Here is a 57,671-nt window from a genome sequence, read left to right as displayed (position 1 = left end):
CCGTTTCATGGCGAAGAAGGAAGTCTTCGACAACGCCGTCACCGGCCCGATCATGCGTGCTCTCAAGCACATTCCGGTGGACCGGTCCGCGGGCGCGGATTCCTATCACGAGGCTGTCGCCCGGCTGAAGGCCGGCGAGTTGGTCGGCGTCTACCCCGAGGCCACCATCAGCCGCAGCTTCGAGCTGAAGGACTTCAAGTCCGGCGCGGCCCGCATGGCCCTGGAGGCCGGCGTCCCGATCATCCCGATCGTCATCTGGGGCGCGCAGCGCGTCTGGACGAAGGGCCACCCGAAGCGTCTGGGCCGCACCAACACCCCCATCTCCATCGCGGTGGGCAAGCCGATCCAGCCTTTCGAGCCCGCCTCGGCCCTCACCGACCAGCTCAAGGCCACCATGTCGGACATGCTGCTGGACCTGCAGAAGGACTACACCCACGAGGCGGGCGCCTACTGGGTCCCGTCCCGCCTGGGCGGCGGCGCCCCCACCCTCGAGGAAGCCAACGAGATGGACCGCGACGAGGCCGAGCAGAAGGCCGCTCGCCGCTCGCAGCCGACCGCCGACTAGAGCGAACCGCCTAGCTCGGGTCCGACCCGCGCACGGCCGACAGCCAGGTGGCCGTGGCCGCCGCCACGATGGTGGCGGCCACGAACGCCCCCACCCCACCCCCCGCCACATAAACCCAGAGCAACCCCGCGAACGGCCCCACCACCGCGCCCTGCGCATCCAACAGCACCCTCCGCCCCACCCCGGTCCGCCCGATCGCCTCCGGATCCGCCCGCTCCGGATTATCGATCAGCCGCCCAACCGGCTCCGAATCCCGAACTCGCCCAGCCGGATACATCCGTCGCCCATCAACAGACACTGTGCGCCCGCCAGTTTCGGCCGTTGTCGGCGTAAGCGTCACCAGCGCCGGATCGAAATACACCGGCAGCCACCAATTCTTCCCCTCGGCGGCGAACTCCAGCCACGACCGACTCTCCAACCGATGCTGCTGCCGCACCCGCCGCACCGCGACTTGCCGCTCATCGCTCCCACCCCGCAGCCCTGCCGGCAGAACCCCGAGCGCAACCGCGAACCGAAACCCGGTGTACCCGAGGATGATCGCAGCCACCGTCCCCAACATGGCCACCTGCTCCGGATCAGCGAACGGGACCCAGGCGATGGTGATCGCCAGGGTCCCGATCGTCACGAGCGCCGGATAGGCCAGGGGATGGCCCATCCGGGAATTCACTTCAGGAAGCCGATTTTGGTGTAGTCGAGGCTGGCCAGACCGGCCGCACCGTAGTTGGCGACATTGGCGCGAACAGCAACGTTGCCGGGCGACTGCATGAGCGGCAGGGAATGGCCCTCCGCGAAGACTGCCTTGTCGACCTGGTTGGCCAGTTCGATGGCCTTTTCCGGGTCGAGCTCGGAGACGGTCTTCTCGATCAGGTCGTTGAGTTCGGGCGAGCCGATGCGGCCGTAATTGCCCTGCACATCCTTGGCGTCCGGGTGGTAACCCCAGATCTGGTCGATGCTGCCGAGCGGGAACAGGTCGCCGATCCAACTCCAGTGCGCCATATCGAAATCACCGGGCTGGATGACCTTGGTGAAGTAATCCTGACCAGGCTTGGTTTCGATGTTCATCTTCACGCCGATCGAGGCAAGGTTCTGCTGCATGATCTGTGCCATCTGCACCCAGGTGTCGGCGTTGTACATCACATCGCGGATCTCGAGCTTCTTGCCGTCCTTCTCGCGGGTGCCGCCGCCGGCCGGCACCTTCCATCCCAGGTCGTCGAGTTCCTTGGCGGCCTCGGTCGGATCGAAGGCCGGAGCGTTGTCCTGGTAGCCCTTCTGTCCCGCCATGTAGATGTGGTTGTTGAGCGGCTTGGGGTCGATCACCAGACCGGTCTGGATGGCGGTGGCGATGCCCTGCCGGTCGATGGCCTTGCCGATCGCCACGCGCAGCTTGGGGTCGGCGAAGATCGAACCGGGCGCACCGTTGAAGGTGATGTGCGACCACGAGTTACCGGGTGCGCGGCGAATGACAACGCCCGGAGTGTTCTCCGCGGTCTTGCGATCGTCGCGGGAGCCGATACCGACCACGTCGATCTCGTTGTTCTGCAGGGCCGGCATGGTTGCCTGATCGTTCAGCACGCTGAACGTGATGGTGTCCAGCTTGGGAGTGTCACCCCACCATTTCGGGTTGTGGCCCAACACGATGCGGCCCTGACCGCGATCGGTGGACTGGACGATGAACGGTCCCGCGGTCGCGCCGATGGCGTCCACGAAGCCCTTGTTGAAGGACTCCGGCGTGCCGGTCACGGACTTGGGGTAGAGGAAGGAGTTGCCCGCGAACTGCCCTCTCCACTCGGCAAAGTGCTTGTTGAAGGTAAGGATGGCCTGCCGGTCGTCGGTCCCGCGCTCCACCTTCTCGACCCGGTCCCAGCCCGAGTTGTTGGCGATCAGGAATTCCTTGTTGCGACCGCTGAGCGCATTGGCCTGAGCGGCGATGTCCTCCCAGGTGATCGCTGATCCGTCGGACCAGATCGCCTTCGGGTTGATCGTGTAGGTGACCTGCTGCGGGTTGGTGTTCGTCAGCTGGACATCGGTGAAGTAATTCGTGTCGATCGAAAGGTTGCCCGACGCATCGGATTTGAAGGCGCGCGGCATCATGGACCGCTCGACGCCCATGATCTCGGCGTCATTGCCGTCGATGTTCAGCGTGTTCCAGTTCGCGGGATACGCCGACATGGACAGCCGCAGGTTGCCGCCGTCCTTGAGATCCGCGACATCGTGCGGATTGATATCGCTGGTGGTGCCGAGCTCGGCCTTCCCCTGCGCGGTGTTGTCGTCGCTGCCACCGCATCCGGTCACCACCAGGGCCACCGCGACCAGTGGGACCGCGAGCTTCGTTCCGATCGAGCGAATCCTCACCGGTTGCTCCTTCCGTTGGAGTTCTGCTGGAACAATCTCCGCCCCTATCCCGTAACGGTCGGGACGGGAACGGCGTCGATGAGGGCGCGGGTGTACTCGTGCCGCGGATCGCTGAAGACCTGTTCGGCCGCACCATATTCGACGAGCTGACCGCGGTACATGACGGCAATGTCGTGGGCAAGATTGCGTACCACCGACAGATCGTGGGAGACGAACAAGTACGACAGCCCGCGTTCGGCTTGCAAGTCGCGCAACAGATTCAGCACCCCGGCCTGAATCGACACGTCCAGCGACGACACCGGCTCGTCGAGGACCAGGATCTCCGGGTCCAAGGCGAGGGCCCGCGCGATATTGATGCGTTGCTTCTGCCCGCCGGAGAAGTCGGCGGGATACCGGTCCGCGTGTTCGGGGCGCAGGCCCACGAGGTTCAGCAGTTCCTTGACGCGGCGCTGGATTTCGTCCTGTGGGCGTCCGTTGATCCGCAACGGCTCGGCGAGCGCGTCGGAGATCGGGAGCCGGGGATCCAGGGAGGCCGACGGATCCTGGAAGACGATCTGCAGCTTGCGCCGGATTTCCTTGCGCCGAGCCTTGGTGAGGGTGGCGACATCGCTGCCGAGGACCTCGATGCGGCCGCTCTCCGGTGCGATGAGGTCCATGATCTGGGTCAGCGTCGTCGACTTCCCGGAGCCGGACTCGCCGACCAAGGCCAGCGTGCGCCCCGACTTGATCTCGAAGCTGACGCCGTCCACCGCCTTCACCTCGCCGGTGCGGCGTTTGAAGACCACGCCGGAGGTGAGCGGGAACGTCTTCTTCAGGTCCGAAACCCGCAGCACCACGTGCTCATCGGTGGAGACCGAGGCTTCGGCGGGCGGGACCTCGCGGCGGTACGCCGCGAACAGATCCGCGGTGCCGACCTCGGCGACCCGGATGCAGGCTGCGCGATGTCCGGGCTCGGTGTCCTGCAGGGGAGGCTCGGCCGCCTGGCAGTCCTCCACCGCGACCGGGCAGCGCGGCGCGAAGGGGCAGCCGGGCGGCAGTGCGTGCATGGCCGGCGGTGCGCCGACGATGGGTACCAGCGGCATCCGTGCCGGACCGTCCAGCCGGGGGATGGACCCCAGCAGGCCCACCGTGTACGGCATCCGCGGCGCGTTGAAAAGATCTGCGGTGCGCGCGGTTTCGATGATCCGGCCCGCGTACATGACCGCCACGCGATCGGCGAGGGTGGCCGCGATACCCATGTCGTGGGTGATGAAAACGACGCCCGCACCGGTGATGTCGCGCGCCTTGCGCAGCAGATTCAGGATCTGCTTCTGCACCGTGACGTCGAGCGCGGTGGTCGGCTCGTCGCAGATGATGAGCTCGGGATCATTGGCGATCGCGATGGCGATCACCACGCGTTGGCGCATGCCGCCAGAGAATTCGTGCGGGAAAGCCTTGGCGCGCAGTGCTGCATCGGGGATGCCGACCAGGTCCAGCAGTTCCACCGCCTTCTCAGCGGCCTCATGCTTGCTCATCTTGCTGTGCGCCAGTAGTGCTTCGGCGATCTGGTCGCCGACCCGGTACACCGGCGTCAAGGCCGAGAGCGGGTCCTGGAAGACCATGGAGATCTTGCTGCCGCGCAGCGTGGACAGCTGCCGGTCACCCATGCCGAGCAGTTCCTGTCCGCGCAGCCGGATGGACCCCTGTACCCGGGCCTGATCCGGGAGCAGCCCCATGACCGCCAGCGAGGAAACCGATTTGCCGGAACCGGATTCACCGACGATCGCCAGGACCTCGCCGTCCTGCACGGTGTAGTTCACTCCGCGCACCGCGTCGACGCGGCCTTCTTCACTCGGGAAGCTGACCCGCAGATCGGAGACCTCGAGCAGCGGTGCGGTGGTGGTCCGGTTCGTCATGTCGGTCATGCCGCGGCCTTTCCGGCGGATTTCTTACCGGCGGCCCGGTCCTGGCGGCGCGATCGTGCACGCACTGCGTTCGGGTCGAAAGCGTCACGCAGCCCGTCACCGACCAGGTTCGTGCACAACACGGTCAGCACCAGGAACCCACCCGCGAACAGGAACAGCCATGGATAGGTGAGCGCCGATTTGGTGCCCGAGGCGATCAGCGTGCCCAACGAGACATCCGGTGGCTGCACACCGAATCCCAGGTAGCTCAGACCGGTTTCGCCCATGATCGCCGCACCCACCGCGAGGGCGGTGTCGATGATCAGAAAGGACGCGACGTTCGGGATGATGTGGGAGGTGATGACCGTCCAGGTGGACGCGCCCATATAACGTGCGGCTCTGACGAATTCACGCTCACGCAGGCTCAACGTGAGTCCCCGCACGATGCGTGCGCTGATCATCCAGCCGAATCCGCCGAGCAGCAGGATGAGCAGCACGACGCTGTTACTGCCCTTCGCGCGTGGTGCGAAGAGCGCGACGATGATGAAACTGGGGATGACCAGCAGCAGGTCCACCACCCACATGATCGCCATATCGGTCCAGCCGCCCAGCAATCCGGCCACCGATCCGGCGAAGGCCGCCATCAGGGCGGCCATGAAGGCCACCGCGAAACCGATGATCAGTGACTTCTGCAGGCCGCGCAGGGTCTGGGCGAGAACGTCCTGGCCGATCTGGTTGGTGCCGAAAGGATGTCGGGAGCTGGGCGGCTTGAGCAGCGCTGTGTAATCGAGTTGCTGATAGTCGTATTTCAGGAACGGTGGCAGTGCGAAGACGAGGATCAGCATCAGAAGCAGGATCGTCAATGCGATGACGGCCGGTTTGTTGCGCAGAAAGCGCCTCGCCACCAGCTTGCGGCGGCCGGCGGCCATCGGCTCGGGCGCGCCCTGGCTGATGAGTTCGGTTTCGGTCATGACGCACGCACCCTGGGGTCGAGAATGGCGGTGACGATGTCGGACAGCAGCCCGGACAGCAGGATCACCAGCGCGACGAACCCGGTAATGGTGACCACGGGGTACAGGTCCTGGGCGGTGATCGAGTCCACCAGCCACTCGCCGACGCCGTGCCACCCGAAGATCTTCTCTACGAAGGCCGCGCCGGTGATGAGCCCGCCGAAGCTGTACGCGAACAGCGTCGCCATGGGGATGAGTGCCGTTCGCAGGCCGTGCTTGTACAACGCCCGGGAGCGGGTGAGGCCCTTCGCTCGCGCGGTCCGGATGAAGTCGTTCTGAAGTACGTCGAGCATGGCCGCGCGCTGATAGCGGCTGTACGAGGCGGCCGCGGTGAGGATCAGGGCGCCCGTGGGAACGATCATGTGCTGGAAACGGTCGACGAACTGATTCCAGCTGCCGTGCACCGCGTTCGCCGAGGTCTCGCCGGTGTAGTAGAAGATCTGCTGACCGGTGACCGTATTGATCTCGTACGCACCGTATTTCAACAATGTCGCGAGCAGGAACACCGGTGTGCTGATGATCAACAGCGAAAGTACCGTGGTCAGATAGTCGCTCACCTTGTACTGCCGGATCGCCCCGGCTGCACCGATCAGCACGCCCAGGATCGTGCCGATGATCGAGCCGACGAGGACGAGTCGCAGACTGACCCCGATGCGCCGCGGCAGTTCCTGGTTCACCGGTTGTCCGGCCAGCGTATTACCGAAGTCGCCGTGCGTGACGATGCCGCCGACCCACTCCACGTAGCGCTGCGGGATCGGCACATCCAGCTTCAGTTCTTCGCGTTTCGCGTCGATCACCGACTGCGGCGGCCGTGGGTTGCGATGCTCGAGGCTGTCGAGCGGGCGAAAGGTCAGTGACGCGAGCCCGAACGCCAGGAACGACGCCAGCACCAGCAGCACGACATAGTTCAGCGCACGTCGCAGCAGAAAACCGGCCATCATTCCCTTTCGGGGTCGAGTTCTGCCCCAGATCATAAGGAGTGGAGTGCGGAAACGCGGGGTACGGACCGCGGACGCCCCGGCAATCCGTGTGTTAACCGGTCCGGCCAGGGGTGATGGCGGAAAGGTCTCGTTTGTACGGCATCGTCCGTAATCCACGGGCGCACGGGTCGCGGCTCGAGGCAGGATGGAGTAGGTGACGCTCTTTCACCTGCCCAAACCCAAGATGGTCGCCTCCGACGTGGATGGCACGCTCATCGACCACCGTGAGCAGGTGAGCGCCCGCACCAAGGCCGCTATCAATGCGCTCATCGCGGACGGGGTGCCGTTCGTGCTCGCCACCGGCCGGCCGCCGCGCTGGATCGATCCGGTGGTGGACGGGCTCGGTTACGCGCCGCTGTGCGTGTGCGGCAACGGTGCGGTGATCTACGACAGCGCCAACGATCGCGTCCTGGACAGCCGCACCCTCGACATCGAAACCCTCACCTGGGCCGCCGATCTGGCCGAGCACCTGCTGCCCGGCTGCGGTCTGGCCGCCGAACGCGTCGGCGCCACCGCCCACGACGCCGCGACCCCCCAGTTCGTGAGCTCCCCCGAATACGAGCACGCCTGGCTCAACCCCGACGACACCCAGGTGTCCCGCGCCGAGGTCATCTCCGCCCCCGCGATCAAGATGCTGATCCGCCTCCCCGGCACCTCCAGCAACGACATGCGCACCGTCCTGGAACCCCACCTCGCCGGCCGCGCCGACCTCACCTATTCCACCGACAACGGCCTGATCGAACTCTCGGCCCCCGGCGTCACCAAGGCCACCGGCCTCGCCGTCATAGCCCAGCGTCTCGGCGTCCAGCACTCCTCCCTCATCGCCTTCGGTGACATGCCGAACGACGTCCCGATGCTCCTGATGGCGGGCCACGGCGTAGCCATGGCAAACGCCCACCCGGAAGCCATCGCCGCCGCCGACGAGGTCGCACCCTCGAACACCGACGACGGCGTGGCCCGCACCTTGGAGCGCTGGTGGTCCTGACCTAGTTGGGGGTCACCGCGGGAATGGGTTTGATGGGGTCCTGTACCGCGCCATAGTTCTTCAGCACGGTTGTCACGATTCCGGTTAGCTTGTCGAAAATCAGTGCGCCGTTTTGGAAGTCGGTACGGATGCCGTTCGAGACCGGGTATTCGTTGCTGGTTGGCAGTCCGAGAATGCCTGCGCCCGAACCCAATTGCAGGAACCGTTCCAGAATCTTCCCGACCACCGAAACGATTCGACCGGTGGAATTGGCGTACACGAAGCCATTGGTGAATTCGCCGTACTGGCCGCCGTCGGCGAGTGCGATCGGTACCGCTTTCGGTTGTCCCAGTGGGCCTGTCGCGCCGCCCTGTTCGTTCCAGTAGCGGGCGACCGGGCTGCGGTCGAGCATGCCGAGGATCCGCTGGGTGAGGTCGGCGAGTGCGGCCAGGTCCGCCTCGCTGGAGTTGGGTGCGGGTGGCGCCGGGGCCGCCTGGACCTGCGGGTTCGCTCCGGCGTTCTGGCCGGGGTGGGTGCGGTTCGGGGTGGTCGGGGCGACCGTGTCGGTGCCGCCGGCCGTGTCGGCGGCGATCTGGCGGATCTTGTCCATAAGGGCGTAGGCGGCGTCACCGGGGCAGGTGGTGTTGCCGACGTCGCGGTGCGCGAAGATGTTCGGCAGTTTGACCGCCTGTCCGAGAGCGTATTTCGTGTAATCGCTGCCCTCGGAGTACATGGTGGTCGAGCCCTGCGGGTCGAAGCCCGCCAGCTTGGCGCGCCACCCGATGAACTTGCCGATCGCCTGGATGGACACGTCGGTCGGGTCGTCTTCCTCGTAGTCGCCCATCAGCGCGACCCCGGCGGTATCGATATTGAACCCGCCCGCGTGCGCGCCCTCGACCGGACGGTCCAGGCCGCCGTAGCGTCCTTCGAAGATCTGCCCGTACTTGTCGACCAGCGCGTTGTAGCCGATGTCGCACCAGCCCAGCGTCTTCGCGTGATACGAGTAGATGGCGCGCACGATGCCCGCGGACTCGGCCTTGGTGTAGTCGTTGCGGCCCGCGGTGTGGTGCACGGTGATCGCGGAGACACCGTCGTCATAGGTGGGTTCCTCGCAGCGCAGCGATTCGTCGGCGCCCCACTGGGCCCGAGAGATCACCTTCGGCCCGCCGCCGGGCAGCGGCGCGGCCACCGAGGTGAGGTTCTCGTCGATGCTGCCGCGGCCCGGATCGATCAGCACCGCGGCCAGTTTCTCCAGGTTGATCTGCGCGGGATCGGCCGAACTGTCGTCCAGCGGAGTGGGTTCGGCGGGCGCGGACACGGCCTTCGCCTTGGGCGTCACCAGCATCTGCACGGTCTTGGTATTGCCGACGTAGATGGGTTCGGTGCCGTTGCGTTTACCCGGCTTGGACTTGTCCTTGCCCGATTCGGCCTCGGCGTCGTACCAGGGTCCCCAGGTGCCGTCGGGGCGCTGGGCGCGAATCTTGGTGGTGGCTTTGAGAGCATCCGTCGCGGTGACCGCGACCATGCTGAACGGGGTGTCGCGGGTGAGCTCCTTGACCTGCGCGCCGACCTTGTCGACCAGGTCGGTGGGCACCGCGCCGGGGGAGAGGGCGGGGGTGCGTAGGTCGCCGGTGAGGCCGGGCACCGGGTGTGGACCGGGCGCGGCCGGGTTGTCGGCGGTGGGGATCGGTGCCGGGGCGGGCGCGGCGGCGGGTGTTTCACCGCCGGGCGCGGGAACCAGTGGGGCAGCGCGGGTTTCGGCGTTCGGTGCGGCCGGGATCTCGGGCCCCGGTTCGGCGATGAAGCCGGGTGTCCCGGCCGGCTTGACGGCGCCCGGGACGGGGTTGGCGTTGGGGAGTGAGCCCGGCACGGTCGGGCGGGCGGAGCGCGGCGCGGTGGCCGGTCCGGGCCCGACGGGCTGCTGCGGGGAGTTGTTCAGCTTGGGGAGGGGGATCTCGGTGGGTAGCGGCACGCCCGGGATGAGATTCTGCGGAATCTGAATCGAGCTGGGCAGCGGCAACATCCGGAGATCGGACAGGCGTAGGTCGGGCAGGTTGAGCCCGGTCAGCTCGTGGAGCGGCAGCACGATGTCGGGCGCCGAGGCCAGGGCGACTTCGGCTATTTGCGCAGGTATAGCTGCCAATTCGCTTTGATCCGCGTTCCGGACATCCCGGGTATCACTCAGCGCGAGGACGCCGACGGGCACGGTCAGCGCGAGGGCGGTCACTACCGGGAGCGTGTAGGCATGTTTCGGTCTGCGATACGGCACAAGCATCTCCCATTCAGGTAAATCGGTCTAACCGCGCCCCGAGCACAAGCTTGCTACTTGGCGCATCAACGAGCACACTAGTCCCTATTGTCACATTCCCTGAACGTATGGTTGAGGCTTAGCTTTGGGTAACTCGAATGTAGCTTCACCCCTCGAAAGAACGGGTATGACATGCCGAACGGGTACCTAGCCGAGCGCCAGAGACGGCGCGGTCTGCTCACCATGTCCCTCGCAGTCGCCGTCACCACCGGCGGCGCCGCCCTGCTGGTCTTGGCCTGGCCCGAGAACGCCCTGCACCTCACCGTCGGCGCCGGTCACGGCCGCGGTCTGAGTCAGAACGGCGCGTTCGAGAAGGCCGCCCAAGGCTGGACCGCCGAGCGCATCCTCGCGAACTACTACGCCGGAGCGAACCTCGCCGACGTCGGTGCGACCTCCGTCCGAGTCCGCCTCATGGACCAGGACGACAAAACCCTCGACGTCGTCTCCGACTCCGTCTTCTACGTCGCCGGCCGCCGTGTCATCCCCGGCCAGGCCGCGCACCTCACCCCCACCGCGAGTGGCGCCGACGTCACCATCACCCAGGGCTGCGACGGAAACAACCTCTGGGAAGGCACAACCGACGACCCCTGGGCCTACCCCGTCACCGACGGCACCGCCCGCCCCGCCGAAGAACAACTGGAAATATGCGGCGGCAACGCCTTCCGCGGCGTCCTCGGCGTGGCCTTGGACGGCGACGCCTTCCGCACGGTCAACGAGGTAGACCTCGACGACTACCTCAAAGGCGTGGTCCCCGCCGAAATGGTCCCCGGCTGGGCCGACCAGGGCGGCGCCGAAGCCCTCCGCGCCCAGGCCATCGCCGCCCGCTCCTACGCCCTAGCCGAAAACCGCTACACCTACGCCCAAACCTGCGACACCACCGACTGCCAGATGTACCTCGGCACCGACAAAGAGGACCCCCGCACCACGGCCGCCGTAGAGGACACCTCCGGCCGAGTCCTGGTCCGCGACAACCGAATCCTCCGAGCCGAATACTCCGCAGCCCCCGACGGCGGCCCCCTAACCCCCGCCTCCGCCATGGAAGTAGGCCCCGCCCTCACCGACTTCCCCGGAGCCAACACCCCGGGCCTCCCCAACCTCCTGGCTCCCCAAAACCAGCAAACACTCACCACCCCAACGGAATCCGAACCGGAAACCGCCACGACCCCGGGCTCTGCCACCCCAGGCGCTACCACGCCTGGTGCCACCGTCCCGGGCGCAACCACTCCGAACGCGGCAATCCCCGACGCGGCAAACCCCGCCTATACGGACCCGTCCTATGTCACCCCAGTCGTCCCCGGCGCGGAAACCCCAACTGCCCCAGGCAATGTCACCCCGGGCACCCCGGCTCGCCCCGGCCAGAACCCCGGCAACCGCACCCGCTCCGTCATCCCCGCTCTCCCCAGCCCGGGCAGCGCCGACCCGAACTCGATGCAATCCGACACCCGATTGGGCCCCGACTCGGCGACTCCCCAAGTCCCCGCCCGTCCGGTGGCCCCGTCCGCAATCCCGACTCCCCGCGCCGCGTCAACCCCGCCGATCGTCCCGACCCCGGCATCCGTCCCGGCGTCGCCGATCACCCCTGCCCTCGACTACTGACGGGCCGGTTTCGCCACTACTCCTCGCCCGCGCTGCGTTTGACGAACTGCACGGCGCGATCCATGACCTCGAGGGGTGAAACGTGCGTTGCACAGCGCGAAGAGCCGATGCATGTCGGGGGAGCGCTCCTCGTTCTCGAAGCGCTGGATCGTGCTTACGGCGACACCGGATGCCCACGAGTTACGCAACCTCGACGGTGAATCCCCTTGGCATTGCGCCGAGTCAGCGCTCCGCCCGCCGCGGTGGGGTGAGCATTGCTTCGAGGTCCGCGACGGTCATATTCGCCCGGTGTTCGGGGCCGGTGCTCAGGTACTGGATCGTGGCGAACAGTGCGTTCGGTTCGACGGTGAACCACGGGGGCCGCAGCTGCCAACGACCGTCGATGGTCGTCGCGACGTCGCGGCCTTCGGTCGCCGAGGCATGGATCATGACCGAGTCGTCCGGACAGGCGAAGGTGATGATCGGTGTGGGTGTCTTCGTCTGCGTGGTGTTGTCGCGTTCGAGGGCGAGGTCGGTGACTGCGTCCCAACGGAATTCACGGTCGAATCCGATTCTCGGAAGCCGGTTCTCCAGTCGGAATGTATCTCGGTCGAAGGTTAGGTAGGCCCCACGAGCGTTCTTGATCACGAACGGGGACACATACAGCGGAATGGCGACCAATGCTGCTCCCGAGAACATGAACCAGCCTGGGACTGCACCGCTGGCTCCGCACCAGATCATCGAAATGCCGGCGGCGCCGAGGAACAAGGCTCCGTGGAGTTGTGGGATCAGGACCGGCCTGAAACGCAGTACGCAGCGACCGGCGGCATCGACAGAGATCCCCGGTCGACGTCGGGGACGGCTCCAGGCGATGAACATGAGTCCCATCAAGGCAATGGTGACTTCGACGACGATCGAGAACAGGTGGACGGCGACACCGAGGACGGCCGCCGCGATCATCGCGATTCCGGTGAGCAGCATTCCGAGTTTCCGAGGGGTGGGCCAGACCGCGACCCATTTGTAGCCCTGTGGCGTGCGGTAACGCTTGCCGACCATGTGGTCACCGTAGCCAACGCCTTCCGTCGTGCCAACCAGGGCGGATTGCGCTCGATCGAGCGATCGGCCTCGGTTTCGAAATCCCCGATCTCGAGAAGAAAGGCCGACAGCCAATGCCGCCCGCTGCCACCCCCGGTTCGGCTGCCCAGTCGCCCCAGTCGCCCCAGACGCCGTCGCCGAGACCTTGCCGGGGCAGGCGCTGACGGTACTGTCGACGACACAGTCCTTCCAAGGATCGTTCGAGGGCACCGGATGGGGAACCTTGTAAGGAGCTAAATCAGTGGATCAACGTTTCCCGGGACTGCAGCAGAGCATGAATGAGGCCATCGCGCACCTCGAACGGGCAATAGCTGTTGAGGATGAAACGGGTCGGTGGAGCAGGGATTTCTCGTCGTTTCGCGCCGGCATGGCCGATCTGATCGCAGTTCAAGCGGGTGTTTTCTCGGGCGAGACGGTTGATACGCAGAAGCTGATCGACTTTCGGGCTGGAGTCGTTAAACTCTTACGCCGCAACGAGGATAATCTATGGTCGTACTTGTGTGATGCGCTTGATTCAGCCCTGGCTTCTGCTGAAGACGGTTGGTATGAACCCTCGATGTGTCGATCGGTGATTCAGATTCTCATGGATGAATATCCGGGTGCCGCAGCGATTTTCGAGGATGAAGATCGAGAATACGTGGACGAGATGGATGAGTTCATGCGTGCACGTGGACCCCTCACTGAGGCGATCCTGGAGGAGCAGATTCCTCGCTGGGTACCTGAGAGTCACTGGTGGTGGCGCCATGCCAGTTGGGTTCCGGGCGAGTGATGGGGGCCTGTGGTCCGTCCGCGCCGCCAGCCACTGCGCGAGTCATCCACGGGCTGTCGGCGGTGATCGAGGACGACGTGTTGGTGTCGCGCTACTGGCCGTCCATCGCCCGGTTGGTGTTGGATCGCGGCATCACGTATCCGGCGGCGGTCGAGCTTGCCCGGATGGAAGGCGAAGCGGACGCGGCTATCGATTCCAAGGTCGCGGAGCTCTCGCAGCAGTTGGGCCGTTTGCTGGGCGACTCCCCGCGTCTTGATCCTTGGGATGCCGTCGCCGGCGTCTATGGGCGGGCATGGCGGATGGGGCTGATCGATCCGACGTCCGCTGTGTGGCGAATGAATTCCCTGTGGTCGCAGATCCGGGATCTGGATGAATCCGAAAGCGATGGACTGCAGATCATCTGGGATGGAATGCAGATCAAGGAACAGGATGACGGGTCCTTGTCGTCCGAGTGGATAGATCGTTGCGGGGATGAGCTTCTCGCTCGAGCAGACGAGCTCATTCCGCCCGGCGCGATCGACCGTCCGCTCTGCGAATCGATCCGAGAAGCTATGTTGGCCAACGGATATTGATGAGGTACCCGTGGGTCAGGTTGCTCTGCCGACCGGTATCGGCCGGCAGAGCCACCGGCGTGCCTGCAGACGCCAGTCGACGATCATTTCTCGGGCAAGTGGGTTGAGCAGCAGCCATTCCGGGAAAGTGGTGCCCGCGGTCAACCCCGGGAAGAGCGCCCGGTGCGCCGCGTTGGCTGCGACGATCGTGAAGGTCGGGAGCGTGTAGAAGCTGGCGGGAGTGGCGAGACTGGCCAGTACGGCGAGGTCGTCGGCCTCGGGCTGGCGTGGAGTGCTGGGCATAGGTGGGCCGAGCAGGCCCGGGAGGCTCAGTTCGAGGATGTGGCGGCGGTACATCGGGGCCACGTCCAGGTGGTCGAAGAGGATCTGCAGGGTGTGAAGCGTCGGTTGGCGGGTGCCCAGCTCGATTTTTTCGATGAGGGAGACAGACAGGCTCGCCTTCTTGGCGAGTTCGGTGCGGGTGAGCCAGGCGTCCTGGCGGCGCTGGCGGATGTAGTCACCGAACATGTTGCCGGGCAACTCTTTTCACCTCTCTCGCGAACATTTGTATTGTGCTATGTGCGGTGGGGGTGTCCCACGGATTGTGCGGGCGGGGTTCGTTGAACTCCGGTCCTGTCATCGGGGATAATAGAACATATGTTCGAATGATAGCTCAAATGCTGACGACGGCTGGCGCTCGGGCATGGTGTCCAGGATTTGCTGCTTGCCAATGACTGCTTGCCGGGGGATGGCTGCGTCGTTTGGCGGCGCTCTCGTAATGAGGGCGCCGCCTTTTCGTGTTTCAGTCCAGGGAAAGGTCGCCGAGGGATTCGGAGAACTTGCGGAGGAGGGGGATTAGGGTTTCGCGGTCCTCGGGGGTGAGGGCGGCCAGGAGGCGCTGCTCGTTGTCCATGTGCAGGGGGAGGAGTCGGTCGACTAGTTCGCGGCCGGTGTCGGTGAGGTGGACTCGGATGGCGCGGCGATCGGTGGCGTCGGGGACGCGTTCGACCCAGTCCTTGGCGGCCAGGCGGTCGAGGCGGTTGGTGATGGCGCCGGAGGTGATCATGGCGGCCTTGTTGAGAGCGCCTGCGCTGAGGCCGGTTTCGTTGCCGGAGCGGCGGAGGGTGGCGAGGACGTCGAACTCCCAGCGTTCCAGGCCGTGCAGGCGGAAGAAGTCGGTGAGTTCGCGTTCCAGGATCCGGGCCAGGCGGGAGATGCGGCCGAAGATCTGCATGGGGGAGGTGTCGACGTCGGGGCGTTGCACACGCCAGGCGGCACCGATCTGATCGACTGCGTCGGGCACTGACCTGCTCCTTTCGGTCTCGGAAATAATCTCAACGTTGAGATACTTGACGCTGAGGTATCCGGGATGGTGTTATCTCAACGTTGAGATTATCAATGAGGAGCTATCGATGACCACCACACGCGCCGGCGCCGCAGGACTCGCGGGAACCCTCGCCGTAACCGCGCTCGCACCGCTGGTCTTTGGATCGACCTACGCGATCACGACGACGTTCCTGCCGCCGGACCGGCCCATGTTCACCGCGCTCATGCGGGCGCTGCCCGCCGGACTGCTGCTGCTCGCCATCACCCGCAAGCTGCCGCACGGACAGTGGATCGGGCGGGCGGCCGTGCTCGGCGCACTCAACATCGGCATCTTCATGCCACTCCTGTTCCTGGCCGCCTACCGCCTGCCGGGCGGCGTCGCCGCTGTACTCGGCGCGGCCGCACCGCTGTTCGCGCTCGGCATCGCGACCGTCGCGCTCAACGAACGGCTCACCACCCGCAAGGTGCTGGCCGGTGTGATCGGACTGTTCGGCGTCGCACTCGTAGTCCTCAGGGCCACAGCGGTTCTCGACACCGTCGGCATCATCGCCGGACTCCTGGGCGCGGCCTCCATGGCGGGCGGCACCGTGATGACCAAGCGCTGGGGACGCCCCGACGGCGTCAGCCCGCTGGCCATGACCGGCTGGCAGCTGACCGCCGGCGGACTGATGCTGCTGCCGCTGGCCGCCATCGTCGAAGGCGCGCCGCCCGCGCTGGACGCCCGCAATATCGGCGGCTACCTGTACCTGGGCCTGATCGGCACGGCCGCCGCCTACGCCATCTGGTTCCGCGGCATCGCCAAGGCCCCGGCCACGTCGGTGTCGTTCCTCGGCCTGCTCAGCCCGCTGTCGGCGGCCGTCATCGGCTGGGCCGCGCTCGGCCAGTCGCTGGCCCCGCTGCAGATCCTCGGCATGGCGATCGCGCTCGGCGGCACCATCCTCGGCCAGACCGGAACCGCGCCCAAGACCACCGCACCCGACACCGACGCGGCAACAGCCGCACCCGCCCGCACCGCGGCCTGACCCGACATTCTTGCGAAGGAGCGAAACATCATGCAGATCACAGTGTTCGGGGCCAGTGGGGACACCGGGAGCCGGGTCGTGGCCGAGGCGCTGAGCCGGGGGCACCGGGTGCGCGCCGTCGCCCGCCACGAGGACCGGCTGCGGCACCTGCCCGAACAGGTCGAGGTGTGGACCGGGAACGCGGCCGACCCGGAGGAGGTCGAGAAGGCCAGCGCCGGTAGCGATGTCGTGGTCAGCGCCACCCGCCCGGTTCCGGGCCGCGAGCACGAGCTCGCCGAGGTCGCCACGGCCCTCCTGGAAGGACTGTCGGACAGCGGAATCCGGCTGCTGGTGGTCGGCGGCGCGGGCACCCTGACCGTCGCAGGCACCGGCAAGACGCTCAGCGAACAGCCTGATTTCCCTGCCGAACTGGGGCCGATCGCGGAGGGCGGTCGTCGCCAGCTCGAGGTGTTCCGGACCACCGCGCACCCGGTGAGCTGGACCTACGTCAGCCCGCCCGCGCTATTCGAGCCGGGCGAGCGGACCGGGTTCTTCCGGCGCGGCCTCGACGAACTGATCGTCGACGACGCGGGCAATTCCTCGATCTCCATGGAGGACATGGCCATCGCGCTGCTCGACGAGATCGAGAACCCCCGCCACCACCGCACCCGCATCACCGTCGGCTACTGAGAATCCGTCCGGCACAACGAAAACACCGCGGGGCGTGACCGATGATCCGGTCACGCCCCGCGGTGTCGGCCGGTTCACCCTGGCCCGAATGTCTTACGCGACGCGGAAGCCCGCGCCCGCCCCGCCGTGGCGGTCGATGTCGGCCAGCACGGTGGTGATGTTGGTGGCCAGTTCCGGCTCGTGGATCAGGTTGCCGCCGCCGGTGCACAGCGGCAGTTCGATGCTTATCGGACCGGCCTTGAAGTCGGTGCCCGCCACGACCATGCCGACCAGCTGGTCGCCGCGCAGCACCGGCGCGCCCGAGTCACCGTGGTTGGCGCACACCTGGCTACGGAAGAAGGTGGACCTGGTCTCCCAGACCGGACCACAGGTGAAGCCGGTGGTGCGGCCGTTCTTGCAGACGTTCTCACCGATCTGCGGCGGCGCGCCGACCGAGTTGATGACCGACTGCGCGACCCGGCGGGTCGGGTTCACCTTCTCCGGATTGAAGACGATGATGGCCCAGTCCATCTCCTCGTCCTTCTCGGTGATGACGCCGATGCCGCCGGAGCGGGTGTACTCGGCGGCGATGCGTGCGCCGACCTCACCGCAGTGGCCGGCGGTCAGGCCGACCAGCTGGTTCTTGTTGTCGTAGCCCATCGCGGTGATGGTGCACTCGCTGACCGAGTTCGGGTCCGTGAGGTCCTCGACATAGACGCCGGAGCCACCGCCGAGCACCACCGGCGCGGCCGCGTTCGCGGGTCCGGAGAACAACAGAGTGGAGCTCACGGCAGCGGCGGCCACGGCCGCCAAGCGCAGAACTCGGGCGCGGCCCGCAGACAGCATCAGGTTTTCCCCATCCCACGAAATATTCGAATCCAGCGCGCCGAAATCAGGAGTCCGGGAGCGCGCGCGTGGAGCATGTCACGCCCGCAAGTGATTGGCAAGCCCCTACTTCGCGAGCTATTCGGAAAAGCTATGTCCAGCACCGCGTTCCGGCGGAAACTGACTTGGTCCTGTCGGTGGCCCGTGATAGAAATCGGGCAGTGGTGATCGCACCACCGAAGGCAGTAGCGGCCCATGCGCAGCGGCCGCTGCGAAATGGGGAGAATTCGAATGGCTTTCTCGGGCAAGCTCGCCCTGACCATGTTCGTTTCCGCGGCGGCCGTACTGGTGACGTCGCTGGGGGCCGGAACCGCCAACGCCGAGCGGGGGCCGGACGGTTCGCTGTACGGCACACTCGCATTGAGCACCGACGGCGGCACCTTCTACGGCGCCGCCTGGAACTACCCGAGCTGGGGCGCCTCCGACACGGCCGCGCTGAACAAGTGCGCCCACCGCGGCTGCAAGGTGATGGTGCAGTTCGCCAACGGCTGCGGCGCCATCGCGGAGAGCGCGGACCACACCTATTACTACGGCGGTTCGGGCCGCAACCGGGCCGAAGCCGAGCGTGACGCCATGGACCGGCTCACCAACTGGCTGCCCTCGCCGCCCGCCATGTTCGGCAGCTCGGCCCCGCCCAAGCAGTCCGTCCACGTGCGCTACAGCGAGTGCACCGCCGGCGCGTAAGCCCTCGAACCAGCCCCGACCGGCGCATACTGGTCAGGGCTTGACCTTGACGCTACGTCAACTTGCATCCTGAATTCGTCGAGGAGAACGAGAGGATACGAAAGGCCGGAACGTGGCAGCCGAATGGTCCATCCAGCAATTGGCGACCGTCGCCCGAACCACCAGCCGCACCCTGCGGCATTACGGTGACCTCGGGTTACTGCCGCCCAGCCGGATCGGGTCGAACGGCTACCGCTATTACGACCAGGAATCCCTCGTACGGCTGCAACGCATCCTTTTGCTCCGCGAGCTCGGTCTCGGCCTGCCGGCCATCGCCGAAGTACTCGCGGGCCAAAAGGACACCGCCGCAGCCCTGCGCACCCATCTGGAATTGCTGAAAAACGAGCAGGACCGGATCGCGCGCCAAATCACCTCGGTGCAAACAACATTGCGCAAAACGGAAGCAGGTGAGCAACTGATGGCAGACGAGGTATTCGACGGATTCGACCACGCCCGATACAAGGACGAGGTCATCGAACGCTGGGGCAAGAACGCCTGGGACAGCGGCAACACATGGTGGAACGCCAAGAGCGAGGCCGAGAAACAAGCCCACCTCCGGACCCACCTGGACATCGCCGCCGACTACGGACGCGCCCACGCGACCGGGCTCCCCGTCGACAGCGACGAGGTGCAGGCCATCGTGCAGCGCCACTACGACTGGCTCGCCTCGACGCCTACCAACGGGCCCGTGACCGCCCAGTACTTCAACGGCCTCGGCGACATGTACGTAGCCGACCCGCGGTTCGCGAAGAACTACGACAAGCACGGCGAGGGCACCGCGGAGTACGTCCGCGACGCGATGCGGGCGTACGCCTCGGCGCGACTGTGACCCGAACCCGGCCGTAACTCGAAAAGCGAACAGCCGTAGCCTCTTCCAGCTCAGCGCCGGGAGAGGCTACGGCCGTTCCGGCGGTGGCCTCGAAAAACAGCTGGATCGTCCGGGTACCTGCCGGAGTAAAGTTCGCCGATAGTGGTGAGGGGAGGAACCAGTGAGCTACCCGTATGGTCCGCCGGGTGATCCGAGCGGTGGCTTCGGTCAGGACGCTGGGGGATATCAGCAGGCCACTCCGGGCAATCCGCCTCAGTACCCGGGATTCTCTCAGCCGTATCCGGGCCAAGCCGGTGTTCCCGCCACGGATTTCGGGCAGCAGCCCAGCGTCTATCCGATGCCCGCATATCCGGGTCCGCCCGCATATTCGCCGTATGCCCCGCAGCCGGCAGCGAGCGGCGGGACCGCAATCACCGCAGGCGTGCTGGCCTGCATCGCGTCGGTGCTGTCGCTGCTGGGCGGGGTGATCATGCTGGTCGCGGCGAGCATCGTCAGCGGTGGCGAGGACTCCTACAGCGGTCGCTACCGCCGCGACGACGAGCTCTACGGCATCCTCCTCGGTCTCGGCGCGCTGGTGCTGTTGGTCGGCGTGCTGTGGGCGGTGGGCGGCATCCTGCTGTTCATGCGCAAGCAGGCGGGCCGGGTGATGCTGATCGTCCTGTCTTCGATCGCCGTGGTGCTCGGGGTGATCGGGCTGGCGAACGGCCCGGGCACGGCCTTCGTCAGCCTGGTCTTCTCCATCGCGATCCTGGTGCTGGCGGCGGTCCCGCCCACCGGCCGCTGGATCGAGGCCGGGAAGCAGACGCCCGCGGTCGTGCAGCCGTACTACCCGTACTACTGAGCCGAAACACGCACGGCCGCCCGGTCTTCGGACCGGGCGGCCGTGTCGTCGTCAGCGGCGGATCAGGCCGCGCACACGGACTGCATGACACCGCGCAGGATCGGCGCGCCATAGGTGGCGGGCGCGAAGGCGATGGTCTCCGCCATGCCCAGCGGGGTCAGCACGGTCGAGGCCACGCCGGTGAATCCCGCGATCGTATTGCCGACGGTGAGCAGCAGGCTGGTGGTGTCCAGCGCGAAGGTGATGAGCGAGAAGACGTTCTCCACCTTCACATCCGCGAGCGGCACGGTGTTCAGCGCGCGGCCCTCGTAGATGTCGAAGCCCAGGTTGGCCAGGAAGGTCAGCGGCCCGTAATCCAGCGAGTCCACGATCGGGCCGAGCTGCTCGGTGCGGCGCAGCATCATCACGTCGGCGACCCGGTTGTCGCGCAGGAAGCCTTGCAGTGCATCGGCATTGGCGTTCACCGCGGCCGGGTCCACGGACAGCCCGGCGGCGGTGGTGAGGAACTTGCGGGTGCGTTCGACCAGGTCGGCGGTCTTCAGTTCGGCCAGCGGGGTGCAGGTGCCGTCGGCCTTGGTGAGCTGGTTCGCCAGATCGATGAGCGGCTGCGGTACGTCGACGCGCTCGTCGGGCAGCTCGAGTTGCAGCTTCCGGTAGCCGCCGGTGGCGCCGCAGCCCACCGACAGCTGCGACTGCACCGACCGCGCCAGCGACTTCACCCCGTTGAACAGCGCGCCCACCACCGGCTTGAGCACGAAGCCGACGGTCGGCACCAGGCTGGCCGCGAACTGCGCGGGGATCTTCACGATCCGGGTGGCGAGGATGAACACCTCGACCACGTCGCGCACCTTCAGCTGCGACAGCGCGATGGTCTGGTGCAGCCGGCCGGTCTTGACGGCGTCCAGGTTGTCGACGATGTACGTGACGATCGGGTCGTCGAGGAATTGCGTGCGCTCGTTGACCTCGTCCGGTCCCAGCGGCAGGCCGTTGCGGTGCACATGGATCGAGGCGACGTTCAGCCGGAAATCCTCGACCGAGCGGTCGTAGGCGGTCTGCTGCTCGGCCGGAACCACCGTGCGGATGGCCGTGGCGGCCGCGGTGATGACGTCGTCGAAGGTTGCCGCGGGCTTGCCGCAGACCTCGCCGGCGTCGGCGATCTGGGTTGCCGCCAGCGCGTCGCCCTCGTCGGCGCGCGCGGGCGCCGCACCCGGGACGAGGGCGGCGGTGCCGAGCATGGCGGTGATGGACAGGGCCCCGACGAACGGGGCGAATCGAGCGAGGCGCATGTAGATGGTCTTTCGAGGGGTCGCGCAAGCACGCGGCAACAGACTGGTCGGTGTTACAAATCGAGTCGATATGTAATACAGCTTTCATGGCGCAACTGTCAGCGTTTCGTGAACTCTGAGCGAAAACCTCGCAACTTATGAGGCGCAGAACTCACAGTTCGCGGCCCGCCTCGTTCTGGACCGACGGAGCGGGGGAGCGAAGCGGAGGAGCGGAGGAGGGAAGAACGAGGTAACAGGGCCGCGAACCCGCCCGGAGCGAAGCGGAGGGCAATCGAACACAGCCCACGCGCGTCCTGCGGCAGTGCCGGTAGTCTGGGCGACCGTGACCGTCGCATCCCCCTTCGATCTGATCGTTGTCGGCTCCGGCTTCTTCGGGCTGACTATCGCGGAACGCACCGCCAACCTGCTCGGCAAGCGAGTCCTGGTGGTGGAACGCCGCTATCACCTGGGCGGTAACGCCTACTCGGAGGCGGACCCCGAAACCGGCATCGAGATTCACAAGTACGGTGCCCACCTCTTCCACACCTCCAACAAGCGAGTGTGGGACTACGTGAACCAGTTCACCGAGTTCACGAACTACCAGCACCGCGTCTTCGGCCTGCACAAGGGCCAGGCCTACCCGCTGCCCATGGGGCTGGGCATGATTTCCCAGTTCTTCGGCCGCTACTACACCCCGGACGAGGCGCGTGCGCTGATCGCCGAGCAGTCGGCCGAGGTCGCCAGCGACGATGTGACCAATCTCGAGGAGAAGGGCATCTCGCTGATCGGCCGCCCGCTCTACGAGGCGTTCATCCGCGACTACACGGCCAAGCAGTGGCAGACCGACCCCAAGGAACTGCCGGCGAACATCATCACCCGGCTGCCGGTCCGCTACACCTTCGACAGCCGCTACTTCAACGACACCTACGAGGGTCTGCCCAAGGACGGCTACACCGCGTGGCTGACCAAGATGGCCGAGAACCCGAACATCGAGGTCCGCCTGGACACCGACTGGTTCGACGTGCGCGACGAGGTTCGTGCCCAGAGCCCGGACGCCCCGGTCGTCTACACCGGCCCGCTGGACCACTACTTCGACTACAGCGAGGGCGAACTCGGCTGGCGCACCATCGATTTCGAGACCGAGGTGCTGGAAACCGGTGACTTCCAGGGCATCCCGGTAATGAACTACAACGATGCGGACGTCCCCTTCACCCGCATCATCGAGCCGCGCCACTTCCACCCCGAGCGCGACAACTACCCGGCCGACAAGACGGTCATCATGCGCGAGTTCTCGCGCTTCGCCCAGACCGGCGACGAACCGTACTACCCCATCAACACCCCCGAAGACCGCGCCAAGGTGCTCGCCTACCGCGAGCGCGCCAAGGCCGAAACCGCTTCGGCCAAGGTGCTGTTCGGTGGCCGCCTGGGCACCTACCAGTACCTGGACATGCACATGGCCATCGGCGCCGCGCTCAGCATGTTCGACAACGTGCTGCGCCCGCACCTGGAGTCCGGTGCGCCGCTGGTGGATGAGGCCTGATGACTGCCCAACTCACGCGGGAAGACATGAGCATCGAGACTCGCGCCGTATCCCTGCTCCAGCGCATCATCCTGCCCCGGCCGGGTGAGCCGCTCGACGTCCGCAAGCTGTACCTCGAGGAATCCGAGACCAATTCCCGTCGCGCGCACGCGATCACGCGCACCGCGCTGGCCATCGGCGCGGAGTCGGAGGTCTCGTTCTGCACCTACTTCAACGCGGTCCCGGCCAGCTACTGGCGGCGCTGGAGCGTGCTGAAGTCGGTGGTGCTGCGGCTGGAACTGTCCGGCCACGGCCGCGTCGACGTCTACCGCTCCAAGGCCGACGGCTCCCGAATCCACGTGCAGGGCAACGAGTTCAGCACCCCGGGTGAGGGTGCGGCCGCCGCCGACTTCGTCGAGTTCGAGGTGGATCTGGGCCCGTTCGAGGACGGCGGCTGGATCTGGTTCGACATCACCACCGACAGCCACGTCGAAATGCGCAGCGGCGGTTGGTACGCGCCGATCGAGGCGCCCGGTGAGGGCAGCATCGCCGTCGGCATGCCGACCTTCAACCGCCCTACCGACGCGGTCAAGACGCTGACGGCCCTCGGCTCCGATCCACTGGTGCTGGAGAAGATCGAGGCCGTCATCATCCCCGACCAGGGCACCCGTAAGGTGATCGACGAGCCCGGCTTCGCCGAGGCCGCGGCCCGCCTCGGCGGTCGGCTGGCCATCCACGACCAGCCCAACCTCGGCGGCTCCGGCGGCTACAGCCGGGTCATGTACGAGGCGCTGAAGACCACCACCGCCGAGTACATCGTCTACATGGACGACGACATCGAGATCGAGCCGGACTGCATCCTGCGCGCGCTGGCCTTCTCGCGTTTCGCCAAGTCGCCCATCCTGACCGGCGGCCAGATGCTCAACCTGCAGGAGCGCTCGCACCTGCACACCATGGGTGAGATCGTGGACCGCTCCATCTTCATGTGGACCGCGCCCGCGACCGTTGAATACGACCACGACTTCGCCAAGAACCCGCTGCGTGACCGCGACAACTCCAAGCTGCTGCACCGGCGCATCGACGTCGACTTCAACGGCTGGTGGACCTGCGTCATCCCGCGCCGGGTGGCCGAGGAGATCGGGCAGCCGCTGCCGCTGTTCCTCAAGTGGGACGACGTCGAATACGGTTTGCGCGCAAGGGAACACGGCTACCCGACGGTCACCCTGCCGGGTGCGGCGGTGTGGCACATGGCCTGGTCCGACAAGGACGACGCCATCGACTGGCAGGCCTACTTCCACCTGCGCAACCGCCTGGTGGTGGCTTCGCTGCACCTGCCCAACGACGGCCGTCCGATGGTGGTCAACACCGTCAAGGCCACGCTGAAACACCTGCTGTGCCTGGAGTATTCGACGGTCGCCATCCAGAACGAGGCGATCCGCGACTACCTGGCGGGCCCGGACAAGCTCTTCGAGCTGCTGCCGACCGCGCTCGGCAAGGTGCACGCCATGCGCAAGGAGTACCCGGACGCCGTCGTGGTGCCGTCCTCCACCGAACTGCCCCTGGCCTCGCGGGCCGAGGTCGGCGCGGTCGGCGAACCGGGCAACCCGCTCGCCAAGGTGGTGCGACTGGGCAAGGGCGTGCTGCACAACTTCCGCAAGGCCAACCCGGCCCACCACGACACCCCGCAGCTGAACGTGCCGACGCTGGACGCGCGCTGGTTCCTGCTCTCACAGGTGGACGGCGTCACCGTCACCACCGCCGACGGCCGCGGCGTCGTCTACCGTAAGCGGGATCCGCGCAAGGCCAAGGAGCTGTTCACCGAAGCCATGCGCCTGCGCAAGGAGCTGGCCGAACGCTTCCCGGAGGTGCGCGAGCAGTATCGTCGCGCGCACGCGCAGCTCACCAGCAAGGCCGCGTGGGAGAACGTCTTCGGCATCGACGCCGCTCCCGACGCCACCCAGACGAGGAGTGACACCGAATGACGGCTGCACAGCCAGCTTCCGGCGTGGACCGCGGACTGCACGTGGTCCCGGACGCGGCGGCGACTCCGGCCGCCGCCCCGCCCGAGGTGAAGATTCTGAACCTGGTGCAGGGCACCATCGGCCAGAACCCGGCGGTCGTGAAGGCCGCCCGCGGTATGTCCCACTTCGGTGAGCACTCGCTGGGCTGGATCGGCATCGCCGCGGTCGGCGCGCTGGTCGACAAGCCGCGCCGCCGCCAGTGGGCGGGCGTCGCGGTCGGCGCGTTCGGCGCGCACGCCGCCTCGGTCGTCATCAAGCGCGTGGTCCGGCGCCCCCGCCCGAACCACCCGTCCGTGCAGGTCAACGTGTCGACGCCGTCGAAGCTCAGCTTCCCGTCCTCGCACGCGACCTCGACCACGGCGGCGGCTGTGTTGCTCGGCCGGTTGACCGGGCTACCCTTGCCTGCGGTGCTCGTCCCGCCGATGCTGCTCTCGCGGGTGGTCCTCGGTGTGCATTACCCCTCCGACGTGCTCGCGGGTTCCGCACTGGGCGCAGCATCCGCCGCCGTCGTGCTCGCCGCCGAAAAGAGACTCGCGAAGTGACCGCCCAGGAAGAAGCCATCGTTGACATGAGCGAAGAGCCGACCAGCACCGACCTAGCAGAGGCGGTCGTCAAGGGACCGCCGAAGACGTTGGGCGGCGGCTTGATCAAGGCCATGCGTCCGCGCCAGTGGATCAAGAACGTGCTGGTGCTGGCCGCGCCGCTGGCCGCGGGCAAGACCGCCGCGGGCGATCTGGTGATCAGCGATGTGACGGTGCTCGGGCACGTGGCCCTCGCGTTCGTCGTGTTCTGTATGGCAGCGTCGGGCATCTACCTGGTCAACGACGCGCTCGACGTGGAGGCCGACCGGGCACACCCGACCAAGCGTTTCCGGCCCATCGCGGCCGGCGTGGTGCCGGTGAACCTGGCCTACGCGCTGTCGGCGGTGCTGCTGATCGGCTCGATCCTGCTGTCGTTCGCCGCGAATTGGCATCTGGCCGTGGTGATGGCGGTGTACATCGCCATTCAGCTGGCGTACTGCTTCGGCCTCAAGCACCAGGCGGTGCTGGACATCTGCATCGTGTCGTCGGGCTTCCTGCTGCGCGCGGTCGCCGGCGGCGTCTCCTCGGATATCCGTCTGTCCCAGTGGTTCCTGCTGATCATGGCGTTCGGCTCGCTGTTCATGGCGGCCGGAAAGCGCTACGCAGAACTGAAGTACGCGCTCGACACGGGCGCCAAGATCCGCAAGTCGCTGGAGTACTACACGCCGACCTACCTGCGTTTCGTCTGGACCCTGTCGGCCACCGCGGTCGTCGTGTTCTACGGTCTGTGGGCGTTCGAGCAGGATCGCGCCAAGGACACCATCTGGTTCGCCATTTCCATGATTCCGTTCGTCATCGCCATCATGCGTTACGCGGTGGATGTCGACGGTGGCGAAGCGGGTGAGCCGGAAGAGATCGCCCTGGGGGACCGTGTCCTCCAGTTCCTCGCAGTCGCCTTGATCGGAGCCCTGGGTGTCGCTGTCTATCTCACCTGACGTGGTAGAGGGAGAAGAGCGAGAGACGGGCGCACCGACGGCACAATTGCCGGTCGGTCGCGCCCGTCGGCGTGCGGATGACTCCGCGCGCGGTGCCTCGCGACTATCCCGAGCCACGTTCATCGGTGGGATCGCACTGACCGCGACATTGTTCGCGGCCGGTGCGTGGCAGCGGCGCTGGATCGCCGACGACGGCCTGATCGTTCTCCGCACGGTGCGAAACCTGCTGGCGGGCAACGGTCCGGTCTTCAATGTCGACGAACGCGTCGAGGCCAATACCAGTACGGCCTGGACCTACATCGTCTACTTCTTCAGCTGGCTCACCGAGATCCGGCTGGAATACGTGGTGCTCGGCATCGCGCTCACCCTGTCGGTGCTGGCCATCGTGGTCGCGATGCTCGGCACCGCCCGGCTGTGGGGCGGAACGGGTTCCGCGTTGCTGCTGCCGGCGGGCGTGCTGGTCTACATCGCCCTGCCCCCGGCCCGCGACTACGCCACCTCCGGACTCGAGTCCTGCCTGGTCATCTTCTGGCTGGCGGTGCTCTGGTGGGGGATGGTGCGCTGGAGCCAGGCCGAGCGGGTGCGCCCCGCGGGCTTCCTCGCGCTGGTCTTCTGCGCCGGCCTGGCGCCGCTGATCCGGCCGGAGATGACGCTGGTCGGCGCGCTCGCGCTGCTCATGCTGTTCTGCGCGCCGACGCCCGCGACCCGATTGCGGGCGTGGCAGTTCCGGGCGCTGATCGTGGTGGTCGCGGGACTGCTGCCGATCGCGTACCAGATCTGGCGGATGGGCTACTACGGTCTGCCCTACCCGAATACCGCGGTGGCCAAGGACGCCGGTGGCGCCAAGTGGAACCAGGGCCTGACCTATCTGTGGGATCTGGTCGGGCCGTATTGGCTGTGGCTGCCGCTGCTGATCCTGCTGGTGGCCGGTGTGGTGCTGGCGCGCCAGCACCGGTCCGAGCCGGCCGGCGGCTCGCACTCGAACGCGAGCGAAACCCGGAAACCCGGATGGCGCGGGCGAATTGACAGTTTCAGCCATCGGCTGCGTACCCCCGCCGCGGTTGTCGCCCTCATGCTGGGCAGCGGTTTCGTGCTGACCGTCTACGAGATTCGCGTCGGCGGCGACTTCATGCACGGCCGCATGCTGCTGCCGCAGGTGTTCTGCCTGATCCTGCCGGTGGCGGTGCTGCCGGTCCGGCTGCCGCGCAAGCTCGCAGCGGGCGCGGCCGGAACGCGCCGGATGGAGTTGGCTTCGGTGGTCGTGCTGGCCGCCTTCGCCGGCGTCGCGGGCTGGGCGGTCTTCGCGGCCGACACCACCGCGATCACCACCGGCACCAAGATTCGCGCCAACGGCATCGTCGACGAGCGCATCTACTACGTGCTCAATACCGGTCACGATCACCCGATCCGCGCCGAGGACTACCTGGACTACCCGCGCATCCGGGCCATGGTCCGCGACATCTCGAACTCGCCGGACGGCGCGTTGCTGTTGAGCTCGCCCTCGTTCACGAACTGGTATCTGGTGCCCGCGCCGGTGCCCGAGGGCAATGGCGAACACGTCGTGTTCTTCCTGAATCTCGGCATGACCAGCATGAACGTCCCGCTGGACGTGCGGGTCATCGATCAGATGGGCCTGGCCTATCCGCTTGCCTCGCATACCGATCGGCTGACCGACGGCCGCATCGGACACGACAAGAACCTCTACTCCGACTGGGTGGTCGTGGACACCGGCATGGTGGACAAGCACCCGTGGATGCCGTCGTTCCTGGACGAGAAGTGGACCACGCAGGCGCGAACGGCGCTGTCCTGCCCGGAGACCGAGGCGATGCTGGCCTCGGTGCGCGGCCCGCTGACCTTCGACCGCTGGCGGCACAACGTCATGCAGTCGCTCGATTTCGCGAAGTATCGGATCGACCGGGTGCCGAAGTACGAGATCCAGCGCTGCGGATTGGTCGACCCGACCCAGCAGCCGAAGTAATCGGACAGCCACAAAAGCCCCGTATCCGGATCGGATACGGGGCTTTTTGCGCTGTACGCCAATCAATTTGGGCGTTTTGTCACGAACAGGGGTAAAAGTTTGAAATTCTGTCTCGATTAGGTAACGCCTGGCAGGTGGTTCCGCGATACGCTACTCGACAGGCCGCTGCGGGTGATCTTCCTATGTGTCACAGCGGATGTCATGAGTTATGGAAGGCCGGAACATCACAATGCCTAGCGCTGCCACTGCGGGTTGGATACGAGGAGCTCGGCCGAGGCCGCGGGCGTGGTTGACGAGGGCGACATTCGGCCTGGCAATGGCGGTCCTGCTGCCGTTCGGGGTGTCGGTGGCGGGCTCCGGTGGCGCCGCCCAGGCGGCGCTGAATCCGGCCGGTTTCGACTTCTACGTGGATTCCGCGATGGGCCCGATCAAGTCGCGCGTCTTCCGTGCGGCCGACGGCAACACGAACCGTGTGGTCTACCTGCTCGACGGTATGCGCGCCCGCGAGGACCTCAACGGCTGGGAGATCGAGACCAACGTCGCCCAGGCGCTGATGGACGCCAATATCAATGTCGTGATGCCGGTCGGCGGCGCGTCCAGCTTCTACGCCGACTGGAACCAGCCCAGCACCTTCCTCGGCATGAAGGCCGGCACCGCGCCGGGTGACGTGACCGGTTCCGGTGCCACCCAGGCGTTCTCGGGTGGTCCGGGCAAGTCCTACACCTACAAGTGGGAAACCTTCATCACCACCGACCTGCGCAACGCGCTGCGCGATCGCCTGAACTTCAACCCGAACCGCAACGGCGTCATCGGCGTCTCCATGAGCGGCAGCGCCGCGCTCATGCTGGCCGCTTTCCACCCGGACCAGTTCAGCTACGCCAGTTCGAATTCGGGTGTGCCCGATATGAGCACGCCCGGAATGAAGCCCGCGATCCGCGCCGCCATGCTGGAATGCGGCGGCTACAACGTGGACGCGATGGCCTCGACCGAAGCCAAATGGCAGCACCTCGACCCGCACGTCTTCGCAACGCGCTTGAAGGCCAACAACACCCGGTTGTGGATCTCGGCGGCCAGCGCCATTCCCGGCGGCGGTGACATCGCCGCGGTCGCGACCGAGGAGGGCATGGGCATCGAGGCGGTGGCGCTGGCGAGCACCCGGATGTTCCAGGCCCGCGCGGCGGTGCTCGGCATCGGAAACGCCGTCTTCGATTTCGCGCCGATCGGTATTCACAATTGGCACACCTGGGAGCCGGAACTCATGAAGCAGTTGCCTGATCTCTCGTCGCATATCGGCTGACATGCCGGACTTTGTCTCGAGTCCTGTATCAATGCGCAGTTCAGGGCACGTTTCCGGAAAATAGTGGCGCCCGTCACTTCTGTCACGAACCGATAACGAACCGTTAGCTAATGCACGATAGGCTCCCCGAGACCTTCCGCCGGGCGATGACGGACCGGCGGGTTGCACGGAATGAACAGGACACGAAAGGCCGGACAAGTACATGCGAGGCGAGTGGGTTAGACGTCCGGGATCGGGCGGCGGATGGTTGAAGAGATCGGCACTCGGGCTCGCCGCGGCCCTCATGGTTCCCCTGGGCGCCTCGGTGGCCGGGGTCAGCGGTGTCGCGCACGCGGCCTTCAACCCCGACGGGTTCGACTTCTGGGTCGACTCGGCCAGCATGGGGCCGGTCAAGACCCGCGTCTTCCGCGCGGCTGACGGCAACACCTCGCGCGTCGTCTACGCCCTGGACGGCATGCGCGCCACCCAGATTCTCAACGGCTGGGAGAACGACACCGAGGTCGTCCGCGCGCTGACCGCCGCGAACATCAACGTCGTGATGCCGGTCGGCGGCGAGTCCAGCTTCTACGCCGACTGGGCCGAGCCCAGCTCCATCCTCGGCATCGGCGGCGGCAGCAGCGGCTCGGCCGGCGGTTCCTCGTCGGGTTCCGCCTCCGGCTCGGCCTCGGGTTCGGGCGCCTTCGGCCTGTTCGCCGGCGGCCCGGGCAAGAGCTACCGCTACACCTGGGAAACCTTCATCACCCAGGACCTGCGCAACGCGCTGCGCGACCGGCTGGGCTTCAACCCCAACCGCAACGGCGTGTTCGGCCTGTCCATGGGTGGTTCGGGCGCGCTGACCCTGGCCGCCTACCACCCGGACCAGTTCAGCTACGCCGGTTCGTTCTCCGGCTACCTGAACGTGTCCGCGCCGGGCATGCGTGAGGCCATCCGCGTCGCCATGATCGACGCCGGCGGCTACAACGTGGACTCGATGGCCCCGCCGTGGGGTCAGCAGTGGCTGCGCATGGACCCGTTCGTGTTCGCGCCGCGCCTGATCGCCAACAACACCCGCCTGTGGATCTCCGCCGCCAGCGCCATCCCGGCCGCCGGCGACGTCTCCGGCGTCATGTCGGTGATCCAGGGCATGCCGCTGGAGGCGCTCGCGCTGGCCAACACCCGGGCCTTCCAGGTGCGCATGTCGACCCTGGGCGCGCAGAACGTCACCTACGACTTCCCCGGCACCGGTGTGCACAACTGGCGTAACTGGGAGGCCGAGGTCTACCGCATGATCCCGGATCTCTCCCACAACATCGGCTGACGGCCGCAGCGCGTCGCAGCGCTGAAAATGAACGCGACATGTCCCCCGGGCGAAGGTCAAGATCTGGACTCGCCCGGGGGACACTTGCGTTGACACGCCCGACACGCCGAAGCGGACGTCCGATACTTGTGCGGTTCCGAAGAGAAGATCGTTCTGCTGGATCGTCTGTGCTCCGATGAGAGGCTGGGTCGATGCGGGTGCGTGGCTTCAAACGAACTGTGCTGGGGATCGCGACGGCGATGCTGCTGCCACTAGGCGCGGGAGCGGTGGTCGCTCCGCCCGTATCAGCCGGGTTCAATCCCTCCGGATTCGACTTGTGGGTCGATTCACCGGAAATGGGGCCGATCAAGTCGCGTATCTTCCCAGCGGCCGACGGCAACACGAACCGCGTCGTCTACGTTCTCGACGGTGAGCGCGCTCGAGGGGATCTGAACGGCTGGGAAATCAACACCAATGTCGCCGAGGTCCTGCAGAGCTGGAACATCAATGTTGTGATGCCGGTCGGCGGCCAGTCCAGCTTCTACGCGGACTGGGATTCGCCGAGTTCATTCTTCGGCGTCCGGCCCGGCACCGGCTCCTCCGCGGCGAATTCCGGATCCGGCGTCACCGAGTCGCTCGGCGGCGGTGAGGGCAAGAGCTACCGGTACACCTGGGAATCCCTGCTCACCAATCAGCTGCGCTGGGCATTGCGGGATCGGCTGGGCTTCAATCCGAATCGCAATGGCGTGTTCGGATTGTCGATGGGCGGCAGTGCCGCGCTCACCCTGGCGGCCTACCATCCCGACCAATTCAGCTTCGCCGGTTCGTTCTCCGGCTACCTGAACATTTCCGCGCCGGGTATGCGCGAGGGCATTCGCGCGGCCATGATGGACGCCGGCGGCTACAACGTGGACTGCATGGCGCCGCCGTGGGGCCCGCAGTGGCTGCGTATGGACCCGTTCGTCTTCGCGCCCACCCTGATCGCCAACAACACCCGGGTCTGGGTTGCGGCCGGCAGCGGTGCGCCGATGCAGCAGGACCTCAATATCCCGCTCGGCGCGGCCGCCGACCGCATCATCCGCGGTACGCCGCTGGAGGCGCTGGCGCTGGCCAATACCCGCGCATTCCAGGTCCGCATGATGTCGCTCGGCGCGGGCAATGTGGTCTACGACTTCCCGCCGGCCGGTCTGCACGCCTGGACCAACTGGCAGGACAACGCGTACCGGATGATCCCGGATCTCTCCGCGAATATCGGCTGACCACCCGAAAGCCGCACTACCGCACCACGGTTCGTTCCGAGCTCGAACCGGATGTTCGATCAGCGACATGAGACCTCGTCTCATGTCGCTGATTTGTTTCTACGGACCGCCGGGTACGGAGACATTGCCGGCCACCGCGATTCGGCGCTGCCCGCGCCCGGCTGAACAGTCGTAATAGGAATGCCGAATAGATGGCGAGTGACACAAGTCACTGGTCCTGAATCGATGTTTGCGCATAGGCGAAATGCGAGTTCGTGTACGCGTCAGTTGCAGTTCGCGCCAGTAGCGCGACACACGCATGCGACATGTTTCTCATTGTGCTGAAAGATCATTCGGTCCTGTTGCCGAGAGTGGGCTCCGTGACATATTGTCCAGCGGAACCAATCTGATGAGGTTGTCGGGGATCTCGCTGTCCGGTGATGTTGCGGCCGTACTCGGCTGCGCTCATGGGGCGGGTTGGCCGTCAGCAGCGAAGTAGCCGGAGTAATAGAAAGCAGGATTCATGAGGTTCGGCAGGAGTGGGGGGAGTACTGCGGCGCGACCGACACGCGGTGCGGGTACATGGATGAGGCGGACGCTGGTCGCATCGGTCGCCGCTCTCGCACTGCCCGTCGTGGTGGGCGGCGCGCAAGCGCAGGCCCTGCCCGCCCACGGCATCACCCACCGCATGAACCCGGGTGCCACCGAGGACCTGATGGTCCCGTCGAGCATGGGCCCGATCAAGGTCCAGGTCCAGTGGGCCCGCAACGGCGGCAACGGCGCGCTCTACATGCTCGACGGCATGGCCGCGCGCGACGACCGCAATGCGTGGAGCTTCGAGACCAATGCCATGCAGCAGTTCGCGAACGACGACATCACCCTGGTCATGCCGGTCGGCGGACAGTCGAGCTTCTACACCGACTGGCTCGCGCCCAGTAACACCAACGGTCAGAAGTTCACCTACAAGTGGGAGACCTTCCTGACCAAGGAGCTGCCGGCCTTCCTCGAGGGCTACGGCGTCTCCCGCACCAACAACGCGGTGGTCGGTCTGTCGATGAGTGGTGGCGCCGCGCTCGCGCTGGCCGCTTTCCACCGTGACCAGTTCAAGTACGCCGGCTCGTACTCCGGCGCCCTGAACGTCTCCGCCCCCGGTATGCGTGAGGCCCTCCGTGTGGCCGTATTGCGCTGGGGCGCTTACAACATCGACTCGATGGCGCCGCCGTGGAGCCCGCAGTGGCTGCGCATGGACCCGTTCGTGTTCGCCCCGCAGCTGCGTGGCCTGCCGATGCACATCTCGGCCGGTGGCGCGCTGCCCGGTGAGTTCGACCGGCCGAGCAATGTCGGCGCGGTCTTCGACACCGGCGTCGGCATGGGCATCGAGGCGGTCTGCCTGGTGAACACCCGCTCGTTCCAGGCTCGCCTGGCGCAGCTGGGTATTCAGGCGGAGTGGGACTTCCCGGCCACCGGTACCCACTCGTGGAAGTACTGGGAAGCCGAGCTGTGGAAGTCGCGCATCGGCATCCTGTCGGCGCTGCACGCCATCTGATACAGCGATAGCCCGAATGCCGGTCACCCCTCGGGGTGACCGGCATTCGTGTTTCTCGGGGCCGTCCGTGTTGTCAAGGGGCACAGTGCAATACGCGCGCGCCCTGTAGGAAGGGGCCGCAAAAGCTAATGTGGCACAGGTGGTATCGCGGCGACGGCTCTCAGGCCGGATCAGGGGGACGGTCGCCATCCTGGCGGCCGTCGCGATAGTTCTCACCAGCGGTTCGTCGGGCGCGGAACCGCCGCCGGCGGCGGCAGCGACGGTTCGTCAGGTGGCGTGGCTGAGCGCGAGACGCGTTGCGCTGTCGGTGGATTCGCCATCCATGGGAGCGCAGGTCCAGGTGCAGCTGCTGCTGCCGCGCGACTGGGACAGCCGGCCCGCGGCGAAGTTCCCGCTGCTGCTTCTGCTGGACGGCACGCGGGCCACCGATCAGGAGAGCGGCTGGACCAAAAACGCTGGGGCGGAAGCATTTTACGCCGACAAGAACGTGGTGGTGGCGCTGCCGGTGGGCGGCGTCGCGAGCTACTACACCGACTGGAAACAACCTGCGGGCGGAAAGATCAGTCGGTGGGAAACGTTCCTCACCAAGGAATTACCGCCGCTGCTGCAACACGACTGGCGCACCACCGACGCCCGCGGCGTCGCCGGATTGTCGATGGGCGGCGCCGCCGCCATGATGCTGGCCGCCCGCACCAAGGGCTTCGCCCGCTACGCGGCCTCGTTCTCCGGACTGCTCGCGACCACCACTCTCGGTATGCCGCAAGCGATTCAGCTCGCCATGCGACAGGCGGGCGAGGACGACACCGATCACATGTGGGGCCCGCCCGGCGACGCGGAGTGGTCCGCCCACGACCCGTACGAGTTGGCGGAACGGCTCAAGGGCATCAGCCTCTACATTTCCAGCGGCAGTGGTTTCGGCGGCGCCCGGGACGCGTCGTCTTCGATCCCCGGAGTAAGTACCGACTGGTCGGGTGCGGCGCTGGAGATCCTGGCGCGCTTCTCATCCCAGCAATTCGCGACCAAATTGAACAAGCTCAGCATTCCGGCCTCGGTGAACTACCGGCCGGCCGGCACGCATTCCTGGCCGTACTGGGATTTCGAGATGCGTCAGTCCTGGCCGCAAGCCGCGGCGGCGCTCGGAGTGGAGCCGTGATCGGAGTCGCCCGGCGGTAGCGGTAGAGTGCACCGTTGTTCGTGACTCCCGTCACAATCGGTGTGCTTCCCCCTGCGGTTCAGGAGATCGATCTCTATGGCAGTACAGGGCGCTTCGTCATGCCCGCGACACGGTTCGGTTCCGATCACCAAGCGCGCTCGCGCCAAACGGTTCTGGCGGCGCACCCTCGTGGTGGCCGCCGCCGTGCTGGCCCTCCCGGCACTGGCCGGACCCGCGCTCGCCATGCCCACGCACCCGTTGCACCGCACCCCCGAGGGCGGCTTCGAGGAGCTGATGGTGCCGTCGAGCATGGGGCCGATCAAGGTGCAGGTGCAGTGGGCCAGGCACGGCGGCAACGCCGCGCTGTATCTGCTCGACGGCCTGCGCGCCCGAAACGACTTCAACGCCTGGACCTTCGAGACCAATGCCCTGCGGCAGTTCGCCGAGGACAACGTCACCCTGGTGATGCCGGTCGGCGGCCAGTCCAGCTTCTACACCGACTGGAGCGCGCCCTCCAGCACCAACGGACAGAAGTCCACCTACAAGTGGGAGACCTTTCTGACCGAGGAGCTGCCCGCGTTCCTCGAGGGCTACGGCGTCTCCCGCACCAACAACGCGGTGGCCGGACTGTCCATGGGCGGCTCGGCCGCGCTGGCGCTGGCCGCCTATCACCGCGACCAGTTCAAGCACGCCTCGTCGTTCTCCGGGTATCTGAACATCTCGGCGCCCGGCATGCGTGAGGCCATTCGGGTCGCGATGCTCGACGCGGGCCGGTTCAACGTGGATTCGATGGCCTTGCCGTGGAGTCCGCAGTGGCTGCGCATGGACCCGTTCGTGTTCGCCCCGCAGCTGCGGAACCTGCCCATGTACATCTCGGCGTCGTGGGGCGTGCTCGGTTCGCACGATCACCCGGACGGCGCGACCGGAATGTTCAATACCGTCAATGCTGTTGCGCTGGAGGCCTTGTCGATGATGAACACCATGTCGTTCATCGGCCGGATGGATCAGCTGGGCATCGACGCGCACTACAGCCTGCCGGTCGAGGGCACCCATTCGTGGGGTTACTGGCAGGACCAGCTGGCCGATGCCCGGCCCGACATTTTGGCGGCGCTGGGCGCGAATTAGCGGGGTGTCGCAACGCGACACGCCGCAAAACGGGCTAAAACTGGTCGTTTGCTGTGGATTGGCCGGTTTCCGTGTGTCCTACCGGGACTCGCCCGGTTCCGGAGGTACAACACTAGTGTGGCTGGAGTTGTCCGTGGGATCAGACGAGGGCGCGTGCGCCGGATGGCATGCGCCCTGGCGGCGGTTTTCCCGCTGGTCGTAGGCATCTCAGCGATGCCCGGACCGGCGACCGCCGCGCCCGAGGGGCCGGTCGCACCTGCGGCGACCGTCCAGAAGCTGACCTGGCTCAACGACCGCCGGGTGTCGATGTGGGTGAACTCCCCGGCCAGCGGCGCACCGGTCGAGATCCAGTTGCTGCTGCCCCGCGACTGGAACACCAAGCCGGACGCCAAGTTCCCGGTGGTCTACATGCTCGACGGCCTGCGCGCCACCGACGACGAGAACGGCTGGACCAAGGACGCGGGCGCGGCCGGCTTCTACGCCGACAAGAACACCCTGGTGGTGCTGCCCGTCGGCGGCCAGTCCAGCTTCTACGCCGACTGGCTGGCCCCCGACAACGGGCGCAACTACCAGTGGGAGACCTTCCTGGTGAAGGAACTCCCGCCGCTGCTGGAAAGCCAGTTCCGGGCCACCGATGTGCGTGCGGTCGAAGGACTCTCGATGGGCGGCACCGCGGCCATGATGCTGGCCGGCCGCAACCCCGGCTGGGTCCGCTCGGCCTCTTCCTACTCCGGCTTCCTCACCCTGACCTCGCTGGGCATGCCGCAGGCGGTCAACTTCGCCATGCACGACGCGGGCGGATACGACTCCAGCAAGATGTTCGGGCCGCCGTCGAGTCCGGCCTGGAAGGAACACGACCCGTACGAGCTGGCCGACAAGCTCAAAGGTCTGGCGCTGTACGTCTCCAGCGGCAACGGCGTCGCCGGCGCCACCGACCCGCTGTCCGACGTTCCCGGAATCAGCACCAACTACGCCGGACTCGGCCTCGAGGTGCTGTCCCGGTTGAGCACCCAGAACTTCGTGGCCAAGCTCAACAAGCTGAACATCCCGGTCTCGGTGAACTACCGCGCGTCGGGCACCCACACCTGGCCGTACTGGGACTTCGAGATGCGGCAGGCCTGGGCGCAGACGGCCGCCGCGCTGGGCGTGGACCAGACCCCCGTCGACTGCAAGACCGGCGGCGCGATCGCACCGGTCGTGGCGGGCAACAACTGGCTCGGTGATTGCCTCACCGCCGAATACCAGGTCCCCGGCGGTGTCAGCCAGGACTTCCGCGGCGGCAAGGTGATGTTCTCCCAGGGCACGGGCGCGCAGCCGGTGGCGGGCGCGATCGGCGGCAGCTACGCCGGATCGGGCGGCGCGGCAGGCGCTCTCGGCTTCCCGACCGGCGGCGAGGGCGGACTGCCCGACGGCCGCGGCCGGCTGCAGCACTTCCAGAACGGATCGGTCTACTGGACCCCGCAGACCGGGGCGCAGGCGGTGCGCGGCGCCATCTTCGACGAATGGGCCAGGGCGGGCTTCGAACGCGGCCCCGCCGGATACCCCAACGGCCAGGAGGCCCGCACGCCCCAGAAGGACGGCGTGGTCCAGGGTTTCGAGAACGGGCCGATGTACTTCAGCGCCAAGACCGGCGCGCACCTGGTGCAGGGTCTGATCCTGGGCAAGTACAGCCAGCTCGGATTCGAGAACAGCCCTTGGGGGTTCCCGACCTCCGATGAGCAGGGGCTGCGCGACTTCGGCCGCTACTCCGCGTTCGAGGGCGGCAACATCTATTGGAGCCCGCTCTCCGGAGCCTGGGGCGTGCGGGCCGGACAGATCATGGACGCCTGGGGCGCAACCGGATTCGAGAACGGTCCGCTCGGCTACCCGATCTCGGACGAGGGTCAGAGCCCGGGCGGCCTCCAGCAGACCTTCCAGGGCGGCACCATCACCATCCACGACGGCCGTGCCATCGCCGCCACCCACGACGGGCGGCCCATCGCCATCCCCGGCAGCGAGCAGCCCAAGCCCGAGCCGGCCCAGCCGCAACCCCAGCCCGCCGCGCAGCCGCAGCCCGCGGCCCCGCTGCCGGGCGCGCCCGCCGCGTCCCCCGCGCCCGCCCCGGCTCCCGCGGCCCCCGCCGCGGTGGTTCCCGGGGCTCCGGCCCCTGCGGCAGCCGCTCCGGCTTCGGCGTCCCCGGGCCCCGTGGCCCCGGCTCCCGCGGCTCCGGCTCCGGCCGTGGTTCCCGCCACCGCCCCGGCTCCGGCCGCGGTGCCCGCCCCGGCTCCAGAGCCCACGCCCGCCGAACCGCCGCCGCCCGCGCCGATCCCTGCGCTGGGCCCCGAGGTCCGTCCCAACTGAGACTTTTCCGGCAAACAGACCCTAATCGGCCCTAAGAAGTGCATGTGGGTCCGTTGTGGTCCGGGCTCTCCGACCGGGTTGCGGCTAGCCTGGGGGCGACCTTTGCCCTTGGACAGAATCAGGAAGCGAATAGATGCACGGAACCCGTGGAAAGGTATTCGGCGTGGTGGCCGCCCTCGCAGCCGTCGGCCTGCTCGCCGCATGCGGTAGCAACGACTCGACCGCCAAGAGCACGCCCACGCTGACCACCACCAAGACCACGGCCGCCGCCTCCGGTGCCGCCACGCCGTCTTCCGATCAGCAGGCCCCGCAGGCCGCGCCCGACGGGAGCACCTCGACCGAGCGGCCGGCGCCGATCCCGAGCCAGTTCCTCACCACGCCGCCCGGTTCCCCCGCGCTGACGGACAAGGAGAAGGGCTTCCTCGAGGAACTGAAGAAGGCCGGCATCACCCCGGGCTCCACGGACATCGCCATCACCGCGGCGAATCTGGTCTGCCAGGGCAAGGCCGAGAACGCCCCGCAGGATCAGATCATCACCTACGTGACCGCCATCGCCGGCTCCGATCCGGCCTTCGATCCGGCCAAGATGTCGGTCGAGCAGGCGGGTAAGACCTACTTCGACGTCGCCTCGAAGAGCTACTGCAACAAGTGACGACACGACGCCGAAACGGACGACGCCGGAACCGGCCCGCCGGGTGCCTGCTGCTCGCCATCGCCGCGATCGTGATCGTGGTCGTGGTGGCGCTGCTGCTGTGGTACCTGCTGGCCGGCCGGCTGCGGCTGCCTGGTCCCAAGCCGCCGGGTCCCCCTCGTCCGAGTTCGCAGCCGGCCACCTGCCCGGACGTGCTCATGCTGTCCGTGCCGGGCACCTGGGAGTCGAATGCCACCGACGACCCCTACAACCCGGCCGCGAACCCGGCGTCGCTGATGTTGAACGTCTCCAACCCGATCCGGGCCAAGTTCCCCAACGAACGGCTCGAGGTCTACACCGTCCCGTACGTCGCGCAGTTCTCCAATCCGGTCGCCATTCCGCCGGACGGGCAGTCCTCGTACAACAACAGCCGCTCCGAGGGCGCCAAGCGGGCCTCGGACAAGCTGGCCAAGACGCACGCGGACTGCCCGCTCACCACCTTCGTGCTGGCCGGCTTCTCCCAGGGCGCGGTGATCGCCGGCGACATCGCCGCGCAGATCGGCGCGGGCAAGGGCCCGGTGCCCGAGGACCTGATGCTGGGCGTGACCACCATCGCCGACGGCCGCCGCGATGTCGGCGATCCGGGCGAGGCCACCGCGGTCGGCCCGTCCCCGGCGGGCGTCGGCGCGGAAGTGGCGTTGCGGGGCCTGAATGTTCCGGGCATCACCATGACCGGACCGCGCGGCGGCTTCGGCGCGCTCTCCAACCGGGCCTTCACCATCTGCGCCGCAGGCGATTTGATCTGTGACTCGCCCCGCCAGGCGCTGAACCCCGGCAATATCCTGGGCAGCGTGAACATCCTGGTCAGGGCCGCCGGCAACCCGGTGCACAGCCTCTACAACGGCTATCAGGTGGACGACAACGGGACCACCGCCACCCAGTGGACCGTGAACTGGGCCTCGGGCTTGATCGAAAACGCCCCGCACCCAGCACATTCGTGAGTGAATGGGGACCCCCACCGACCAACCCCCCAGTTTGGGGGTCACCCGGTAAAGTGCTCCGGGTTGCGACACTGCCGAGACCCGGTGGGTGCGGCAACTCACATCCCTGTCCTTGTTGTGTCCTATCCGGGGCGCTCCCCACCCATTTGGAGGCATTCGCGCCGGTGAAGCGATAGTCCAGTGGTGTGAGCTGGGAGATGTTCGGCCGCTCCGAAGCATGGCCGGATCGCTCCTCTGTAACATGTCCCTGGCTCGAGAACATCTAGCCAATAGACGGTCACCGCGCAGACCGCAACGAAATTCTGCAGGTTGGCTCTCCCATGGAGCTCCCGCGGGCGAACACAGTCGGGGCCTCACAGGTAACAGCGGCAAAGCAGCCGTTCCATGCCGCGTGTGCCTCGGAGGAGAAGAAGGAATGGACGAGACTTTCGACGATTACCTCGACGAAACGGGGAACATCACGATTCCCGAGGGACGTACCCTCGTCGACTACGTCGAGATGCACACTGCGGGCAATGACGCGAACGACCTTGCCTACCGCTACATCGACTACTCACGCGAGCGCGACGGTGAGTACCAGGATCTCACTTGGAGCCAGTTCGGCACCCGGCTGCGCGCGGTGGCCGCCCGACTGCAGCAGGTGACCAAGCGGGGCGACCGGGTCGCCATCCTGGCCCCGCAGGGCCTGGATTACGTCATCTCCTTCTTCGCGGCGATCTACGCGGGCACCATCTCGGTGCCGCTGTTCGATCCGGACGAGCCGGGCCACACCGACCGGCTGCACGCCGTGCTCGGCGACTGCACGCCCGCCGCGATCCTGACCGCGAGCTCCTCCGCCGCCGGCGTGCGGCAGTTCTTCCGCGCGCTGCCCGCGGCCCAGCGCCCGCGCATCATCGCGGTCGATGCCATCCCGGATAGTGTCGGTGAGTCCTGGATCCGCCCCGACATCCGCGTCGACGACATCGCTTACCTGCAGTACACCTCCGGCTCCACGCGCGTGCCGGCCGGTGTCGAGATCACCCACCGCGGTGTCGGCACCAATGTGCTGCAGATGGTGAACGCGCTCGATCTGAACGAGAACTCGCGCGGTGTGACCTGGCTGCCGCTCTACCACGACATGGGTCTGCTGACGGTGATCCTGCCCGCCGTGGGCGGCAAGTACATCACCATCATGTCCCCGGCCTCCTTCGTGCGCCGCCCCTCGCGGTGGATCAACGAGCTGGCCGCGGTGTCCGACGGCGCCGGAACCTTCGCCGCCGCACCGAACTTCGCGTTCGAGCACGCGGCCGTGCGCGGCCTGCCCAAGGCGGGCGAGTCGCTGGACCTGTCCAACGTGCTCGGCCTGATCAACGGCTCCGAGCCGGTGACCACCACCTCGATGAAGAAGTTCAACGAGGCGTTCGCGCCGTACGGCCTGCCCAAGACCGCCATCAAGCCGTGCTACGGCATGGCCGAGGCCACCCTGTTCGTGTCGGCCACCCGGCACGAGGACGAGGCCAAGGTCATCTATGTGGACCGCACCGAGCTCAACGCCGGTCGCGTGGTGAAGGTCGAGCAGGGCACCGAGAACGCCATCGCGCAGGTCTCCTGCGGTTACGTGGCGCTGTCGCAGTGGGGCGCCATCGTGGACCCGGAGACCGTCGACAATCCCGAGGGCGCGCGTGAGCTCCCCGAGGGCGAGGTCGGCGAGATCTGGTTGCACGGCAACAACATCGGCATCGGCTACTGGGGCCGGGCCGAGGAGACCCAGAAGACCTTCCGGAACCGCCTGACCAACCGCCTGCCCGAGGGCAGCAAGGCGGGCGACGTTCCGCTGGACGGCAACTGGCTGCGCACCGGTGACTACGGCGTCTACGTGGACGGCGAGCTGTACATCACCGGCCGGGTCAAGGACCTGGTCATCGTGGACGGCCGCAACCACTACCCGCAGGATCTCGAGTACTCCGCGGAGGAGTCCTCGACCATGCTGCGCGCCGGTTTCATCGCCGCTTTCGCGGTGCCGGCCAACCAGCTGCCCGCCGAGGTCTTCGCGCAGGACAGCCACTCCGGTCTGAGCTACGACGCCGACGACGCCAGCGAACAGCTGGTGATCGTGGCCGAGCGCGGCCCGGGTGCGGGCAAGGCCGATCCGGGCCCGATCGCGGACGCGGTCCGCGCGGCCATCTCCTCCCGGCACGGTGTCACCGCACGTGACATCCTCCTCGTGCCCGCCGGGTCGATTCCGCGCACCTCCAGCGGCAAGATCGCGCGTCGCGCCTGCAAGGCGGAGTACATCGGCGGGACCCTGCGGGGTGGTTACAAGCAGCAGGCTTTCCCCGATGCACCAGACGAGGAGTGAGACGACAGTCTCATAGTTGGATGGCGCGAGCCGCTCGGTTCGCGCCATTCATGCATGAAAACACCGCCGCGCACCGTAAGCAGACAGGTAGCTTGAGGAACTGATGGCTGAGAACGAGGGCACGGACCCCACCCAGACGACCGAGCACGCGCCGACCACGGATGCCGCGAAGCAACCGGCGGTCGCCGACATGTCGGTGCAGGATCTGCGGGAGTGGTTGCGCCGCTGGGTCGCCGATGCGACCGGGCAGCCGCTCGAGAACATCACGGTGGACCGGCCCATGGAGGAGTTCGGTCTGGCCTCGCGCGATGCCCTCGCGCTCGGTGGCGACATCGAGGAGCTGACCGGGGTCGTGCTGAACGCGACCATCGTGTACCAGCACCCGACCATCGGTTCGCTGGCGGAGCGAATCATCAACGGTGAGCCCGATCTTCCGGCCGAGGCGGCCGACGACTCGTTCTACACCCGGGGGTTCCAGCCCGGCGAGGCCCACGACATCGCCATCGTCGGCCTGTCCACTCGTTTCCCGAGCGCGGGCGATACACCCGAATCCACCTGGGACTTCCTGATCGGCCGCGGTGACGCCATCCGCGATCTGCCCGAGGGCCGCTGGTCGGAGTTCCTGACCGATCCCCGGGTCGCCGACCAGGTCGCCAACTCGAACGTCAAGGGCGGTTACCTCGACCAGGAGGTGATCAAGAGCTTCGACGCGGAGTTCTTCGCCACCTCGCCGGTCGAGGTCGAGCGGATGGATCCGCAGCAGCGGCTCGCGCTGGAGCTGACCTGGGAGGCGCTGGAGCACGCCCGGATTCCGGCCAACACCCTCAAGGGTGAGCAGGTCGGCGTCTTCATCGGCTCCACCGGCAACGAGTTCGGGATCATCGCCGGCATGGCGGCCGGGAACGTCGATCCGGGCACGCCGCTCTCCGCCGAGGGCTACGTGATCATGGGCGCCGTTTCGGCCATCATCCCGAACCGCGTCTCCTACTTCTTCGACTTCCGCGGCCCGTCGGTGGCCGTCGACACCGCGTGCTCGTCGTCGCTGGTCGCGGTGCATCAGGCGGTCCGCGCGCTGCGCGGCGGTGAGGCCGATGTGGCGCTGGCCGGCGGCGTGAACGTGCTGCTGTCCCCGGCCGCGACGCTCGCCTTCGACGCCAATGGCGGTGTGTCGAAAGACGGTCACATCAAGGCGTTCTCGTCGGACGCCGACGGCATGGTGCGTTCCGAGGGCGCCGGTCTGGTGGTCCTCAAGCGCCTGGCCGACGCCGAGCGCGACGGCGACACCATCTACGCGGTCGTCAAGGGCTCCGCGATCAACAGCGACGGCCGCTCCAACGGCCTGCTCGCCCCCAACCCGGACGCGCAGGCCGACGTGCTGCGCCGGGCCTACCGCGATGCCGGAATCGCGCCGTCGCAGGTCGACTACCTCGAGGCGCACGGCACCGGCACGCCGATCGGCGACCCGATCGAGGCCGACGCCCTCGGCCGGGTCCTGGGCCGCGGCCGCGAGACGGACAAGCCCTTGCTGCTGGGTTCCGCCAAGACCAACTTCGGTCACCTCGAGGCCGCCGCGGGCGCGGCCAGCCTCGCCAAGGTGATCATGGCGTTGCAGCACAACGTCATTCCGCCGCACATCAACTACGCCGGTCCGAGCCCCTTCATTCCGTTCGACCAGGCGCACCTGAAGATCACCGATCAGCCGACCGAGTTCCCGCGCTACAGCGGTAAGGCCACCATCGGCATCAACGGCTTCGGTTTCGGTGGCACCAACGCGCACGTGGTCGTGCAGGAGTACGTCCCGGCCGCCGCCACCCCCGCGGCGCCGCAGACCGCCGATCTCGACACCGAGACCACCGACGTGGTCGCCGAGGCCGAGGCCATCGTGGAAGTCGCTGCGCCGGAACCGGAGTGGGGCAATCGCGAAGAGCCGATGCCGCTCATCATTCCGGTGTCGGGCTACCTGCCCTCGCGGCGCAAGCGCGCCGCCAAGGATCTGGCCGACTGGCTGGAATCCGAGGCGGGACAGGCGACTCCGCTGGTGGATGTGGCCCGCGTGCTGGCCAAGCGCAACCACGGCCGCTCCCGGGGTGTGGTCGTCGCCAAGACCCACGAGGAAGCCATCGCGGGCCTGCGGGCCATCGCCGAGGGCAAGCCGGGCAACAGCGTCTACACCGCCGATTCCCCGGCCGCCCGTGGCGCGCTGTGGGTGATGGCCGGTTTCGGTGCGCAGCACCGGAAGATGGGCAAGCAGCTCTACCAGGAGAATTCGATCTTCCGCAAGGCCGTCGACCAGGTCGACGAGCTGGTGGTGGACGAGGCCGGGTACTCGGTCCGGGAGATGATCCTGGACGACGAGCAGGACTGGGACATCGGCACCGGCCAGGTCGGCACCTTCACCATTCAGGTGGGTCTGGCCTCGGTGCTGCGCGCGCACGGCGCGGAACCCGAAGGCGTGGTCGGACACTCGCAGGGTGAGGTCGCGGGCGCGTACATCTCGGGCGGTCTGCCGCTCGAGGACGCGGTCCGGGTGATCTGCGCCCGCTCGCGGCTGATGGCCGAGGGCGAGGCCATGCTGACCGACGATCAGGTCCGCAATATGGCTCTGCTGGAGTACTCCTCCGAAGAGATCGCCAAGCTGATCGAGACCGAATTCCCCGACATCGAGGTCGCGGTCTACGCCGCGCCCAACAACACGGTGATCGGCGGCATGCCGGAACAGGTGCACGCGATCGTGGCGCGCGCCGAGGCCGAGGGCAAGTTCGCCCGCGTGCTGCAGACCCGCGGTGCGGGCCACACCTCGCAGATGGACATGCTGCTGGGCGAATTGGCCGCCGAACTGGCGGGCATCGAGCCCACCAGGCTCAAGCGCGACCTGTACTCGACCGTGCACGCGGCGGCCGTCTACCGCGGCGGCAACGCGCCGGTGCACGACGTGGACTACTGGGTCATGAACATGCGTGGCTCGGTGTACTTCACCAATGCCATCCGCCAGGCCGTGGACAACGGCATCACCACCTACCTGGAGCTGGCGCCGAACTCGGTGGCGCTCATGCAGGTGATGGGCACCACCTTCGCGGCCGGCGTGCACAACGCGGCGCTGATCCCGACGCTCAAGCGCAAGGAGGACGAGGCCGCGGGCGTCGTCTCCGCGCTGGCGCAGCTGTACGTGCAGGGCCACAAGGTGGACCTGTCCTCGCTGCTGCCCGCCGGTGATTTCGCCGCCGTGCCGCGTACCGCGTTCCTGCGTAAGCAGTACTGGCCCAAGGTGACCGGCGGCTTCGGCGGCTCGGGCAATGCCGGGGTCCCGGGTGCGCACGTGGCGCTGCCGGACGGCCGCCACGTCTGGGAGGTGCAGGCCGCGGCCGTCACCGACCTGGCCGCGCTGGTGAATGCCGCTGCCGCGCAGGTGCTCTCGGATGTCACCGTCGGCGCGTCGCTGGCGCACGAGGCGATTCCGGCTGACGGCACGCTGACCACGACGCTCACCCCGCATCCGGGCGGCGCGTCGGTGTCGGTGCACGCCAAGGCCGGCAACGTCTTCCGCCCGCTGTTCGACGCCGTCGTCTCCTCCGGCGCGCCGCTGCCGGAATCGGCGGTGGCGCAGCCGGTCGCGGCCGTCGCCGCGGCTCCGGCCGTGGTCGAGGTGGCCGAGGTCGCCGGTGAGCGCTGGGATCCGAACGGCAAGCAGACCATCGAGGCGCGCCTGGCCATCATTGTGGCCGAGTCCATGGGTTACGCGGTCGAGGACCTGCCGATGGAGATCCCGCTCATGGAGCTGGGTCTGGACTCGCTGATGGCGATGCGCATCAAGAACCGCGTCGAGTACGAGTTCGACATCCCGCAGCTGCAGATCCAGGCGGTGCGCGACGCCAGCCTGCTCGAGGTCGGCAAGGTGCTGCGCTACGCCATCGAGCACCGCGATCAGCTCGAGGACATCGCGGCCCGCCAGGCCGCCGGTGAGGACATCGCCGTCGACGCCGACTTCGTCTCCGCCGCGCGCGCCGCCATGGCCGCGGGCGAGGATCCGGCCGCGCTGCTGCCGAAGGTCGAGACCACCTCGCCGGTGGACGAGGCCGAGGCGATCGTCGCGGAACCTGTTGTCGCCGACTACGAGGCGTCCGCGCCGGTGGCGGAGACCGACGCCGACAACGTCCCGCCGCGTAACGCGCCGGAGCGGCTGGTGTTCGCGACCTGGGCGCTGGTGACGGGCAAGTCGGCGGGCGGCATCTTCAACGCGCTGCCGAAGCTCGACGACGAGACCTTCGGCAAGTTGGTCGCTCGGCTGTCGGAACGCGCCAAGGCGCAGATCGATCCCGAGCGGATCCGGGCCTGCGAGACCATTGAGAAGATGTCGGATGTGGTCGCGGAGTACCAGGAGCACAGCGATGACGTCGAGGGCTTCGTCCGTACCTTGCGTGCGAAGGAAGCCGGATCGAACGCCGTGCCGGTTTTCGTGTTCCACCCGTCGGGCGGCAACACCCTGGTGTACGAGCCGCTGCTGAAGCGGCTTCCGGCCGGAACTCCGATGTTCGGTTTCGAGCGGGTCGACGGCACCATCGAAGAGCGGGCGCGCCAGTACATTCCGGAGATCCGTAAGCGGCAGCCGGAAGGCCCGTACGTTTTCTATGGCTGGTCGCTGGGCGCGGTGTTCGCGCTGACCGTCGCTCAGATCATGCGCGCCGAGGGTGCGGATGTTCGCCTGGTCGGCCTGATCGATCTGGCGATTCCGGTTGAGCCGGAGCGGGATACGCCCGAGGCACGAGTGGCGCGCATGCGCCGGTACCAGTCCTTCGCGCAGAAGACCTACGGCTTCGCCGGTGAACTCGACGATGAACAGCTGGAGGAACTGGCCGCGGCATCGGACGAAGACCAGATCCAGATCATCATGGAGCTGGTGAAGTTCGCGGGCGCGAACATTCCGGGCGGTGTGATGGAACACCAACGCACTTCCTTCATTGAGAGCCGTGAGCTGCAGAAGGTCGAGCTCTCGAACTACGACGGCGACGTGACGCTCTACCTCGCAGACCGTTACCACGACGGCATGATCGAGCTGGAACCGCGCTTCGGCGATCGCCGCCCGAATGGTGGGTGGTCGGAGCACATTCCGGCGCTGGAGGTTATCCACATTCCGGGTGACCATCTCCAGATCATCGATGAGCCGCGGATCGCGACTATCGGTGCCGACCTCACCAAGAAACTCGCCGAGATCGACACCACCGGGAAATAGCACCACCGCGTCACGGGTTCTGCGAAAGTAGGTTTTTGCCGAAAGGAGTCCAGTGAGCACCACCGCCGATAAACTCGCCGACCTTCGACTCAAGCTCGGCATCGCGAGGGAACCGGCGGGGGAGGCCGGTATCGCCAAGCGGGCGCGGAAATCCATTCCGTCCGCCCGCGAGCGGATCGACATGCTGATGGACCCCGGCACTTTCGTGGAAGTCGGTGCGCTGGTGCGCAATCCGGGCGACAAGAGCGCCCTCTACGGCGACGGCGTGGTCACCGGTCACGGCCTGGTGGAGGGCCGGCCGGTGGCGGTCTTCTCGCACGACCAGACCGTGTACGGCGGTTCGGTCGGCGAGATGTTCGGCCGCAAGGTCGCGGCCATCATGGAATTCGCGGCCAAGATGGGCTGTCCGGTGGTCGGCATCAACGACTCCGGCGGCGCCCGCGTGCAGGAGGCGGTGACCTCGCTGGCCTGGTACGCCGAGCTGGGGCGGCGGCAGGAACCGTTGTCCGGCTTGGTGCCTCAGATCTCGATGATCCTGGGCAGTTGCGCGGGCGGCGCGGTGTACGCGCCGATCAATACCGACGTCGTGGTCGCCACCGAAGAGGCGTACATGTTCGTGACCGGTCCCAAGGTGATCCGCGAGGTCACCGGTGAGGACGTGAGTCTCGAGGAGCTCGGCGGCGCGAATTCCCAAGCGCAATACGGCAATATCCACCATGTGGCGCGGACCGAGAAGGACGCGTTCGAGTGGGTGCGCGACTACCTGAGCTATCTGCCCTCCAGCTGCCAGGAGCTGCCGCCGATCGTGAATCCCGGTCTGGAACCGGAGATCACCGAGTCGGATCGGGAGCTCGAGGCGATCGTGCCCGACGCCGACAACGCCGGCTACGACATGCACGACATCCTGCTGCGCATCTTCGACGACGGCGCCTTCCACGAATTCGGTGAGGCCTCGGGCCGCAATGTGATCTGCGGTTTCGCCCGGGTGGACGGTCGCAGCATCGGCGTGGTGGCCAACCAGCCCCTGGTCTACGCGGGCGCGCTGGATGCGCGCGCTTCGGACAAGGCCGCCCACTTCGTCCGGCTCTGCGACGCTTTCGAGATTCCGCTGGTCTTCGTGGTCGATACGCCGGGCTTCCTACCCGGGGTGGAGCAGGAGAAGATCGGCGTCATCAAGCGCGGCGGCCGCTTCATCTTCTCGTTCGTGGAGGCGACGGTGCCGAAGGTGACCGTGGTGATCCGCAAGTCCTATGGCGGCGGCTATGCCGTGATGGGTTCCAAGCAGCTGGGCGCGGACGTCAATCTGGCCTGGCCGACGGCGCGGATCGCGGTGATGGGCGCGGAGAGCGCGGTGTCGCTGATCGGTGCGAAGACCTTGGCGGCGGCTCCGGAGGAGCAGCGGGCGGACATGCGCAAGCAGATGATCGACTTCTACAACGCCACGGTGGCGACGCCGTGGGTGGCGGCCGAGCGTGGCTATATCGACGCGGTGATCGAACCGTCGAGTACCCGGCTGGAAATCCGGCGGGCGTTGCGATTGCTTCGCGACAAGAGAATTCCCCGCAATCCGCGTAAGCATCACCTGCTGCCGTTGTAGGTTTCCGGAAGTCGTTGCGGCTGGCCACAAGGTGTGAAAGGCTCGCATTTCAATTCTGAAATGCGAGCCTTGGGAGCGAAGCGCTAATGGCTACCCGTCGAATTCGGCAACTCATCATCGGTGGCGTGGCCACCGCCGCCACCGCGGCGGCGGTCATGTCCGCACCGGCCGCGTCCGCACAGACCTACGGAATCGTGTTCCCCGGTGGTCTGGCGCACGTCGGCACGTCGTACAAGCTGACCGTGCACGTCGCCGCACCGAATGCGGGCACGCAGGTTGGCTTCTGGGTCCTGAATCCAGGCGCCTCCGCAGTCGTCAGCCTCGGCACCATCCCGGTCGACAGCTCGGGCAACGCGGTCCTGACCTGGTCCCCGGCGGCGGCCGGGCAGTACTCCTTCACCGCCAACGACGATCTGACCGTCGGCGCCAACGGCGGTTCGACCCTCGGGATCCAGGCCACGGCCGTCCCCGAGGGCAGCATGGGCGGCACCGGCAGCTTCAGCGCGATCCCGGTCATCGGCGGGCCGCTGGTGGCCCTGATGAAGCTGATGGGCCTGGTCTAGGCGGCTCGCCGATTGCGCTGAATCTATCGGCTGGCAGGCGCGGATGTGAGAGCCTTCAGCTATGAGTACCTCACCGTTGGCGCTACTCGAAGGCGGGCCGGAAGGCCTCGAAACACGAATCGTTCGGATCACTCCACCGGGCGTCGAACTGCGGGTCGCGTACGGAAACGGGTACGAGCGTTTCAAGGTCACGTCACGGTGGCAGGACACCCCGGACGGCAGCCTGCCCGTCTACGAGTGGGTCGCCCACGTGGACGCCAAGCCGTAGCGACCGGAAACGATAGGGCCCGACAGCGCGAGTGGCCGCCCGCGAGATCACGGGCGGCCACCGATTACCCGGTGTCCCGGGTCAGAACACGCGCATCTTGCCCGGTGACCAGAACCCGGAGCGCGTCACCTCGTGGGTGTCGATCTGCGCGGGCTTGGGGAACTGGCCCTTGGTCGGGTCGGCCGGGTTCGGGTAGTGCGGGACGTATTCCTCCAGCGAACCCCAGTCTCGGTCGTAGTTGTCCTTCAGATAGGTCGGGACCGTCTTCGACGACGCCAGCATCTGCGCCCAGCCCAGCGGCCCGCCGAACTCCTGGGCCTGCCAGGTGTTCGTGGAGCTGATGGCGAGCGGGCGATCGGGCAGGATGCGGTACTTGGGGGCCGCCTCGACCACGCCGTTGCGGTGGTCGAACGGGTGCTGGCAGGGGAACTGCAGGCCCACCGCCCAGTCCAGCAGGATCGGCTGGGTCTCGCCCAGATAGCTGTTGAGCGACACCAGCTTCGGCACCCGCGGCGGGGTGAACGCCAGCCACTGATCGCCGATCAGGATCGGGTCGTTGGCGCGGATGCGCACCACGTTGGCGTCGTCGGACAGCGCCTTGAACGGGACGCGCAGGTTCCGCCACGACGGGGCCGGGCCGATGTCCAGCGGCCGGTAGGACCGGATCTCACCGAGCGTGCCGTCCGGATTGCGGTGCGCGTACTCCAGGAAGATGTCCTGGCCGTAGGTCATGTTGCCGGTGTCGTCGAAGGACATCACCCGGCCCGCCGCCGAGATGACGATCAGCGGGGTGTCGTCCGAGCGCTGCGGCAGCTGGTACCAGCTGGAGGTCAGCGAGGCGGGCTGCTGCACGCCGTCCTGGTAGCTGCCCATCACCGGCGTGGTGGCCGGATCCAGGCCGAAGGGCAGGGCCACGGTGGACCCGTTGACGCCCTGCGCGCCCTTGCCGCCGCCGGTGCCCGCGTTCTGGCCCTCCTCGAAGGCCGGGCCGACGGTCTGGGTGGAGGTGTTGCCGGTACCCGGCTTCACCTCGACGCTGTCGGCGTCCAGCTTGGCGGCGACGCCGTTGGCGGAGAAGCCGACCGGGTTCTCACCGGCCAGCGGATCACCGTTCTGCGGCGGGTGGGCCGGGTCGATGATCGGGGTCAGGTTGCCGCCGTTGACGTTTCCCTCGACCAGCACGTCATTGGCCAGACCGCAGGTCTTGCCGGTGACCGCGTCGATGTTCGAGCGCGCCAGCGAGTACGCGGGGTACTGCTGTGCCGCGCCCTTGAGCAGCGACACCACCTCGAAGATCACCATGAGCGCCGCGACCACGGTCAGCGGGATGGCGGCGAACTTGCGGATCCGCTTGCCGCGCCGGGTCTTCCCGTTGTCCATCGGCTTGGCGTAGCCCTCACGCAGCGACTGCCAGGCCACCACGGCCAGCGCCAGCCCGAACAGCATGAGCATCAGGGTGTTGGACTGGAAGCCGTGCAGGGAGACGGTCTTGTCGTACCACGGCACGCCGTAGCTGGAGACGTACCAGTAGCCGTTGATGCCGGAGAAGGCGACGGCAAGGGTGAACAGCAGCCCGGCCAGGAAGACCGACCGGTTCTTGCGCGAGCGCAGCGCGGTGGCCGACACCGCGACCGCGGTCACCGCCGCCAGCGAGCCCGCGATGCCCGCGTACGAACCGAAGTGGTGGGTCCACTTGGTCGGGTTGAACATCATGAAGAAGATGGTTCCGAAGACCACGCCCATCAGCCGCCAGGTCGGCGCGCTGGCGATGCCCGGCACCTGCCGCCGGCGCAGCAGCACCAGCATGGTGGTGATCAGGCACAGGATCATGAGCAGGAACGCGAACCGCCGCGCCAGCGAACCGTCCACCGTCTCGACGAACAGGTAGTAGTAGCGCAGGTAGTCCTTGTACCAGGCCAGATTCGGTCCGGTCACCTGCCGCACCCGGTTGGCCTCCATGATCCCGGCGAAGGTCTGGTCGGCGAAAACGACCACCAGCACCAGGGTTCCGGCCGCCGCGATGGGCGAGAGCAGGGCCAGATCGCCGAACTGCTTGCGCCGCCGCACCACGATCGCGACCAGTGGCCGGATACCGGCGAGCAGGGCCGCCACACACATCAGGCCGGTCGGTGCGGCCGCCAGCGTGAACGCCGCCACCAGCACCGCGACCGCGGCGGGCAGCAGGCGTGAGGTGGCGATGGCGCGTTCGATGGAGACCCAGGTGAGCAGCGCGCCCAGGGCCACGATCGGCTCCGACCGCAGGCCGTTGTCGTAGGGCAGCCAGAAGGCCAGGAACACCAGGCCGCCGGTCCACAGCGCGACCTTGGACCGCGCGACCGCGTTGCCCAGTCGCGGCACCACCTCGCGGCTGATCACCATCCAGCACAGGATTCCGCAGAGCAGCGCGGGAATTCGCACCCACGGGCTGGCGGTGGAGATCTCGGCGAAGGCCTGGATGACGTAGTAGTACCAGCCGAACGGCGCTTCCGGCACGCCGAACCAGCGGAAGTAGTTGGCCAGGTAGCCCGCGTGCGGGGCGACCCGCACCATGCTCAGGATGTAGCCGTCGTCGGAGGTGTTGGCGCCCACGAAATGCCACAGCAGCAGGGTGCCGATGATGCCGCCGTCGGCCCAGGTCGGCTTCAGCCAGTGCGCGGGCAGGATGCGCCGGTGTCCGCGCCCGTCGCTGGTGTCCAGCACCGCGAGCGCGCCCATGGACAGCAGGGTGAGCAGCACGGCGGCGATGACGGCGACCATTTTCAGCACGGTCGGCGAGGAGGAGAACCGGGAGTCGATCGTCATGTGGAACGAAAGGCCGTCCGGCACGCCGCCTTTCATGTCGGTGAAGATGCCCACCACCTGGGGCCGCAGGTCGCCCAGCAGCCGGCCGTCGACGGGGACGGTGACCAGTTCACGGCCGCCGTCGGGGGTGGTCTTCTCGACGGTGCGGGTGACGCCCTCGAAGTTCGCGTAGGTCTGGGTGCTGTCGGAGGTGATGACGAGTTTGGAGCACTCGCTCATCTCCGCGCGGGTGGCGGTGGCCACCACGGCATTCCGGTCCAGCACGTCCACGCTCTCGCCGGACACGCGGACGAACATGGCCTCCAAGTCCGCGCCCTTGCCCTGCGGCGGCGCCGTTGCCAGCAGGATGCCGCCGCGCGGATCCAGTTGCCCGACCGCGGAACAGGGGATGGTGACGTTCACGTCGATCGGCACCTGCGACACCAGGGCCGCCTGCACCGGATCGAGTGACCCGGCCTGCGGCCAGCTCAGCTCCGCCTGTGTCTGCTGCACCGGCAGGAACGGCGTCGCCAGCGCGAACAGCGCCCCGAGCAGGCCCGCGACAATGGCTATCAGCTTGGCGATCCGGAAGTCGCGCGGAGTCGCCGGGTCGGTCGCCGGTGGATTCGGCTTGGTGAGGACTGCGGAGGCGTCTGGCACGGTTGCTGATCGTATCTGCCCTCGCTGAGAGTGGCCGTGTTCACTCCCGTGCCGTGACAGGCATAGTGAAAGTCATCGAAGAAGCCCGCCCGAAGCAGTGCTTCGAGCGGGCTTCTCACAACTCCTACTTGGCCTTGATCGGCGAGTCCTTGGCCAGTCCGGAGCGGGTTTGCACGGTCACGTCCAGGGTCGGGCGGGAATTCGCGCTCGGGACGTAGGGCGTGAACTGCTCGAGTGCGCCCCAGTCCCGCCGCCAGTCGTGGTTCAGGTACGACGGCCGGGTCTGCGACTGCAGCAGCAGGCCGGTCCAGCCGAGCGGACCGCCGCCGATGTCGTCCTGCCAGGCATTGGAGGCGTCCTGACCCACCCGGTCGGGCAGGATCCGCCATTCGGGCACCTCGGCGACGCCGTCGTGGTGGTCGAACGGGCGCTGGCACGGGAAGGCGAGGCCGACGTGCCAGTCCTCGAGCACGGGGGCGTGCGCGCCGACAAGGGAATTCAGCGTCTCCAGCTTGGGCAGCCGGGGCGGGGTGACGGCCAGCCACTGGCGCGGGGTGATGTCGGCGTCGTTGGCCACCAGGCGAATCGCGTTCGCGCCCGCGGGGATCTGGTCCAGCGGGATGCGCAGGTTGCGCCAGGACGGGTTGGGGCCGATGTCGATGGGCCGGATCTGGCCGACGTCGCCGACGGCGCCGGAGGCGTCGCGGGTGCCGTATTCGACGATCAGGTCCTGTCCATAGGTCTGGACGCCGTCCTTGTCGAAGGACTTGATCCGGCCCGCGGCCGTCACCACCAGCACCTGGTAGGCGGGATCATTGCGCACCCGGCTCAACTGCTCGGCGTTGTACCACTGCGTGGTGAGCTTCGAAACCTGCTGCTCGCCATCGGTGTAACTGCCCAGGACCGGGGTCTTGGCCGGGTCCAGGCCGAACGGCAGGGCGACCGAGCTGCCGTTCACGCCGGCCTGCTCGCTCTTGCCGCCGCCGGTGCCCGCGCCGGTGGTCTTGGAGGTCTTGTTGCCGGACTTGTCGTTCACCGAGTTGGCGCCGCCGGTGACGGTCTCCTCGGCGTCCGCGGTGAGGTCGGAGGCCACGCCGTTGGGGTTGAATCCGGTGTTCTGCGCGGCCAATCCGTCGGCGTCGGAGCCGGTCCACGGATGCAGCAGCGACCCGGCGGTGTCGGTCTCCACCAGCACCTCGTTGGCCAGGGCGCACGAATCGCCCTTCAGCGCGCGCAGATTCGACTGCGCGATGGAGTAGGCCGGGTACTGCCCGACCGCCGCCTTGGCCAGCGACAGCACCTCGAACAGCACCAGCGCCGCCGCCGCGATGGTGAGCGGCATGCTGGCGAACTTGTCGAACCCGCGGACCGGGCGCGGCTGCGCGTACGGCTCCCGGAAGTGCTGGTAGGCCGCGATCAGCAGGCACAGCACGGCCAGGCCGAGGAACAGCGTCGAGAAGCCCTTGCCCGCGACCAGCGGGGCCTTGTCGAACCACGGCACGCCGTAGCTGGACACGTACCACCAGCCGTTGGGCCCGGTGAAGGTCATGGCCAGCAGGAAGAACACGGCGGCCGTGAACAGCGTCCGGTTGCGCGGCGAGCGAATCCCGTTGACCCCCACCGCGACCGCGGCCAGTGCCGCCAGCGAGCCCGCCAGCCCCGCGTAGACGCCGAAGTGGTGGGTCCACTTGGTGGGCGTGAACATCATCAGGAACAGCGACATGAACACGATGCCCAGCACCCGCGCCGACGGCCCGCGCGAGGTGCCCGGGATGCGGCCGTTCTTGCGCAGCATCACCATGACGCACACGCCCAGGCACAGCAGCATGGCCAGGATGCCGAAGCGGCGGGCCAGCGAGCCGTCGGGGGAGAGCATGAGCAGCGAATCCCAGCGCGTGCGCTCGTCGAACCAGGCCACATTGGGTCCGATCAGGGTGCGCACCCGGGTGGCCTCCATGACCGAGGCCAGGGTCTGGTCGCCGAAAACGACCACCAGCACCAGGGTTCCGGCGGCCATGCCCGGCGCCAGCAGCGCCGCGTAGCGCAGCAGCCGGTTGCCCGGCTGATTCTTCGCCCGCTTGATGATGACCATGAGCACCGGTCGCGCGCCCGCGATCATGGCCGCGATGCAGATCAGGCCGGTGGGTCCGGCGGCGAGTGAGAAGGCCGCGATCAGTACGCCGACCGCCGCGGGCAGCAGCCGCCCGGTGGCGATGGCCCGTTCGATGGAGCACCAGGTCAGCAGCGCGCCGGCGGCGATCAGCGGTTCCGGTCGCAGGCCGTTGTCGTAGGGCATCCAGGCGGCCAGGAACACCAGGCCGGCGGTCCAGACGGCCACCTGGTCGCGCCGCACCCGCGATCCCAAGCGCGGCAGCACTTCCCGGCTGATCACCAGCCAGCACACGATGCCGGCCAGCAGCGCGGGCAGTCGCATCCACGGGCTGGAGTCGCTGATCCGGGTCATCCAGGCCAGCACCTCGTACGGCCACCCGAACGGCGCTTCGGCCACCCCGAACCAGCGGTAGTAGTTGGCCATGTAGCCCGAATACTTCGAGGCCCGAGCCATATTCAGGATGTAGCCGTCATCGGAGGTGTTCGCCCCGATGAAGTGCCACACCACCAGGGTGCCCAGCACCGCGACGTCGGCGAGCCGGACCCGCCACCAGTGCGCGGGCAGGAACCGGCGCGGCTTGCGCCCGTCGGAGGTGTCGAGCAGGTGCAGCGCGTAGAGCGCCAGCAGGGTGAACAGCACCGCTCCGATGATCGCGCCCCGCTTGAGCCAGCTCGGGCTCGAGGTGAACCGCGCGTCGATGTTCACGGTGGCGGAAGCGTTCCCGAGCTGGTCCCGCTTCAGATCGGTGAACAGGCCTACCACCTGCGGCCGGGTGTCCCCGCCGACCGTGCCGACGAACGGTGTCCCGTCCTTGCGCGTGACCCCGGTGAATTCCACCCGGGTCTGGTCAGCGTCCGACCGGACCGTGATGGCCCCGCAGTCGCCGATCTCGGCCACCGGCGCGGACAGCAGCGGAATCAGCCGCGCCAGCACCGAAACCGTGGGCCCCTTGCCCGGTTCGTCGCTGACCTTGACGACCAGTCCCTTGGTCTCGGCCTGCCCCGATGCGGAGGGCACCGTCGAGAACAGGGTGCCGCTGGGCAGCTCGCGCAGCGTCTGACACGGCAGGGTCAGGTCCAGGCTCAACGGCACGTAGGACACCAGGGGAGCGGCCACGTCGGCCGTATCCCCTTGTGGCCAATGCAGTGTCGGCCGGTCCTGCTGCACGGGCAGGATCGGCGTGATCACCGCCAGCAGGAATCCGATGAGACCGGATACCAAGGCGAGGATGCGGATGCGGTGGAACGCTCGGGAGTCTGCGCGCACGAAGAACGACTCTATGATGGTTGGTATCCGAACTGGGCGTGGGGCCGGGCCGGAAGACAAGAGGAAGCATGACCGAGCTGCGACCTGGCGAAGTTCTCGCCGGGTATGTGATCGCGCGGCGGATCGGGGCCGGGGGATCGGGCGTTGTCTACGCGGCCCGGCATCCGCGCTTGCCCCGGCTCACGGCTTTGAAGATCTTGAAGCGCGATGAGGTCGCCGAGGACGACGAGGTGTGGCAGCGGTTCGAGCGCGAAGCCGACATCGCGGCCCACTTCGACCATCCCAATATCGTGCAGATCTACGATCGCGGCGTCACCGAGGACCGGTTCTGGATCTCCATGCAGTATGTGGATGGTTCGGATGCCGCTGAACTGCACCGTGTTTCGCCGGATCGGGCGCTGACCATCGGTGGTGACATCGGGGCCGCGCTGGATTACGCGCACGGCAAGGGCGTGCTGCACCGGGATGTGAAGCCGTCGAACATCTTGATCGCCGATCCCGACAGCGGGCGTCCGGAGCGGGCGCTGCTCACCGATTTCGGCATCGCCCGGCTGCGCGACGAGACCACCAAGCTCACCCAGACCGGAAACATTTCCGCCACTTTCGCTTTCGCGTCACCGGAGCAG

General features: G+C 67.3%; 42 protein-coding genes and 1 pseudogene (2 of these 43 only partly in view). 30 read left to right on the top strand and 13 right to left on the bottom strand.

All coding sequences use genetic code 11. The annotated features are described in order from the left end of the window. Positions 1 to 565 carry the 3' portion of a lysophospholipid acyltransferase family protein gene (locus tag ACYVKL_RS20470; RefSeq protein ID WP_379165343.1) on the top strand. The gene continues 188 nt to the left of window position 1, outside the view, so 565 of the gene's 753 nt are visible here — the last part of the coding sequence; its start codon lies beyond the left edge, outside the window; the stop codon is at positions 563 to 565. A 10-nt stretch (positions 566 to 575) separates the two neighbouring features. Here ACYVKL_RS20470 and ACYVKL_RS20465 read toward each other — a convergent pair whose 3' ends face one another. Genes ACYVKL_RS20465 through ACYVKL_RS20445 form a run of 5 tightly spaced genes read right to left on the bottom strand, consistent with a single transcriptional unit; the run spans position 576 to position 6,748 of the window. Next, entirely contained in the window at positions 576 to 1,220 is a 645-nt protein-coding gene (locus ACYVKL_RS20465; protein WP_379165342.1) for a hypothetical protein, read from the bottom strand. 8 nt (positions 1,221 to 1,228) lie between these two features. Beyond that, complete coding sequence (locus tag ACYVKL_RS20460) at positions 1,229 to 2,917, bottom strand: ABC transporter family substrate-binding protein (protein ID WP_379165341.1); 1,689 nt, start codon at positions 2,915 to 2,917, stop codon at positions 1,229 to 1,231. 44 nt (positions 2,918 to 2,961) lie between these two features. Next, the gene (locus tag ACYVKL_RS20455; protein WP_379165340.1) at positions 2,962 to 4,821 is read right to left on the bottom strand and encodes a dipeptide ABC transporter ATP-binding protein; all 1,860 of its coding nucleotides are present in this window, start codon (positions 4,819 to 4,821) and stop codon (positions 2,962 to 2,964) included. Beyond that, positions 4,818 to 5,771, bottom strand: coding sequence for an ABC transporter permease (locus ACYVKL_RS20450; protein WP_379165339.1), 954 nt, complete (start codon positions 5,769 to 5,771; stop codon positions 4,818 to 4,820). The genes ACYVKL_RS20455 and ACYVKL_RS20450 overlap by 4 nt, the downstream gene beginning before the upstream one ends. Next, a complete protein-coding gene (locus ACYVKL_RS20445; protein ID WP_379165338.1) occupies positions 5,768 to 6,748 on the bottom strand; it encodes an ABC transporter permease in 981 nt (326 codons plus the stop codon). The genes ACYVKL_RS20450 and ACYVKL_RS20445 overlap by 4 nt, the downstream gene beginning before the upstream one ends. 226 nt (positions 6,749 to 6,974) lie before the next feature. Between ACYVKL_RS20445 and ACYVKL_RS20440 the strand changes: the two genes are divergently transcribed. Next, positions 6,975 to 7,775 carry an HAD family hydrolase gene (locus tag ACYVKL_RS20440; RefSeq protein ID WP_379165800.1) on the top strand — a complete coding sequence of 267 codons (801 nt, stop codon included), beginning with the start codon at positions 6,975 to 6,977 and terminating at the stop codon, positions 7,773 to 7,775. Between the two features lies 1 nt (position 7,776). Here ACYVKL_RS20440 and ACYVKL_RS20435 read toward each other — a convergent pair whose 3' ends face one another. Further along, positions 7,777 to 9,981: an N-acetylmuramoyl-L-alanine amidase gene (locus ACYVKL_RS20435; RefSeq protein ID WP_379165337.1), complete on the bottom strand. Its 2,205-nt coding sequence runs from the start codon at positions 9,979 to 9,981 to the stop codon at positions 7,777 to 7,779. A 264-nt stretch (positions 9,982 to 10,245) separates the two neighbouring features. Between ACYVKL_RS20435 and ACYVKL_RS20430 the strand changes: the two genes are divergently transcribed. Further along, positions 10,246 to 11,658 (top strand): SpoIID/LytB domain-containing protein, encoded by a 1,413-nt coding sequence (locus tag ACYVKL_RS20430; protein WP_379165336.1) that lies wholly within the window; start codon positions 10,246 to 10,248, stop codon positions 11,656 to 11,658. 222 nt (positions 11,659 to 11,880) lie between these two features. Here ACYVKL_RS20430 and ACYVKL_RS20425 read toward each other — a convergent pair whose 3' ends face one another. Beyond that, entirely contained in the window at positions 11,881 to 12,942 is a 1,062-nt protein-coding gene (locus ACYVKL_RS20425; RefSeq protein ID WP_379165335.1) for a hypothetical protein, read from the bottom strand. Between the two features lie 31 nt (positions 12,943 to 12,973). Between ACYVKL_RS20425 and ACYVKL_RS20420 the strand changes: the two genes are divergently transcribed. Continuing rightward, entirely contained in the window at positions 12,974 to 13,501 is a 528-nt protein-coding gene (locus ACYVKL_RS20420; protein WP_379165334.1) for a hypothetical protein, read from the top strand. Between the two features lie 62 nt (positions 13,502 to 13,563). Further along, the gene (locus ACYVKL_RS20415) at positions 13,564 to 14,073 is read left to right on the top strand and encodes a hypothetical protein (protein WP_379165333.1); all 510 of its coding nucleotides are present in this window, start codon (positions 13,564 to 13,566) and stop codon (positions 14,071 to 14,073) included. Between the two features lie 15 nt (positions 14,074 to 14,088). Here the strand turns inward: ACYVKL_RS20415 and ACYVKL_RS20410 are convergent, their stop codons facing one another. Both ACYVKL_RS20410 and ACYVKL_RS20405 read right to left on the bottom strand, forming a co-directional pair. After that, on the bottom strand, positions 14,089 to 14,592 hold the full coding sequence (locus tag ACYVKL_RS20410; protein WP_379165332.1) for a helix-turn-helix domain-containing protein: 504 nt from the start codon (positions 14,590 to 14,592) through the stop codon (positions 14,089 to 14,091). A gap of 262 nt (positions 14,593 to 14,854) precedes the next feature. After that, positions 14,855 to 15,355 carry a MarR family winged helix-turn-helix transcriptional regulator gene (locus tag ACYVKL_RS20405; RefSeq protein ID WP_379165331.1) on the bottom strand — a complete coding sequence of 167 codons (501 nt, stop codon included), beginning with the start codon at positions 15,353 to 15,355 and terminating at the stop codon, positions 14,855 to 14,857. Between the two features lie 109 nt (positions 15,356 to 15,464). Between ACYVKL_RS20405 and ACYVKL_RS20400 the strand changes: the two genes are divergently transcribed. Beyond that, a complete protein-coding gene (locus ACYVKL_RS20400; RefSeq protein ID WP_379165330.1) occupies positions 15,465 to 16,400 on the top strand; it encodes an EamA family transporter in 936 nt (311 codons plus the stop codon). Positions 16,401 to 16,430: 30 nt separating this feature from the next. After that, on the top strand, positions 16,431 to 17,069 hold the full coding sequence (locus ACYVKL_RS20395; RefSeq protein ID WP_379165329.1) for an NAD(P)-dependent oxidoreductase: 639 nt from the start codon (positions 16,431 to 16,433) through the stop codon (positions 17,067 to 17,069). A gap of 93 nt (positions 17,070 to 17,162) precedes the next feature. On the opposite strand, the gene ACYVKL_RS20390 is transcribed toward ACYVKL_RS20395, so the two are convergent. After that, positions 17,163 to 17,894 (bottom strand): S1 family peptidase, encoded by a 732-nt coding sequence (locus ACYVKL_RS20390; RefSeq protein ID WP_213558772.1) that lies wholly within the window; start codon positions 17,892 to 17,894, stop codon positions 17,163 to 17,165. A 270-nt stretch (positions 17,895 to 18,164) separates the two neighbouring features. Here ACYVKL_RS20390 and ACYVKL_RS20385 point away from each other — a divergent pair, with 270 nt between their 5' ends. The 3 genes from ACYVKL_RS20385 to ACYVKL_RS20375 all read left to right on the top strand — a co-directional run bounded on the left by ACYVKL_RS20385 (position 18,165) and on the right by ACYVKL_RS20375 (position 20,326). Continuing rightward, entirely contained in the window at positions 18,165 to 18,617 is a 453-nt protein-coding gene (locus ACYVKL_RS20385) for a DUF4189 domain-containing protein (protein ID WP_379165328.1), read from the top strand. Positions 18,618 to 18,729: 112 nt separating this feature from the next. Continuing rightward, positions 18,730 to 19,485 carry a MerR family transcriptional regulator gene (locus ACYVKL_RS20380; RefSeq protein ID WP_379165327.1) on the top strand — a complete coding sequence of 252 codons (756 nt, stop codon included), beginning with the start codon at positions 18,730 to 18,732 and terminating at the stop codon, positions 19,483 to 19,485. 160 nt (positions 19,486 to 19,645) lie between these two features. Then, on the top strand, positions 19,646 to 20,326 hold the full coding sequence (locus tag ACYVKL_RS20375; RefSeq protein ID WP_379165326.1) for a hypothetical protein: 681 nt from the start codon (positions 19,646 to 19,648) through the stop codon (positions 20,324 to 20,326). Between the two features lie 62 nt (positions 20,327 to 20,388). On the opposite strand, the gene ACYVKL_RS20370 is transcribed toward ACYVKL_RS20375, so the two are convergent. Beyond that, complete coding sequence (locus tag ACYVKL_RS20370; RefSeq protein WP_379165325.1) at positions 20,389 to 21,612, bottom strand: hypothetical protein; 1,224 nt, start codon at positions 21,610 to 21,612, stop codon at positions 20,389 to 20,391. 322 nt (positions 21,613 to 21,934) lie between these two features. On the opposite strand from ACYVKL_RS20370, the gene glf reads away from it, so the two are divergent. The 19 genes and pseudogenes from glf to ACYVKL_RS20275 all read left to right on the top strand — a co-directional run bounded on the left by glf (position 21,935) and on the right by ACYVKL_RS20275 (position 50,225). After that, a complete protein-coding gene (glf, locus tag ACYVKL_RS20365; RefSeq protein ID WP_246598262.1) occupies positions 21,935 to 23,131 on the top strand; it encodes a UDP-galactopyranose mutase in 1,197 nt (398 codons plus the stop codon). After that, a complete protein-coding gene (locus tag ACYVKL_RS20360; protein ID WP_379165324.1) occupies positions 23,131 to 25,092 on the top strand; it encodes a glycosyltransferase in 1,962 nt (653 codons plus the stop codon). The genes glf and ACYVKL_RS20360 overlap by 1 nt, the downstream gene beginning before the upstream one ends. Continuing rightward, positions 25,089 to 25,673, top strand: a complete 585-nt coding sequence (locus tag ACYVKL_RS20355) for a phosphatase PAP2 family protein (RefSeq protein WP_357189768.1) — start codon at positions 25,089 to 25,091, stop codon at positions 25,671 to 25,673. Before ACYVKL_RS20360 ends, ACYVKL_RS20355 begins: the two co-directional genes overlap by 4 nt. A gap of 26 nt (positions 25,674 to 25,699) precedes the next feature. After that, on the top strand, positions 25,700 to 26,647 hold the full coding sequence (locus ACYVKL_RS20350) for a decaprenyl-phosphate phosphoribosyltransferase (RefSeq protein ID WP_379165323.1): 948 nt from the start codon (positions 25,700 to 25,702) through the stop codon (positions 26,645 to 26,647). 46 nt (positions 26,648 to 26,693) lie between these two features. Beyond that, positions 26,694 to 28,625: an arabinofuranosyltransferase AftB family protein gene (zomB, locus tag ACYVKL_RS20345; protein WP_379165798.1), complete on the top strand. Its 1,932-nt coding sequence runs from the start codon at positions 26,694 to 26,696 to the stop codon at positions 28,623 to 28,625. A 316-nt stretch (positions 28,626 to 28,941) separates the two neighbouring features. Next, a complete protein-coding gene (locus ACYVKL_RS20340; RefSeq protein ID WP_379165322.1) occupies positions 28,942 to 29,922 on the top strand; it encodes an alpha/beta hydrolase in 981 nt (326 codons plus the stop codon). A 202-nt stretch (positions 29,923 to 30,124) separates the two neighbouring features. Then, the gene (locus tag ACYVKL_RS20335) at positions 30,125 to 31,219 is read left to right on the top strand and encodes an alpha/beta hydrolase (protein WP_379165321.1); all 1,095 of its coding nucleotides are present in this window, start codon (positions 30,125 to 30,127) and stop codon (positions 31,217 to 31,219) included. Between the two features lie 191 nt (positions 31,220 to 31,410). Then, entirely contained in the window at positions 31,411 to 32,457 is a 1,047-nt protein-coding gene (locus ACYVKL_RS20330) for an alpha/beta hydrolase (protein ID WP_379165320.1), read from the top strand. A gap of 565 nt (positions 32,458 to 33,022) precedes the next feature. After that, positions 33,023 to 33,982 (top strand): alpha/beta hydrolase, encoded by a 960-nt coding sequence (locus tag ACYVKL_RS20325; protein ID WP_357189773.1) that lies wholly within the window; start codon positions 33,023 to 33,025, stop codon positions 33,980 to 33,982. A 322-nt stretch (positions 33,983 to 34,304) separates the two neighbouring features. Then, complete coding sequence (locus tag ACYVKL_RS20320) at positions 34,305 to 35,135, top strand: alpha/beta hydrolase (protein WP_379165319.1); 831 nt, start codon at positions 34,305 to 34,307, stop codon at positions 35,133 to 35,135. Between the two features lie 96 nt (positions 35,136 to 35,231). Next, complete coding sequence (locus ACYVKL_RS20315; protein ID WP_357189775.1) at positions 35,232 to 36,260, top strand: alpha/beta hydrolase; 1,029 nt, start codon at positions 35,232 to 35,234, stop codon at positions 36,258 to 36,260. 162 nt (positions 36,261 to 36,422) lie between these two features. After that, positions 36,423 to 38,210 (top strand): annotated as a pseudogene (locus ACYVKL_RS20310) (alpha/beta hydrolase-fold protein); the annotation flags it as partial. A gap of 523 nt (positions 38,211 to 38,733) precedes the next feature. After that, positions 38,734 to 39,252 carry a DUF732 domain-containing protein gene (locus tag ACYVKL_RS20305; protein ID WP_213558784.1) on the top strand — a complete coding sequence of 173 codons (519 nt, stop codon included), beginning with the start codon at positions 38,734 to 38,736 and terminating at the stop codon, positions 39,250 to 39,252. Beyond that, complete coding sequence (locus ACYVKL_RS20300; protein WP_379165318.1) at positions 39,249 to 40,232, top strand: cutinase family protein; 984 nt, start codon at positions 39,249 to 39,251, stop codon at positions 40,230 to 40,232. Before ACYVKL_RS20305 ends, ACYVKL_RS20300 begins: the two co-directional genes overlap by 4 nt. A gap of 415 nt (positions 40,233 to 40,647) precedes the next feature. Then, positions 40,648 to 42,570, top strand: coding sequence for a long-chain-fatty-acid--AMP ligase FadD32 (gene fadD32 / locus ACYVKL_RS20295; RefSeq protein WP_379165317.1), 1,923 nt, complete (start codon positions 40,648 to 40,650; stop codon positions 42,568 to 42,570). Positions 42,571 to 42,673: 103 nt separating this feature from the next. Next, positions 42,674 to 47,797: a polyketide synthase Pks13 gene (pks13, locus tag ACYVKL_RS20290; RefSeq protein WP_379165316.1), complete on the top strand. Its 5,124-nt coding sequence runs from the start codon at positions 42,674 to 42,676 to the stop codon at positions 47,795 to 47,797. 52 nt (positions 47,798 to 47,849) lie between these two features. Then, entirely contained in the window at positions 47,850 to 49,394 is a 1,545-nt protein-coding gene (locus tag ACYVKL_RS20285; protein WP_379165315.1) for an acyl-CoA carboxylase subunit beta, read from the top strand. Between the two features lie 86 nt (positions 49,395 to 49,480). After that, positions 49,481 to 49,957 (top strand): hypothetical protein, encoded by a 477-nt coding sequence (locus tag ACYVKL_RS20280; protein ID WP_379165314.1) that lies wholly within the window; start codon positions 49,481 to 49,483, stop codon positions 49,955 to 49,957. Between the two features lie 61 nt (positions 49,958 to 50,018). Beyond that, the gene (locus ACYVKL_RS20275; RefSeq protein ID WP_357189787.1) at positions 50,019 to 50,225 is read left to right on the top strand and encodes a DUF5988 family protein; all 207 of its coding nucleotides are present in this window, start codon (positions 50,019 to 50,021) and stop codon (positions 50,223 to 50,225) included. An 81-nt stretch (positions 50,226 to 50,306) separates the two neighbouring features. Here ACYVKL_RS20275 and ACYVKL_RS20270 read toward each other — a convergent pair whose 3' ends face one another. Continuing rightward, positions 50,307 to 53,666: an arabinosyltransferase domain-containing protein gene (locus ACYVKL_RS20270; protein ID WP_379165313.1), complete on the bottom strand. Its 3,360-nt coding sequence runs from the start codon at positions 53,664 to 53,666 to the stop codon at positions 50,307 to 50,309. Positions 53,667 to 53,790: 124 nt separating this feature from the next. Next, entirely contained in the window at positions 53,791 to 57,045 is a 3,255-nt protein-coding gene (locus ACYVKL_RS20265; protein WP_379165312.1) for an arabinosyltransferase domain-containing protein, read from the bottom strand. Positions 57,046 to 57,113: 68 nt separating this feature from the next. Here ACYVKL_RS20265 and ACYVKL_RS20260 point away from each other — a divergent pair, with 68 nt between their 5' ends. Continuing rightward, positions 57,114 to 57,671, top strand: the start of a protein-coding gene (locus ACYVKL_RS20260; protein ID WP_379165311.1) for a serine/threonine-protein kinase. Its footprint extends 1,320 nt past the window's final position; the window shows 558 of its 1,878 coding nt (coding positions 1-558); it begins with the start codon at positions 57,114 to 57,116; its stop codon lies off the right edge, out of view.

This window comes from Nocardia tengchongensis, assembly GCF_054781395.1.
This window is presented reverse-complemented; position numbering and strand designations above follow the sequence as displayed.

Bases quoted from the DNA above. Each gene is read 5' to 3' on its own strand.
- ACYVKL_RS20450 (WP_379165339.1), bottom strand. From the start codon at position 5,771: ATGACCGAAACCGAACTCATCAGCCAGGGCGCGCCCGAGCCGATGGCC.
- ACYVKL_RS20400 (WP_379165330.1), top strand. From the start codon at position 15,465: ATGACCACCACACGCGCCGGCGCCGCAGGACTCGCGGGAACCCTCGCC.
- ACYVKL_RS20320 (WP_379165319.1), top strand. From the start codon at position 34,305: ATGGGAGCGCAGGTCCAGGTGCAGCTGCTGCTGCCGCGCGACTGGGAC.
- ACYVKL_RS20370 (WP_379165325.1), bottom strand. From the start codon at position 21,612: ATGCGCCTCGCTCGATTCGCCCCGTTCGTCGGGGCCCTGTCCATCACC.
- ACYVKL_RS20445 (WP_379165338.1), bottom strand. From the start codon at position 6,748: ATGGCCGGTTTTCTGCTGCGACGTGCGCTGAACTATGTCGTGCTGCTG.
- ACYVKL_RS20440 (WP_379165800.1), top strand. From the start codon at position 6,975: ATGGTCGCCTCCGACGTGGATGGCACGCTCATCGACCACCGTGAGCAG.
- pks13 (WP_379165316.1), top strand. From the start codon at position 42,674: ATGGCTGAGAACGAGGGCACGGACCCCACCCAGACGACCGAGCACGCG.
- ACYVKL_RS20280 (WP_379165314.1), top strand. From the start codon at position 49,481: ATGGCTACCCGTCGAATTCGGCAACTCATCATCGGTGGCGTGGCCACC.
- ACYVKL_RS20390 (WP_213558772.1), bottom strand. From the start codon at position 17,894: ATGCTGTCTGCGGGCCGCGCCCGAGTTCTGCGCTTGGCGGCCGTGGCC.
- ACYVKL_RS20430 (WP_379165336.1), top strand. From the start codon at position 10,246: ATGTCCCTCGCAGTCGCCGTCACCACCGGCGGCGCCGCCCTGCTGGTC.
- ACYVKL_RS20350 (WP_379165323.1), top strand. From the start codon at position 25,700: ATGAGCGAAGAGCCGACCAGCACCGACCTAGCAGAGGCGGTCGTCAAG.
- ACYVKL_RS20315 (WP_357189775.1), top strand. From the start codon at position 35,232: ATGGCAGTACAGGGCGCTTCGTCATGCCCGCGACACGGTTCGGTTCCG.
- ACYVKL_RS20360 (WP_379165324.1), top strand. From the start codon at position 23,131: ATGACTGCCCAACTCACGCGGGAAGACATGAGCATCGAGACTCGCGCC.
- ACYVKL_RS20455 (WP_379165340.1), bottom strand. From the start codon at position 4,821: ATGACCGACATGACGAACCGGACCACCACCGCACCGCTGCTCGAGGTC.
- ACYVKL_RS20395 (WP_379165329.1), top strand. From the start codon at position 16,431: ATGCAGATCACAGTGTTCGGGGCCAGTGGGGACACCGGGAGCCGGGTC.
- fadD32 (WP_379165317.1), top strand. From the start codon at position 40,648: ATGGACGAGACTTTCGACGATTACCTCGACGAAACGGGGAACATCACG.
- ACYVKL_RS20340 (WP_379165322.1), top strand. From the start codon at position 28,942: ATGGCGGTCCTGCTGCCGTTCGGGGTGTCGGTGGCGGGCTCCGGTGGC.
- ACYVKL_RS20465 (WP_379165342.1), bottom strand. From the start codon at position 1,220: ATGGGCCATCCCCTGGCCTATCCGGCGCTCGTGACGATCGGGACCCTG.
- ACYVKL_RS20325 (WP_357189773.1), top strand. From the start codon at position 33,023: ATGAGGCGGACGCTGGTCGCATCGGTCGCCGCTCTCGCACTGCCCGTC.
- ACYVKL_RS20335 (WP_379165321.1), top strand. From the start codon at position 30,125: ATGCGAGGCGAGTGGGTTAGACGTCCGGGATCGGGCGGCGGATGGTTG.
- ACYVKL_RS20385 (WP_379165328.1), top strand. From the start codon at position 18,165: ATGGCTTTCTCGGGCAAGCTCGCCCTGACCATGTTCGTTTCCGCGGCG.
- ACYVKL_RS20330 (WP_379165320.1), top strand. From the start codon at position 31,411: ATGCGGGTGCGTGGCTTCAAACGAACTGTGCTGGGGATCGCGACGGCG.
- ACYVKL_RS20275 (WP_357189787.1), top strand. From the start codon at position 50,019: ATGAGTACCTCACCGTTGGCGCTACTCGAAGGCGGGCCGGAAGGCCTC.
- ACYVKL_RS20355 (WP_357189768.1), top strand. From the start codon at position 25,089: ATGACGGCTGCACAGCCAGCTTCCGGCGTGGACCGCGGACTGCACGTG.
- ACYVKL_RS20305 (WP_213558784.1), top strand. From the start codon at position 38,734: ATGCACGGAACCCGTGGAAAGGTATTCGGCGTGGTGGCCGCCCTCGCA.